Here is a 56,331-nt window from a genome sequence, read left to right on the forward strand (position 1 = left end):
CCTGGCCCCGTCGCTGTGCTGGCGGGGGTGGCCCGTCTACGTGGGGTGTGTGGGCGCCCCCCCACGTTGTCTCCCTGTTCTAGGGGGGGCGGCCGCGCTCCCCCCACACCGGCATCGCTGCCCCGGACGGACCGGCGAGCGATAATGCGTTGACCGTCCCTCTGCCCGCCTCCAGAATGACAGCCACACCGAGAACGAAAGGTCGTCATGACGGACAACGGGCAGCACCCGGCTTGGCACGGTTTCCCGCGCCCGGCACACTGCCGCTGTCAGCGCACGTTCTCGCAGGTAGGCAGGGCGGACTCCCGATGAGCTGAATTACCCAGCACGTCAGGAGCCGCCCACGGGAAACCGTCAGGGCGGCTTTTTCGTGGCGTACCGGTTTTCTCTTTTCCCGCACCCCCGTAGCTCAACGGAAAGAGCGCGGCAGCGCGCCTGCCGGGGTTCAGGTTCGATTCCTGACAGGGGTACCGCTGGAACCGGCGAATGTATCCGGCGGGCCGGGGTGGCAGTCACTGCTGCGCTGGTCGCCGTGCCAGTTTCCAGGCCAACCACAGTCTGGGGGTGGGACGCTGCCGATGCGTCCCACCCCCAGACGCGTCAGCCGACGGGTTTCGCCACCGGGGCCCGGAGTTCGGCCAGCGCGGCGGCGAACATCGTGGACTTGATGGCGGCGAGGGTGCCGCGGTCCTTGCCCGCCAGCGCGCGGACGCGCTCCGTGGCGGTCTCGACCAGTTCGGCCGCCTCGGCGGTGGCGTCGATCAGGCCGAGCTCCCTGGCATCGGGACCACCGAAGCGCCGTCCGGTGGTCATCGACTCGATCGCGGCGGCCGGGGTGAGCTTGCTCTGGATGAGCGCGGCCATCGCCGGGGTGAAGGGGATGGTGATATCGACTTCGGGAAGACAGAAGTAGCCCCGGTCGGCCCGCATCACGCGGAAATCGTGTGCCAGGGCGAGCATCGCGCCCGCTGCGAAGGCGTGACCGTTGATCGCGGCCACGGTCGGGACGCCGAGGGTGAGCACGCGGGCGAACAACTCGTTCACCTCGGCGAGGTAGCTCTCCGCCTGGTCGCCGTGGCCCATCAGCCACTCCAGGTCGAGCCCGTTGGAGTAGAACCTGCCGCCGCCGGTGGTGACCAGCGCGGCGGGGTCGGTGCTGTCGGCGACGGTGTCGAGTAGCGAGTGGACGGTCTTGAGCCACTCCGGGGAGAAGCGGTTCTCGTCGTCCCCGAGGTCGAGCACGAAAACGGGGCCCTGGTTGCGTAGTTCCGGCACGGTCAGTCCTTTGTGGTCGGTCTGGCGGGGTGGGTACGGGGCGGTGGCGGGACGGAGAGCACCGCGCGGACGGCGGCGGCGAGCCGTTCCCGTGCGTCGGCGCCGATCGGCGCCGGCCCGTCCAGGGGGCCGGTCAGTGCCCGCCGGAACAAGGCCGTGGGCAGGTCGACCACGCAGGTGGTGAGCACCTCGACGGCGGCGCCGTCGCGACGTCCCCAGCGCAGGTGGGTCAGCCGGACGAGCAGCGCCACGACCTTCTTGTCCAGTGCCAGCAAGGCATCGGCGATTTCGGCAGGCAGCTGCGGGCCGAGCAGGTCGTCCTTTTTGACGGTGAGCAGCATCCGGGCCGCGGCCGGGCGCCGGAGCGCGAACACGGCGGCGGTGTCGGCGGCCGCGACCACCGCGGCCGCGCTGTCCCCGGCGTCGCCGAGAGCCGCTTCGACCAGTTCGGTCTGCAGGTCGAGGAAATCGGTGGCCGCGCGCAGCCAGACCTGGCCCAGCAACGCACTGATCGAGCCGAAGGCGTGGTAGATCGTGCCGTTCGGCACACCGGCGGCCGCCGCGAGCGTCCGCACGGTGACCTTCCCCGCACCGATCTCGGCGACCAGTCGCTCGGCGGTGTCGAGCACCTGATGCAGGTCGTGAACGCGAGGGCGGGCCATGCGGGAACCATAACAGAGCACGTGCTCCAAAACCAGCACCGTCGGATACACCCTCCTTAGTGGACACTTCCGGGGAAACGATTCGACGCTCTCGCCGGGGTCGGTTAGCTTTCTCCCATGCGTACCGAGCTCAGGCGTGGTCTGACAGCCGCCATCAAGGACCGGGACCGGGTCGCCATCGCGGCGCTCCGCTCGGCCCTGGCAGCCATCGAGAACGCCGAAGCCATCCCCGTCGAGCAGTCCCAGAAGGTCAGCGGCGAGCACGTCGCCGGTGCGGCGGTGGGCCTCGGCGCCGCCGAGGTCGAGCGGCGTCACCTGACCGAAGACGACGTGCGCGAGATCGTCGCGCGGGAGGTCGGCGAGCGTACGGCCTCCGCCGCCGAGTACGAGCGGCTCGGCCGCGGCGACGACGCCGATCGGCTTCGCGCGGAGGCGGACGTCCTCGGCCGTTATCTGCCCACCGACCGCTGAGCTAAGGTCGGCGAAGTGACTGGGCAGCCCGCGGACCTCGAGCCGGTGACGCGTCCGGCCGCGCTCGACGCGGCGACCCCGTCGGAACGGCTGGCGCGGCTCGATCAGGCGGCGGCCCAGCACGTCGAGACTCAGCGGCCTGCCAACACGCTCAAGGCGTACGCGCAGGATTGGCAGGTGTGGGAGGACTACACCGCCGAACTCGGCATCCCGCTGCTGTCGGGTTCGATCGGCGCGCTGACCGGGTTCGTGGTGTGGCTGGAGCGCGGGCGCACACTACGTCCGGGCGAGCGTGCCGATCCCGCGGTACCCGAACGCGCGGCGCCCGCCGCTCCCGCGACCATCGAACGGCGGCTCACCGGCGCGCTCGCCGGGCTGCGTCAGCACCAGGTGACCGTCGACGCCGAGGCCAGCCGGGCCGCGTGGCGTGCGCTGAAGGGCTATCGCCAGCGTCTCGCGCAGCAGGGTGTCCGCCGGGGCAGGGGCAAGGCGACCATGGTCACCCTCGCCGATCTGCGGGCGATGTCGCGGGCCTGCCCGGACACCGTCGCCGGGCTCCGCGACCGGGCGATGCTGCTCATCGGGTTCCCGATCGCCGCTCGCAGTTCGGATCTGGTGAATCTGCTCGTCACCGACGTCGTCCAGCCCGACGACCGCGGCCTGGCCGTCACGGTCCGGCACGGCAAGAGCATCGGCGACATGGTGGTCCCCCGCCGCGAGCATCCCGAAACCGATCCGGTGCGCGCGTGGCGGGCCTGGCTCGCGGCCGCGGAACTCGGCCGCGACGAGCCGGGTCCCGCGTTCCGCCGGATCGACCGGCACGGCAACGTCGGCACGCAGGCGCTGACCACTGCCGGTGTCAACCAGATCCTCGGCCGCGCGGGGGTACGCGCCGGGCTGCCCTACGCGGTGACCGGGCACTCGCTGCGCTCCGGGTTCGCGACCGAGGCCCGGCGGGCCGGGGCGGACGATCTCGCCATCGCCGACCAGGGCCGGTGGGTCCGCGGCAGCCGCGCGCTCTACGAGTACATCCGGCGGGTGGACCAGTGGAAGGACAACGCCGCGGGCGCACTGGACCTCTGACGCTATCTTGGATACCTGACGGCCGTGCGGTATGCGAGGTGAGAGTCGTGCACGAGGCTTTGAGGTCGGTGGCCGACAGCGCCTTGTTCGGGGTGACCGCCGCGCCCTATCTCGTCCTCGACGCGAATCTGCGGATCCAGGCCGCCAATCCGGCGTACTTGGGTGCCACCGGGCGTTCGCCCGAGGAGCTGATCGGCGCGTTCATGTTCGACGCGTTCCCGGACAACCCCGCAGACCCCGATGCCACCGGGGTACGCAATCTGAGTGCTTCGCTGGAGCGGGTGCTCCGGCGAAGCACGGCGCACGACATGGGGGTGCAACGCTACGACATCCCCGATTCCCGCAATCCGGGGGTGTTCCGGACCAAGACGTGGGGCCCGGTCAACTCTCCCCTGACCGACAACGACGGGCACGTCGTCGGGGCCCTGCACCACGTCGAGGACATCACGGCGGTGCAAGACCTTTTCACGGACGGCAACGCGGTGGCTCTGGCCGCAGAGTTGCAGCAGCCATCGGCGGTACTGCGGCGCGCGGCGCTGGCCGCCGCGCGCTACGACCGCGCGCTCGCCTCCGCACGGGCCGTTTCGACCCACCGAGACGTGCTGTGGCACCGCATCGTCCACGCCGCGCGGGAGGCACGGCGCGGCGGTTGCGCGGCCGCCGTCTGCGCCGCCGCGGCGGAGGAGCTCCCGGGGATCGACGCGGTCGCCGTCACCCTGCGCGCGTCGAGGTGGTCACACCATCGGCTCGCCGCCAGCGAAGAGTGGGCAGGGTATGCGGAGGAACTACAACTGGCCGCCGGCGAAGGGCCCTCGATCGCCGCGTTCCTCACCGGGAAGCCGGTCCTCATGTCCGATCTGTCGGCCCACGGCATCTCCTGGCCCGACTACACCGACGCGGCTTCCGAACTCGGCATCGCGGGGGTCTTCGCGTTTCCCCTCCAGACCGCCGACAGGGTCATGGGAACCTTGACCTGCTATCGGCGATCCGGTCATGTCCCGTCCGCCGCCACGATCGCGGACGCCGAGGCGTTCGCCGAAATGGCGTCGGTGGTGCTCCGTGCCGACCTCGATACCGACTTCGTCATCGACTTCGACGCGAACGACAAGAACATCGACGCCGTCGCCGCGGAAGTCCTGGCCGAGGCGCACAGCATCAGTCTCGACGAGGCGTTCCGGCGAATGCGCATCGCCCACCAGGTCAGCGGCCGGCGCCTGGCCGAGATCGCCCGCGACGTCCTGGCTCGCCATACCGGGAACCACGGATACCGGACCGACCGCGGGTAGCGTGGGGACATGCGTGATCCCTGGGGCCTCAACGAGCGGATGTTCGGCTTCTACTACCCCATCCTCATGGGACTCTCCGAGCGCGCCGGACACAGCGAGACGCGGCGGGAGCTGCTGGCGGACGCCCGGGGCCGCACCTGCGAGATCGGCGCGGGAAGCGGCTACAACCTGCCGCACTACACCGATGCGGTGTCGGAGCTGATCGTCACCGAACCCAGCCCGCACATGCGGCGGCACCTGCGCGGGAAGCTGGCGGCGAGCCCGCCACCGGTCGGCGCGTGGGAACTCACCGAAGCCGGCGCCGAGAACCTGCCGTTTCCGGACGAATCCTTCGACACGGTCGTCGGTACGTACGTGCACTGCACCGTCCCGAGCCCGGTCCGGGCGCTCGCGGAGATCCACCGCGTGCTGCGTCCCGGCGGCCGGTATCTGTTCATCGAGCACGTCCGGGGCGCGGACGGCAGCCTCATCGGAGCCGTGCAGGACGCGCTGGAAGTGCCGCACCGCTACTTCGCGGCCGGCTGTTACCCGAACCGGCGCACCGAGCGGATCCTGCGCGACTCCCCGCTGACCGTCGAGCGGCTCGAACACTCGACGCTGCCACTCGGCCTGCTCACGGTGCGGCCCATCATCATCGGCAGCGCGAGCCGGGACTGACCGTCGGCGGCACCGGCCGGTCAGCCGGCCCGGCAGTGGTTCCCGTGCACGATCAGCACGCCTTGGGTTCCCACACCCTGAACCACGGAGCACGAGTAGTTGATCCGGTCGAGCTTGTCGACGATCACCCCCATACCCGAGTCCGGCGTACCAGTGCAGCTGTTACCTATGACAGCCGGGAAGGACGGGCCGCTCCCCAGCGTCGACGCGCTCTGGCACACGTAGATGAGACCGTTGGTGGCGAGTGCGCTGCCGCCAGTCATGAACAGGCTGGCCGCCAGCGGAAGGGCGGCCAGTGCCGCACCGAGACGGGTTCGGTTCATGCTGCCCATCTGACGACGTCGGCCGGTGTGGCGTCAGCCGCCGGTCAGGTGAAACAGGTGGCAACACCCGGCACGTAACCACTGGTGGCGCTTCTCGGTCACGTCGCGCCGGCGTGACGCGCCGAGCACACTGTCCACAGTGGAGGCACGACGAGTGAGTACGCCGCGCCCTTTCCCGAAGCCGCCATTGTCCGGCTACGGCGACGGCCGCGTGGCACCGACGACCCAGCCGTCGACCCGCACCAGCCAGCTTCCACAGAAACAGCGCGTGTAGTCGACGCTGCCCTGCGAAACCGACTGGCGCGCCGGGAGTTCCGCGAGTGGCCAACCACACCGGGGACACCTGTTCTCGTTCATACCCCGATCGTGATGTAATGAGTTTGTGCATTTCAACCCTTACGGTGGGCCCGCCGCGCAGCTGGCCGCCGACCTGGCGAACTTCGCCGCGCGGGGCGCCGATGACGAGGCCCGCGCGCTCGTACTGGACCGTGGGATGACACCGGCGCCGCCGACGGCCGACGAGACGGCGCGAATCCTCGAGTGGGGCGAGCGGCTGCTGCCCGTTTTCGCCGCCGCTCCCGATGACCGCGTCGACCTGGTGAACGCGCTGCTCGCGACCGCGGCCTGCCGTCCGTACATCTCCCGCCACGACGGCAAACCGCCCCATCTGCACTACGCCAGCGAGCACGCCGATCCGGTGAGCCGGGTCCGCGCGTTCACCGCGGGCGGCCTGGCCCATCTGGTCTGCGAGGATCCCGAGCGGCTCGGCGTCTGCGCTCGCGAGGGCTGCGGAACGGCCTATGTGGACGTCTCGCGTAACGGCCGCCGCCGGTATTGCACGGCCCGCTGCGCGACACGGGTGCACGTCGCCGAACATCGCGCCCGGCGTCTCAGCGCGTGACCACCTCCCCCGGCGAGGCGTGCGGGCCGCCGCATAGACTGCCGTGGTGAGCAACCGCTTAGTTTGTTTAGGTGACTCTTTCACCGAGGGCGTCGGCGACGACGATCCCGCGGCGCCGAACGGCGTCCGCGGCTGGGCCGACCGTGTCGCGGAACAACTCGCCGCCCACGAGCCGGGCTTCCGGTACGCCAACCTCGCGATCCGCGGCAAGCTCCTGAGGCAGGTGCTCGCCGAGCAGCTCCGGCCCGCACTCGACCTCGGTCCCGATCTGGTGACGCTCTACGCGGGCGGGAACGATCTGATGCGGCCGAAGGTCGACATCGACGCGCTGGCCGAGTCCTACGAGGAGGCCGTCGGGCGGCTGCGCGCCAGCGGCGCCCGGGTCGTGCTGTTCACCGGAGTGGACGGTGTCGAGGACGCGCTCTTCCGCAAGATCCGGGGCCGGGTGGCGATCTACAACGAATTCGTGCGTGGAATCGCCGCACGGCACGACGCGCTGCTCGTGGACATGTGGGCGATGCGGCAGCTGCGCGACCGGCGGCTGTGGGCACCCGACCGGCTCCACCTCAACGCGCTGGGACACACCGAGATCGCCATCGCGGTCCTCGACGCGCTGGGCGCGCCGCACCGGCTCACGCCCGCCACGCTCGGCCCCCGTGTCGTCCTCAGTCCCCAGGAACGACGGAGCCAGAACCTCCAGTGGAGCAAGGAACACGCGGTGCCGTGGCTGCGGCGCAGGCTGCGCGGCGAATCCTCGGGCGACACGCTCAGCCCGAAGCGGCCGCGCCTCGAACCCTTCGGCGCGGCGGCGGTCCCGGAAGGTCAGTGACGAGCCGGGCGAAGGCCGTCGAACATGATCTTCACGGTGCGGCACCGCAGTTCCCGGTCCGCGCCGACGTGTTCGGCCGCCTTCGCGGTGCCGATGATGACCGGGATCAGCTCGTCGGTGTGCAGGTCGGCCCGCACCGCGCCGGCTTCCTGCGCGCGCCGCAGGATGACGCCCAGCGCGTGGACGAGCCGGATGCCCACGACCGATCCGGTCGTGGGCACCGTGACCCCGGCCGCGGTGAGCGCCTCGAAATAGGCATTCTTGGCGCTCGCCATTTCAATCCAGCTGGTAAGGAAATCGAAGAAAGCGCCACCCGGATCCGCGGAATTCGCCGCCACGACTGCCTCGGCCTCGTCCACGAACCGGTTCAGCCGCGCGTAGAGCACGGCCTCCAGCAACGCTTCCTTGGTCGGGAAATGCCGGAACACGGTGCCGATCCCGACCCCGGCCGCGCGGGCGACCTCCTCGGTCGGGGCACCGGTTCCCTTGGCGGCGAACACGCTCTCCGCGGCTTCGAGTACCCGGGCCCGGTTACGCCTGGCATCGGCGCGCAGCGGTTTCGCATCCGTCACGAGCGTCGATGGTAGACCTGCTCAATCGGGCAGCGCGTCCAGCAGGCGGGCGAGGGCCTTCGGGACGTGCGAACGCCAGCCCCCGCCCATGATCCGCCGGGAGATCCGCTGGAACTCGTCGTCCGGGTCGAACCCCTCGTGGGTCAGCAGCAGCCGGGTCCCGCGCCCCTCCGGCACGAGCCGCCACGTCACAGTCCACTGTGGACCCCAGCGGATGCTGAGCACGCGTTCGGGATCGGCCTCCAGCACCTCGCACGCCACCGGCCCGCCGGCGAACCCCGCGGCGGGAACCGGCTCGGCGATCAGCTCGAACCGGTGTCCCACAACGGGTTTGATGTCGTTGGGCATATTGGTCCAGCGTTCGAGCAGCGCCGGTTCGGTGAGCGCGCGCCACACCTTGCGCGCCGGATGCGGCAGGAACTGATCGACATGGATCGCCGTCGGATCCTCGTCGTTGCCGGCGGGTCCGGTCACAGGTCCTCCTCGTCCAGCAGGTCACGCAGGTTGGCGAGTTTCGCCCGCCAGAAACGTTCATACGGGGTGAGCCAGGCCGAAACCTCTTCGAGTGGACCGGCGTCGAGCGAGTACACGCGGTTGCGGCCCTGTCGCTGTTCGGCCACCAGGCCGGCCTCCCGCAGGACACGAAGGTGTTCGGACAGGCTCGGACGGCGCATGTCGAAGCGCTCGGCGAGCTGCCCGGCGGCCATCGGACCGTCGAGCAGGAGGCGCAGCACCTCGCGCCGGGCCGGGTTCGCCAGCGCGGCGAAGACGTCGTCGTGGACCGGCACTAGCGCGGCCGGTTCCCGAACTCGGACGGCTCCAGCAGGCTGATCGCGTTTCCGTCGAGGTCCTTGATCGATGTCGCCCTGCCCCACGGCATCTTCTGCGGGTCCTCGACCTCGACGCCGGCATCCCGCAGCTCGGCGACATCCGCGTCGACGTCGCCGGTGTGCAGCTGGATGTGCAGCGGGCCGGCGAGGTCGAGGCCGCCGACCTGGTAGTCGACGAGGACGAGCCCCGTCTGCGCGCCCTTCGGGGCCACCATGACGAACTGGCCGTGCGGGCCACGATGGTCGAGGAGCAGCTCGAACCCGAGCGTGCCGACGTAGAAGTCGCGCGCCTTGGCGTGGTCGGCGACCGGGACGGTGAGGAACTGGACATGGCTGATGTTCATGCCTGCCACAATACGTAGGAGATTTCCTACGCGTCAAGTGCGAACGCGCCGCCCTCAGCCGAGAGACCACTCGGCGCAGGACACGACCTCGAATCCCCGGCTGGGGAAGACCTTGTCCATGAAGAAGTCGTGCGTCGCCTGATCACCGTCGGCACATCCGTCCCGCAGCACGGTCACCCGGTAGTCGCGATCCGCGGCGTCGTAGCACGTCGCGGCCACCATCGCGCTGGTCGCGACGCCCGCGATCACGAGGGTGTCCACGCCGTTGGACCGGAGCACGAGGTCGAGATCGGTGCCGGCGAACGCGCTGGCGCGGCGTTTCAGCACGACGACGTCCTCGTCGGCGACCGGCAGATCGATCTCGGTTCCGGCCGATCCCTGGTGAAAGTCGTCGCCGGCTTCGTAGAAGCTCCGGAACATCGCGTTGCCCGGCGGCAGGTCCGTGCCGTTGCCCCGCACAGCGAAGCGCACGAACACCACGAGTGCACCGGCCGCGCGGGCGCGCGGGAGCAGTTCGGTGAGCGGCGGCAGGACTTCCCTGGCGAACGGGTAGCCGCCGGTGATGCCTCGCTGGAGGTCACCGATGATCAGTGCGGTGGTCACGACAGGCTCCCGTCCCGGCCGCGCCGTCCGGCGGCCATGGTGTTCGCGAAGGTCAACAGTGCGTAGCGAAGCTACCGGGCGCGATGATCCGCCCACGCGGGGGCCGATGAGGCAACTCAGCGGCTCGATCAGGCGAAACGGGGCGATACCGCGGTGGCCTGTCGGTAATCTTGACGGCATGGTGTTCGATTCCGCGCGGTTCGACCTCCAGCCCTACGTCGGCTTCGACATGGATCGCTACGTTCGCCGGACGTACTGCAGCTGGCAGGACACCGGCTGGCAGTCGCTGCTCGTGCAGCGGTTCGAGCATGTCTCGGTCGCCGAGGACATGCAGTTGCCCGCCATCGCGGATCTGCACCTGGTGCTGCCGGTCGCGGGGCAGGCCGTGATGGAGACGCGGGACGGTGGCCGCGCGCGCCGTTCACTGTGGACACCGGGGCAGCTCGAACTGAAAGTCCCCGGCCGGTCCGTCCTCAATGGATATCGCGGCGACGACGCGATGCGCAGTATTCAGGTCCACATCCCACGTGACACGGTCGAGACGGTCGCGGCGCAACTGGGTGGCTACACAGTGGACTACGAGGCCATGGCCGCGTCCGTCGCCGCGGGCGACCCGCTGATCGAGGAAATGGTCCGGACGGTCGGGTTCCTGGGCGAGCCCGACGATCTGTACGCCGAGTCGGCGGCCGCCTTCCTGACCATGCACCTGCTCACCCGTCATGCACGGCCGTCGGCTCCGCAGGCGATGACGCGGGAGGACACGCGAATTCGCGCGGCCGTCGCGGTGATGCGTGATCGGCTCGCCGATCCGATCACGTTGGCCGACATCGCCGACGAAGTCCACCTCAGCGTCTTCCACCTCGTCCGCGTCTTCAAGGACGCGACCGGCGTGACGCCGTACCGCTACCTCTCCCGGCTGCGGATCGAGGAGGCGAAGCGGCTGCTGCACGACACCGACCTCGCGATCGCCCAGATCGCGGTACGGTGTGGCTTCGCCAGTCCCGGCGCACTGTCGGCCGCGTTTCTGCGGCACACCGGGGCGCGTCCCTCGGTCTATCGCAATTCCTGATCGCGGCGCCGCAATCTCACACATGGGCACCGCGATCACCCGTACTTAGTGTTGGTCCCATGAACGACGTCTCTCCCATCGCGGAGCCGGTGGCCGAGATCGAGCCCTACGCCATTCACATCCCCGAGCAGGACCTGGCCGATCTGCGTGCCCGCCTGGAGCGGGTCCGGCTCCCCGAACCGGAGACCGTGCCGGACGCGACGCAAGGACTCGAACTGCGGCGGCTGGAGACGTTGCTCGATGCGTGGCGAGAACACGACTGGCGCGCGAAAGAAGCCCAGTGGAACGCGATCCCGCACTACCGGGCGAGTCTTGACGGATTGGGTATCGCGTTCTGGCATGTCCGCTCGCCGGAGCCGGCGGCGATGCCGCTGCTGCTGACGCACGGCTGGCCGGGCTCGGTGCTCGAATTCGAGGACGTTCTCGGGCCGTTGACCGATCCGGTCGCGCACGGCGGTTCCGCGGCCGACGCCTTCCACGTGGTCGTCCCGGCACTGCCGGGGTTCGGGTTCAGCGACCGGCCCCGCGAACAGGGCTGGCACCCGGGCCGCACCGCCCGGGCTTGGGCCGGGTTGATGACCGTGCTCGGCTACCCGCGATTCGGTGCACACGGCGGGGATTGGGGCGCTCAGGTGAGCACCGAGCTGGCACGTCTGGTTCCCGAGCGGGTCACGGGCCTGCACCTGACGATGCCCTTGGCGTCTCCCCTGCCGGAGGACCGGATCTCCCCGGATCCGGCCGAACAACGGCTGCTGGACCGCCGTGATCTGCATCTGATGGACGGCTACGGCTTCGGGACGCAGATGAGCACGCGTCCCCAGACGATCGGGTACGCCCTGCTCGACTCACCGGCCGGGCTGGCCGCGTGGCTCGGGGAGAAGTTCGCCGCCTACGGCGACAACCGGCCCGAAGCCGGGAGCCGCATGAGCGTGGCGAAGCAGGTCGACACCATCGCGCTCTACTGGCTGACCGGCACCGGCGCCTCGACCGCCCGGTGGTACTGGGAGGCGATGCGGTGGGTACCGCGCAGCGCGGAGGAGGAGAACGCCCGGCCCGTCACCGTCCCCACCGCCTGCTCGCTGTTCCCCGCCGACCCCTGGCCGACCGCCCGCCGCTGGGCGGAACGGCGCTACCGGGATCTCCGGTCCTGGCACGAACTGGACCGCGGTGGGCATTTTCCCGGCCTGGAACAACCGGATCTCCTGGTGGCCGAACTCCGGGACGCGTTCCGCGAGCTGCGTTCTCCAGCTACTGACAGCACAACATAAGTAAGGAACTCTGGAATGCAGTCATACGACGTCATCGCCGAATCGTCCGCACCGCCGGCCGCGGTGTGGACGTTGCTGCTCGACCCGCAGAGCTGGCCCGAATGGTCGCGTGTGGACGCACTCGAACCCGGTCAGTCACACGGCCTCTCCCCCGACGGGCAGGACGACGTCGGGGCGACCCGCGCCTTCCGCACGGGGAAGGCCGTGACCAAGGAACGGATCACGGCTCTCGAACCCGGACGCCGATTCGCTTACGAGGGCGCGGAAAACCCGCAGATGAGGGACTACCAGGCCGCCGTCGAACTGTGCGAGATGCCGGGCGGCGGAACGCGGATCCGGTGGCACGGCACGTATCTGGCCCGGCGCGGTATGCGCTGGTTCTTCCAGTGGTACCTGCGCCGCTTCATGCAGTCAATGGCCACCGGCCTCGCCGACTACGCCGCCACCGTTCCCGCTGCCCGCCGCGGTTGAGACCGCCGGATGTGCTGAAGGACGCCTTCGGTGCGCTCGATGCACTGAAGGCGTCCTTCAGCACGGCCAACGCACTGAAAGCGTCCTTCAGCTCCGGGGACAACGGACGGGAAATCTTCGTGGTGAGTCATCGTCAAACGGAGGCCCAGCCCGCACCATAGGGTGACATCGGTCACAGGAGGTGTGCGGACATGGTCTTGGGAGACAACGACGTCACCCACACGGCGGCGGCCTCGGAATCCCCGGGTGGTCGTCGCGTCCAGGTGCGGCGGGCGGCGCTGGCGAGTGCGATCGGCACCACCATCGAGTGGTACGACTTCTTCCTCTACAACACCGCGGCGGCGCTCGTCTTCCCACATCTGTTCTTCCCCGCGTCCAGTAGTTACGCGGGGGCGATGCAGTCGTTCGCGACCTACGCCGTCGGGTTCGCCGCACGCCCGGTCGGCGCGGCGATCTTCGGGCACTGGGGTGACCGGATCGGCCGGAAAGCCACACTGATCGTCACGCTGCTGCTGATGGGGATCTCCTCCGGCGTCGTCGGGCTGCTGCCAGAGACCGCCACGATCGGGTTCGCCGCGCCGCTGATCCTGGTGCTGCTGCGGCTGGTCCAGGGCATCGCGATCGGCGGCGAGTGGAGCGGGTCGGTGCTTCTCGCGATGGAATGGGGCGATCAGCGCAAACGCGGGCTGCTCGGCAGTTTCGCCCAGGTCGGTGTCCCGGTCGGGCTGGTGCTCGGCACGGGCGGGATGACGCTGCTGTCCGCGACGCTCTCCCCCGCCGCGTTCGACAGCTGGGGCTGGCGGCTGCCGTTCCTGGCGAGCCTGCTGCTGGTCGTGGTCGGGCTGGTCATCCGGCTGAAGATCCTGGAGACGCCGATGTTCGCCGCGGCGGTCTTCCAGGGGCGTACCTCCCGTACCCCGGTGCTGGACGCGGTGCGGCACCACTGGCGGGAAATCCTGCTGTCGGCGGGTTTGCGGTTCAGCGAGCAGATGCCGTTCTACCTGTTCACCAGTTACGTGCTGGTGTACGTGGTTTCGCGGCATGAGTTCAGCAAGACGTTCGTGCTCAACGCGGTCCTCGTCGGGGCGGCGCTCGAACTGGCCATGATCCCGTGGTTTTCCCAGCTGTCGGACCGGATCGGCCGGAAACAGGTGTATCTCGCGGGTGCGGTTCTGACCGGGCTCATCGCGTTCCCGTACTTCGCGGTGCTGACCAACGGCGGGCACGTCGCGATCTTCGTCGTCGTGGTGCTCGCGTTCGTGCCGCACGCGTTGCAGTACGGGCCGCAGGCGGCGCTGATCGGGGAGAGCTTCCCGACGCATCTGCGGTACGGCGGGGCTCGGCTATCAGCTCGCGTCGGTGTTCGCGGGCGGTCCGGCGCCGTTGCTGGCGACCTGGTTGCTGCACGTGACCGGGACGCCGTACTCGATTTCGGTGTACATCGTGATCGCGGCGGTGATCACCGTGTTGTGTGTCCGCGGCCTCCGCGATCGCTCGCGGGCCGATATCGACGACGTCACGGTGTACCGGCGCTCCTGATGTGCTGAAGGGGACTTTCCTCGCATCGGATGCGAGGAAAGTCCCCTTCAGCACGTGTTATCGGAGGAAAGTCCCCTTCAGCTCAGCGCCGCGGCGGGCCACCGAACGGGCCCTGCTGCGGGAACGGGCCGCTGTTCGGGTCCTGGCCACCGAACTGCTGGCCGGGCGGCGGGGTCTGCGGCGGCGGACCCTGGTACTGCCCGCCCGGCGGCGTCGCGGGCGGCTGGGGCTGCGGCAGCGACTGCGGGGGTGCCGACGGTGCCTGCGGCGTGGCAGGCGGCGGGGTCGGCTCCGCGGCGGCCTCCGGCGGCTGCTCGGCCGGTCGGCTCGCCTGGAGCGACGGCCGCGCGGACGGGGTGCCCAGTGCCGGAACTTCCTTGCGTGCCACCGCTTCCGCGGCCGCGACGGCCTCGGCGACCTTCGGGTCGCTGGAGGTGTCGAACCAGCCGGCGACCTCGTCGTCCTCGAGTTCCGGCTTCTCCGGGGTGTCCTCCTTGGGCGGTTCGTAGCGGAACACGCCGTCGTCGCCGGGAGCGCCGAGCGCGCGGGCGAAGCCTTCGAGGGCCTTGCCGTAGTCGCTGGGGATCATCCAGACCTTGTTCGCGTCGCCCTGCGCCATCTGCGGGAGCGTCTGCAGGTACTGGTACGCCAGCACCTCGGGCGTCGGGCGGCCCGCCTTGATCGCGGCGAACACCTTCTCGATCGCCTTCGCCTGGCCCTGCGCCTGCAGGTAGCGGGCGGCACGTTCACCCTGCGCGCGCAGGATGCGCGACTGCCGTTCCGCCTCGGCGGCGAGGATCGCGGCCTGCTTGGACCCTTCCGCGGCGAGGATCTGGCTCTGCTTCTGCCCTTCCGCGGTCTTGATCGCGGACTCCCGCTGCCCTTCGGCCGTCAGGATCATCGCGCGCTTCTCCCGGTCGGCGCGCATCTGCTTCTCCATGGAGTCCTGAATGGACGGTGGCGGGTCGATCGCCTTCAGCTCGACACGGGCGACGCGGATGCCCCAGCGGCCGGTGGCCTCGTCCAGGACGCCGCGCAGCTGGCTGTTGATCGAGTCACGGGAGGTCAGGGTCTGTTCGAGGCTCATGCCACCGACGACGTTTCGCAGCGTCGTGGTGGTCAGCTGCTCGACACCTACGATGTAGTTGGAGATCTCGTAGACCGCGGCGCGCGAGTCGGTGACCTGGAAGTACACGACTGTGTCGATCGAGACGGTCAGGTTGTCCTCGGTGATCACCGGCTGCGGCGGGAACGAGACGACCTGCTCGCGCAGGTCGATACGGGCGCGCACCTTGTCAAGGAACGGCACCAGGAAGGTCAGCCCCGGTGAGGCCACGGTCCGGAACCGGCCCAGCCGTTCGATGACGGCGGACTGCGCCTGCGGCACCACCATGATCGCCTTGGCCACGGTGATGATCACGAACAGGGCGAGCAGCGCGACCACGACGATCGCTATTGTCGTCAAGAGAGTTTCCCCTTACCTCGTACCGTTTTCTTGGGCTGTGCCTGGCGTGTCACCGAGGGGATCTCATGGTGCCTCCGCGACGATGGCGGTCGCTCCGGAGATCTCGACCACGGTCACCTTGACGCCGGGCGCCATCGGCGGATGCGCCTCCGACATCGCGCGGGCGGACCAGACCTCGCCGCCGATCTTGACCTGCCCGGCGTCGAAATCCACAGTGGACAGAACGACCGCGCGGGCGCCGATCAGCGCGTCGGTGTTGGTCCGCACGTCGGGTCCGGCGAGGAAGCGGCGTTTGAGAGTGGGCCGCACGAGTACGAGCATGCCGACCGAGGCGACGGCGAACACGGCGACGTCGATGAAGACGTTCCCGGTCAGCGCGGCCGATCCGGCCCCGAACAGCGCGCCGACGCCGATCATGATCAGCACGAAGTCCCCGGAGAGCACTTCGGCGATCATCAGGACGATGCCGAGGATCAGGAAGACGAGGGCCGCTGTCATGACCACATGCTCTCAGAAAGCATCGGCGCGCACCGTTCAAGTGACACGCCGTGACCGACGCGTGACCTTGGACGAATCGGACATTCCGGCCGCCTACGCCGGTTCGGTGACGAAGTCGATGAGCCGTTCGACGGCGCCGATCAACGGCGTCTCGAGATCGCGGTAGCTGCTCACTCCGGCGAGGACCCGTTGCCAGCCCTCATAGGGTTCGCCCCAGCCGAGTTCGGCACAGACGCCTTCCTTCCATTCGGTTCCGCGCGGGACCCGCGGCCAGGCGCGGATACCGACCGCGGCCGGTTTCACCGCTTCCCAGACGTCGATGTAGGGGTGCCCGGTGACCAGGACGTTCCCGTCGCGGATCCGGTCGACCAGCCGGGATTCCTTGCTGCCCGCGACGAGGTGGTCGACCAGCACGCCGAGCCTGCGGCCGGGGCCGGTGCCGAATTCGGCGATGCGGTCGGCGAGGACGTCGACGCCGTCCAGTGGTTCGACGACCACGCCCTCGACCCGGAGGTCGTGTCCCCACACGCGTTCCACGAGTTCGGCGTCGTGCTTGCCTTCGACCCAGATGCGCGAGTCGCGCGCGACGCGGGCTTGCAATCCCTGCACTCGTACCGATCCGGACGCCGACACCTGCTTGACCGGTGCGCGGGTGTTCTTGACCGGGACGAGTGTGACCGGCTTGCCCTCCAGGAGGAACGCCGCGGGGGCGAGCGGGAAGACGCGGTGGCGGCCTCGGGCGTCTTCGAGCACGACGTTCCCGTACTCGATCTTCACCACGGCACCGCAGTATCCGCTGGCCGGATCCTCGACCACGAGGCCGGGTTCGGCGGGAACCTCGGGGATCTTGCGCTTGCGGGGGCCGCTCAGCACGTCGTCATACGAATGGGAACGCACGGCCGACCACGCTAGCGGCGTCCCCTGCTCGCGTCCCCGCGCCACGCCGAAGACTCCTGTCCGCTCGGGTGTGGCCTGATTCTTTCGCATGATGACTATCGGGCCACTCGTCTGGGACGGTGTCCGGCGGTCAGGCTCGGCGTATGAGCAATGAGGACGCGGAGATCGGTGTGGTGGTGGCCGGACGGGAGGACGAGCGGCCACCCGAGGAGGCCCTGGCGGTCGCGGGCTTGGCGGATCAGCTGGGCTACCGGCTCGGTGGCCGCGCTGTCCGGGCGCCCTGCCGGGGTGGCGCTGGGGACCTCCAGCGTCCGGGTGGTGGAAGGAATCCACCAGCGTTCGCGCGCACACGCCGTCACCATGCTGGCGGAGACCGCCGAGGCGGTGGCTCGTCAGCTGCACGATCCCGGTGATGAGCAGTTGCGGGCACAAGGCTTCCGCCGCCTGGCGGGCAGTTGACCGTGGCGGCATTCGGGGACCGCGCGATCGCCGTCGCCGCCCGGTACGCGGATCGCATGCTTCTGGATCTCGTCTCCCCCGCCCAGGTCGCCCGGCTACGCGCCAAACTCGACGTCGCCGCACGACCCGCCGGGACCACCCCGCCGCGGTTGGTGGCCTGGCTGCCCGCCGCGGTCGACCCCGACGGCGCCGCGTACACCCAGATCCTGGGCAGCATCGCCGGGTGTCTGACCGTGCGCGGCTACGCCGAGATGTTCCTCGAAGCCGGATACGGCCGGGCCGTCGAACTCGCCCGCGCCGGTGCCGACCGGACTCAGTTGATCGACGCTCTTCCCCGGGAGGCAGCTCACGCGGTCGGTCTGGTCGGTGATCTCGACGCCGTGCGGGGACGGATTCGCGACTACACCGCCGCGGGCCTCGACAAGATCGCCGTCCTGCCCGCCGCTGTCAGCGACGAGCACGGCCGCCGCACCCTCACCGCGCTCGCGCCCGGCGCGTGACCGGTGGGGTGCGTCGTCACGGGCCGCGGAAACCGTTGTCGGTCAGCATGTTCCAGCGCAAGGCGCGGCCGGCGGCTCGGGCCAGGACCGTCAGCAGCGTCGTGTCGACGGCCGCGAGCCCGTCCTTCCGGTGGTGATGGACGGACAGCACGCCGAGCACCGCGCCGGTGGCGGGGTCGGGCAACGGGATCGACCGGACAGTCCGGACGTTGGCCTCGAACAGCACCTCACGCGACCGGTCGTCGAAGAGTGGGCTCAGCGTGACGTCGGGGACGGTGACGGCCTGTGCCCGGGTGAGCGCGGAGGCACAGGCCGATCCAGTGGTGCCCACCACGGCGAAGAACTCGAGAAATGACGGGGCGAAGCCGCGCTGAGTGACGATCCGCAGCCCGTTGGCGCCGGTCAGTTGCACGTTGCCCGCCTCGGCGTCGGTGTGCTGCAGCGCGGTCGTGAGCAAGGCCGTCAACAGGCGCGGCTTATCGGTGGCGGCGAGGAAATAGGGATCGAGATAATCCAGCCGGGGGTACCGCTCCTGATCGTGGGACGCCGTCAGTGGGATGATCCGCCTCTCGGTCGCGGCGAGTTCGGCGGAGATCTGGTACTGCTGCCATCGCCGCATGGCTTCGCGAGCCTTCGCAGCGTGTTCCGACAACCGGGCGAACGCCCGATCCAGTTCGTCGGGTTCGGGCATCTTCGGGTTGTACCGCACGTGGGCGCCGAACACCAGGCCGTGCCCGATCGCGACGATCCGGTCAGGACGCCATACGCAGCAACGTGTCGGTGTAGGCGCTGGGTGCGTCGCGGCGAAGCGCGGGAAGCGCGACCAGCGGCGCCAGCGCGGCGCACCACTGCCGGACCCGCTGGTAATCCGCGTCGAGGTAAGGCCGGAGCGCGTCGATCCCGTCGTCGAGACCGCCGCCTTCGGCGAGCGGGAGCAGTACCCAGTCGACGACGTCGATGGCCGGGTCGCCGAGACTCGGCCGTGGGTCGATGGCGACGCTGCCGCGGCCGGGCCCGCCATCGAGGACGTTGGCGGGATGCAGATCCCCGTGCAGCAGGACGACCGGGCCGGTCGCCGCGAGTTCGGCGGCGCGGGCACGTGCCGCGCGCAGCACATCATGGGGCAGGTGGCGTTCGGCCGCCGAGCCGCGCCACCGGCGTTCCGAGATTTCGAAGATCCGCTCGCAGCGTTCGGCGAGTGTGGGGAATTCCGCGCGCGGAGGGACAGCGTGCACCTGGCCGATGAGTTCGCCGATCTCCGCCCAGGGCACCGCGCCGCCGCGTTCGCTCAGCTGGGTACCGGGTTCGAGCCCCTCCAGCAGCAGGGCCCCGACATCGAGTTCGACGTCGAGGACCTGCACTACGCGCGAACAGCCCGCCCAGGCGAGCAGGGCCGTCGCCTCGTCCACGGCGATCTGCCGTTCGGGCGTCAGTTTCAGCACGACGGACCGGCCGTCGCCGTCCACGCAGAGCAGGGTGCGTCCGGTGTTGCCCGGCTTCGCGTCACGGATCTCGAGATTCCACCGCGCCACCAACATGTCGACGAGATCCGGCAGCGCGTCGCACCACTCGGTGACTTCCGGGCCGAAGCGATCGACGAGCCGCGCGCGGGCGGCTTCGTCGATGATCTCGGTCATCAGAACAGCGGCCAGGGAATGGCGCGCCAGTCGTCGCCGGGTTCGGGGAAGATACCGGCGTCGAGCAGCGCGTCGGTGCGGGCGCCCAGTGCGTGGATCTCGGCGCGGGTCAGGTGTTCGGCGAGGTCGGCGCCGAGCGGGCCGTCGAGCTGCACCCGCAGCTTGCGCAGTTTCTCGACGATGTCCTCTGGCAGCTCTTCGCCGACCCAGCCCCACAGCACGGTCCGCAGTTTCGGGTCGGTGTGCAGGCAGATGCCGTGGTCGACCCCGTAGACGCGGCCGTCGTGCCCGGCGAGCAGGTGTCCGCCCTTGCGGTCGGTGTTGTTGACGACGACGTCGAGCGCGGCCAGTTCGCGCAGCCCGGGGTGATCGGCGTGGGCGAGCACGGCGGGGTCGCCGAAGCGGTCGTGTGCGTGCAGCACGATCCGCCAGCCGTCGGGAACGGCTTCGGGAGCGCGGACGTCGACGACGTCGTCCTCGGTGGTCTCCACCCACAGTTGCACCATGCCGACGCCGAACGGCCCGTCACGCAGGACGGTCGGCGGGACGGCGCCCAGTCCGCTCGCCTCGGCGATCAGGGCGGTGGCGACCTCGCGGCCGGCGAGGGTGCCGTCGGGGAAGTCCCACAGCGGGCGCTCCCCCGAGACCGGCTTGTACACCACGTTCCCGGTGACGCCGTCGAGTTCGATCTCGCAGAACAGGGTCGTGTTGGAGGCGTCGACGAGCCTGCCTTCGACGCTGATCCGGCCGTGCGTGACGAGCGCGGTGGCCGCGGGGTCGGCGGGTTCGGGGTGCCCCGCCCGGATGTGCGCCACGAGTGGTTCAGTCCTCGATGACGTCGACGTCGCGGCGGTACCCGTTCTGACGCGGGCAGATGTGGCCGGCGGGGTCCAGCGGTTCACCGCACAGCGGGCACGGTTTGCGCCCGGCGTTGACGACCCTGTCGGCGCGTTCGGCGAAGGCGCGCGCGGCGACAGGGCTGAGGAACACGCGCACCGCGTCGGGGCCTTCCTCGGTGTCGTCGAGTACGACCGTTTCGTCGATCTCACCCTCGGTGATCGCGAGCAGCTCGATCACGACTGCGCTGCTTTCGGCGTCCCAGCCGATGCCCATGGTGCCGACGCGGAACTCCTCCTCGACCGGCACGGCGAGCGGGTCGACGTCGACGAGGTCCTCGGGCACCTCCTCGGGGACCTCCGCGCCGAACCGGTTCGCGACCTCCTCCAGCAGGGAGCTCAGCCGCTCGGCGAGGACCACCACCTGCTGTTTTTCGATGGTCACACTGATCGTGCGCACGTCCTCGGAGGCCTGGAGGTAGAACGTGCGGTCGCCAGGCTCGCCGACGGTCCCTGCGACGAACCGGTCGGGCTGGCGGAAGACGTGGATTACGCGCGACATAACACCTCCGACCCTAGGCCACCGGAGGGTGATCGGCATCCGCCGCCCCTGCTTCGGCGCGCCGGGAGCTAACCTCTGGGCGTGTCGCGGATCTCCCCATACGGAACATGGACCTCACCCATCACCGCCGCGTCGGCCGCCGCGGCGGGTGGTGGACCACAGTGGCTGGACGCGGTCGGTGCCGAACTCTGGTGGGCCGAGGCCCGGCCCGGCGAGGGCGGGCGGGTCGCACTCGTACGGGCGCTGCCGGACGGCGGGACCGAGGACGTCCTGCCCGCGCCGTGGAACGTGCGCAACCGGGTCCACGAGTACGGTGGCCGTCCGTGGACCGTGGCCGGGGACACCGTGGTGTTCACGCACTGGGCGGACCAGCGCGTGCACGCTCGGTACCCGTCCGGTGACGTGGTCGCGCTGACGCCGGAACCCGAAGTGCCCCAAGGCGTCCGGTACGGCGATCTGCGGCAGGGACGGCCGGGTGAGGTGTGGGCGGTGCGGGAACGCGGCGCCGGGCCGAAGCGCTCGGACGTCGCCAGGGAGCTGGTCGCGATCCCGATCGACGGCGGTGCCGAGCGGGTACTGACGGCGAGCCACCACTTCCTGACCGGACCGCAGCTGTCCCCCGGCGGCACGCACGCGGTCTGGCTGGGCTGGGACCATCCGGCGATGCCATGGGACGGCACGGAACTGTGCGTGGCCGAGGTCTCGCCGGACGGGACGTTCGGCCCGCACCGGGTGCTGGCGGGCGGCGTGGACATCGCGGTGTGCCAGGTCGAATGGGAGGCCGACGGCACGCTGCTCGCGCTGCTCGACCCGGACGGCTGGTGGAACCTGCACCGGATCGGGCTCGACGGCTCGGTGCGGAACCTGGCGCCGGTATCCCGCGAACTGGGCGGGCCGCTGTGGAAGCTCGGGATGCGCTGGTTCGCACCGCTCGGCGGCGGGCGGCACGCGGTACTGGACGCCGGCACGCTCGCGGTGCTGGACGAGTCCGCCGGGACGGTGACGCCGGTACCGGCCGCGGCGGACCTCGTCGAATGGTCGTCGACCTGCTTGACCGCCTACGCGGGCGGTGTCGCCGGGATCGCGGCCGGGGCCGTGCGCGAGTCGGCCGTGGTGCACGTGGACCTGGCCGAGGGCACTCGCCGCGAGCTGACGCCGCAGTCGGCGGAGCTGCCGTCCGAGGAGTTCCTCCCCCGGCCGGAGGAGCGGGAGTTCACCACCGCCGAGGGCGAATCCGTGCCCGCCTACGTCTTTCCCCCGGCGAACCCGGAATTCACCGCGCCCGAAGGCGAACTCCCGCCGTACCTCGTGCTCGCGCACGGAGGCCCCACGGGCCGGTACTTCCCTTCGCTCGAACTGGACATCGCGTTCTTCACCAGCCGCGGGATCGGGATCGTCGCGGTGAACTACGGCGGTTCGACCGGCTACGGCAGGAAGTTCCGCGAGCGGCTGCGCGAGCAGTGGGGTGTCGTGGACGTCGCCGACTGCGCCGCCGTCGCCGAGGCCCTGGTCGCCGAAGGCGTGGCCGACGGGCGGCGGCTGGGGATCCGGGGCGGCAGCGCGGGCGGGTTCACTTCGGCGGCGTCGCTGACCATGACCCGGACCTACCGCGCGGGCACGGTGATGTACCCGATCCTGGATCTTACCGGCTGGACGGGCGAGGGCGGCGAGACGCACGATTTCGAGTCGCGTTATCTGGACAGCCTGATCGGCCCGTTGCCCGAGACGGCCGAGCGATATCGGGAGCGTTCGCCGATCCACCACGCCGGCACGCTCGCCGGGCCGGTGTTGTTCCTGCAGGGGCTGGAGGACGAGATCTGCCCGCCGGAGCAGGCGGATCGATTCGTCGCGTCGCTCGCCGGGCGCGGGATCGAGCACGCCTATCTGACGTTTCCCGGAGAGCAGCACGGTTTCCGTCGTGCGGAGACGATCGTCGCGGTGCTGGAGGCGGAGTTGTCCTTCTACGGGCAGGTGTTCGGTTTCGAGCCCGCGGATGTGCCGCGGCTGGAGCTGTCGCGATGAGGCCACCGCGGCTGCGCGAGGGCGACACGATCGCGCTCGTCGCACCGGCGGGGCCGGTGCCCCAGGCGTTGCTCGACGCCGCGCTTCCCGTGTTGCGCGGCTGGGGTGTGCGGGTCCGGCTCGGCACGGGGGTGCGTGCCGAGCCGTCGTCACCGCGGTATCTGTCCGATTCGGACAGTCGGAGGGCTGCGGAGTTCACCGGGGCGTGGCTGGACCCGGATGTCCATTGTGTCCTCGCCGCACGCGGCGGGTACGGGACGCAGCGGATGCTGGATCTGGTGGACTGGCCCGCGTTGCGGTCGGCCGGGCCGAAGATCCTCGCGGGATCGAGCGACATCACCGCGCTGCACCGCGCCGTCGACGTCCATTTAGGACTGGAAAGTCTGCTTTCGCCTATGCCGGCGAGCGAGTTGTTCGACGAGACGGCGGCCGAGCACCTGCGGCTGACGTTGTTCGAGCCGGAGAAGACCCGCGTTCTGCGTTCCGACGGCTTCGAAACCCTGGTGCCGGGGCAGGCCACGGGGCGGCTGGTCGGCGGGAATCTGGCGATCCTCGCGGCCGGTGTCGGCACGGCGGAGCATCGGCCGGCCGAAGGGATCGCGGTGCTCGAGGACGTCACGGAAAGCGTGTACCGGCTGGATCGGATGCTCACGCAGTTGCTGCGTTCGGGCTGGTTCGCCGGTGTTCGCGGGGTGGTGCTGGGTTCGTGGGCCGGCTGCGGTGATCCGGCGGAGATCCGGGCGATGCTCGTGGACCGGCTCAGTCCGCTCGGGGTCCCGGTGGTGGGTGAGTTCGGGTTCGGCCACGTGCGGTCGTCGCCGACCGTGCCGCTGGGTGCCGAGGCCGAACTCGACGCCGGCCTCGGCACCCTGTCGCTGGTCTCCCCCGCGCTGTCCTGAGCGCTTCGGGCTACTTCCCCTTGTCCTCGGCGCGGTGCTTCCCGCCGCCGCCCGAGTTGTTGATTTCCTGCGTCCGATCCGGATTGCCGTTGGAGCTGCTGGTATCGCTCTTGTTCTCGTGCTTGCCCATCTCGTCCCCCGTCCAGTGTGGTCCTCACTCGAGTTATTCACCGTGGCTAATATCTGCTGAGACCACAAGTCCTGGTGCGGCGCCTCAAACTGGTGGGTGACGCAGCTTCCTCCCCAAGGCGCAATGTGCCTCCGGGTGATGACAAGCGTCAACGGTCGTGGTGCCTGTGTGGGTGGGTTTCGTCCACAGGGGCCGTGACCTTTCCGGCAGTAATGTGGACGGTATGCGAATGTCACCCGGCCAGGCCAGGGAGCGATTCACCGCGGCGCGGGTGGCGCGGCTCGCGACGGCGTCGGCCGACGGCGTGCCGCATCTGGTGCCGGTGACGTTCGCGGTGTCGGGGGACGTCGTGGTGTTCGCCGTGGACCACAAGCCGAAGAGCACGACGGCGTTGCGCCGGCTGCGGAACATCGTGGCGAACCCGGCGGTGTGTTTTCTCGCCGACGGCTACGACGAGGACTGGTCGCGGCTGTGGTGGGCACGGGCGGACGGCGTGGCCAGGGTGCTCACCGACGACGCCGACCGGGCGGAGCCGCTGCGGTGGTTGCGGGCGAGGTATCCGCAGTACGCCGAGCGCCCGCCGGAGCATGCGGTGGTGAGCACGCTGGTCCACACCTGGAGTGGCTGGCAGTCCGCGGACGAAGATCGGTAACGCCGGAGCCCCGTGCGGCGAAGTGCTTTGCACGAGGGGGTTTCATGCGCCGATTCCTGTTGTCCGGTCTTGTCCTGTTGCTCGCCGGTTGTGGTGCCACCGCGGCCCGGACGCCCGCACCACCACCGGTCCCGCCCAGCCCGACGCCGTCCCCGAGTTCGGCGGCTCCCCCGCCGGCGAAGAGCCTCACCGATCTCCGGCCGGCCGACGCGGAACTCGCTCCGTTCGATTTGCGGCTCTTCGGCGACCCGGTGCCGTATCTGGCCAGCGAGAACACCACCTTGGCGCTCGTGGCCGCGTGTGGCGAGAAGCAGCCATGGGACGCCAAGGCCAAACAAGGCACGCAGGTCGAGTGGACCTCGGACAGGAGCAAGGCCAAAACGCACGCGAAGCAGCTGATCGTGCGGTACGAGGGCACGTCCGGCGCGGCGGTGGTGAACGGCGTGAAGCAGGCGTTGCGGTGCGGCACGGTGCAGACCGAGGGGATGTCCGTCCAGGTCGGCGGTGAGGTCGGCCTGCCGTCACTGGGTTTGGACGCGCAGTACGCGTTCTGCGACCAGTTCCCCAGTGGCGACATCGGTCGCTGCTATCTGCTGCTGGCGAAGGGCGACAAGGCATCGGTGGTGGTCATGGCGGGGAACGACCGGTCGGCGCACCCCGAGCGGCAGACGCTGATCCCGAAGATCGCGCCGATCTTCGCCGCGGCTCTCAGCCGCCCGTGACGGAGGTGGCCGGCTTGTCGGTCGGTGATGTGGGCGGCAGGAAGGTGTCCACGGGTTTGCGGCGCCACGCGGCGACCAGGCCGAGCGGGTCGGGCCGCAAGAGGGACGCGGCGGCGTAGAGGCTCGCGGCGATGACGATGGCGATGAACCACCAGTCGTAGAGTGCCTGTTCCCCGGTCGGGTAGTAGACCAGGGTGACGAACACCGACACCGCGACGACGGCCGAAAGGTTGCGCCGCTGCCACTTGTACGTCGAGAGCAGTACGAAGCCCCAGGTCAGGTACCAGGGCAGGGTCGGCGGGAAGAGGATCGCGACGGCGAGCAGGACGACCGCGGCGCGGAAGATGGCCTCCTTGCCACCGCCGCGGGCCAGCCACCACTGCCAGACGCCGAAGACGGCGAGGCCGATCATCGCGATGGCGCGGGCGACGGTGACGAACGGGGACGGCTGGACGTCGACGATCAGGTGCACGAGCGAGTAGAAGATCTCGCCGATCCCGGTCGGGAAGTTCAGCCAGTTCGCGATGAGCTGCGGCGCCTTGAGCCCGGCGAACCAGCCGAGGTTCAGTGAGCCGAGCGAGACCCAGGTGCCGAGCACGAACACCGGGAGGAAGAGGGCGACCGAGGCGGCGCCCGCGCGCAGGAAGTTGCGGACCTTCGACTCGCCGGGCAGGTGGTTGGCCCACACCCACACCAGGAACGGCAGCGCGATGGCGGCGGTCGGCTTGATCAGCATGCCGAGCGTGACCAGCACGATCGCGACGACGTGTTTGCGTTCCAGTGCGGCGAGGACGCCGATGGTGAGGAACGCGAGCATCATCAGGTCGTTGTGCGGGCCGCCGAAGAGGTGGATGACCATCATCGGGCTGGCGACGGCGAGCCACAGCGTCACCGGCAGCTTGCCGCCGAGGTGACGGACCAGCCGGGGCAGCGCCCACAGGGTCCCGGCGAGGCCGGCGAGCAGCACGACGCGGGTGAGGATGACGCCGGGGATCATGTTGTCGCCGGTGAGGGCGACGATTCCCTTGGACAGCAGCAGGAACAGCGGCCCGTACGGGGCGGGCGTGGTCTGCCACAGCGGGTGCACGTTCTGCACGACGTTGGGCAGGACGTTGAGTTCGGCGGGCCCGTTGGCGTACGGATCGAGGCCGTGCAGCAGCTGGGCGCCCTGGCCGAGGTAGGAGAAGACGTCGCGGGTGAACAGCGGCGGCGAGATCAGCAGCGGCGCCATCCAGCAGAACGCGGCGATCAGGACCGGCTTGCTGCCGACGCGCCCGGCGAGCACGTACCGGCCGAGCCGGACCCAGGCCCAGACGACGAGCGCGAAGCCGACGTACAGCACGGCGTTGGCCAGCATCCGGCCGTGGCCGTAGCGGATCCACGACATCGGGCCCTGGCCGAGTACCGGGTCGTGGATCAGGATGCCCCCGGCGCCGAACGCCCCTAGCATGAGCAACGTGCTGCCCACGGTGCCCATGGCGATGGTCCGGTAGGGGAATCGCGAGGGCACGCGAAGGTCGCCCACGGACGGTGCCGGGGACAGCGGTGCCGGTTCTGTCGTAGTCGCCATTTCGTTGCAGAAGATTACACACCGCACCTGTGTGACTGTGCGGCAGCAGCCGATTCCGGCGCCCGGCGGTAAGATCGTGCGATCACCGGTCGGCCGCCGTCCGTGCGGCGGTGCCGCCGGGCAGCGCGGCCAGCAGGGACTTCGTGTAGTCGTGGTGCGGGTCGAGCAGGACCTGTTCGACGGTGCCGGTTTCGACCAGTTCGCCCCGGTACATCACGGCCACCCGGTCGGCGATGTTCCAGGCCAGCCCGAGGTCGTGGGTGATCACGAGCGCGGCGAGGCCGAGCTGCCGTCGCAGGCGCAGCAGCAGTCCGAGGATCTCACCGCGCACGGACGCGTCGAGGGAGGCCACCGGCTCGTCGGCGACGAGCACGGAGGGTTCCAGCGCGAGTGCTCCCGCGATCACGACGCGCTGGCGTTGCCCGCCGGACAGTTCGTGCGGGAGCCTGCCGAGGAACTTCTCCGGCGGCCGCAGTTCCGCGGCCTCCAGCGCCTTGAGGACGGTCGCGCGTTCGTCGGCGAGGCCGTGGATGCGGGGGCCTTCGGCGACGGCCTCGTACACGGTGTGGGCGGGGTTGAGCGCGCTCGCCGGGTCCTGCAGGACCAGCTGCACCTGCCGCCGGTAGGCCCGCAGGCCCGCGCCGCCGGACGGCACCGGGTCGCCGTCGTAGGTGACTTCGCCGGAGTCGGGTTTCTGCAGGCCGAGCAGGGTACGGGCGAGTGTGGTCTTGCCGGAGCCGGACTGGCCGACCAGCGCGACGATCTCGTCGCGGTGCACGGCGAGGTCGACGCCGGCGACGGCCTGGATGCGTTTCCCGGTCCGGTCGCGGAAGCCGACCCGCAGGTCCTTCGCGGCGAGCAGCGGTGTCCCGCCGGGTGCGCCGCGGTTCTCCGGTTCGGGTGGCAGCGGGGTGCTGGTGGCGGGCGCGAACCGGGAGACGGGGTCGCCGACGGTCGGGAAGGCGGCGGCCAGCGCGCGGCTGTGCTCGTGCCGGGGCGCGCTCATCAGCTCCGCGCTGGGCCCTTCCTCGACGATCTCGCCGTCGTACATGACCGCGATGCGTTCGCAGGTGGCGGCGAGCACGGACAGGTCGTGGCTGATCATGATCAGGCCGATTCCCTGTTCGTGGACGAGCTTGCCGAGCAGCGCGAGCACCTGGGCCTGGACGATGACGTCGAGGGCGGTGGTCGGCTCGTCGGCGATGATGAGCCGGGGCGAGCAGGCCAGTGCCATGGCGATCATGACGCGTTGTTTCTGCCCGCCGGACAGCTCGTGCGGATACGCACCGGCCCGGCCCGGCGGCAGGTCGACCTGCCGAAGCAGCTCGGCGACACGCGCGTCGACTTCGGCGTCGGTGGGCGCTTTGTCGCCGGGCGGGTGGAGCCGGATGGGCTCGGCGATCTGCTCGCCGATGCGGCGGACCGGGTTGAGCGCGTGCATGGCGCCCTGGAACACGACCGACGCCTCGGCCCAGCGGACGGCGCGCAGCCGTCCCCAGCGCATCGCGGTGACGTCCTCGCCGTCGAGCAGGATCTCGCCGGTGACCTTCGCGCTGCGCGGCAGCAGCCGCAGGACGCTCATCGCGACCGTCGACTTCCCGGAGCCGGACTCCCCCGCGACCCCGAGCGTGCCGCCGGGCTCGAGCCGCAGGCCGACGCCCCGGACGGCGGTGACCTCTCCCCCGCCGGTGCGGTAGCTGACGCCGAGGTTTTTCAGTTCCAGCAACGGATTCACGATCGTTGTCCCTTGAGCCGCGGGTTCAGCACGGTCTCCAAACCGCGTCCGACGAGGGTGAAGAACAGCACGACCAGGACGATGGCGATACCCGGCGGCAGCAGGTTCCACCAGGCGCCCTTGCTGACGGCGCCGTTGTTGAGCGCGGTTTCGAGCATGGCTCCCCAGGACACGGCGTTCGGATCGCCGACGCCGAGGAAGGACAGGGTCGCGTCGGCGATGATCGAGTTGCCGACGACCAGGGTGGTGTTGGCCAGTACCAGCGGCATGACGCCGGGCAGCACGTGTTTGCCGACGATGTGCAGGTGCCCGCCGCCGAGCGCCTTGGCGCGTTCGATGTAGGGCCTGCTCTCGATCGTCAGCGTCTGGGCCCGCACGAGCCGGGCGGTGCTGGGCCAGGCGGTGACGCCGATGGCGATGATGATGGTGCCGATGCCCTGCGGCATGACCGCGGACAGCGCGATGGCGAGCACGAGCGAGGGCAGTACGAGGAAGAAGTCGGTGAACCGCAGCAGGACCGCCGACACCCAGCCGCCGAAGTGCGCGGCGGTGATGCCGATGAGGGTACCGATCAGGACCGACAGGACGGTCGCGGAGAACCCGACGAGCAGCGAAACCCGGGTGCCCCACAACGTCATCAGCAGCACCGAGCGGCCGTCGATGTCGGTGCCGAGCCAGTACTGCGCGCTGGGCGGGTTGAGCGGCCCGCCGGTCGCCTTCGTGACATCCAGACCGGAGCTGTCGGAGATGACCGGCATCAGCAGGGCCGCGAGCACGGTGACGCCGAGGCAGACGAGCCCGATCAGGCCGGGCTTCTGGCTCGCGAACTCGTGCCAGGTCTTGGCGATCGACGCGCGGCGCCGTCGCCAGGCGATGGTGCGCGGGCTCTCGGCTTTTTCGGTGGTGGTCACGTGGTCCGCACCCTCGGGTCGAGCACGCGGTAGAGCAGTTCCGCGAGCAGGTTCATCAGGACCACCGAACCGGCGAGCACGACGAAGACGCCTTGCAGCACCGGCAGATCGGGTCCGTGCAGGGAGGTGTAGACCAGCTGGCCGAGACCCGGCCAGCTGAACACGGCCTCGACGGTGACCGCGCCGGAGACGACCATGCCGAACTGCATGAACACCAGCGTGACCGTGGGCAGGAGCGCGTTGGGCACGGCGTGGCGCCGCCGGACGAGGTCGTCGCGCAGGCCCTTGGCGCGGGCGGTGGTGAGGTAGTCCGCGTTCATCTCGCCCAGCAGCGACGAGCGCATGATGAGCATGTACTGGGCGTAGAACACCGCGAGCAGGGTCAGGCACGGCAGGATCAGGTGGTGCAGGACGTCGAGGGTCTGCGGCAGAAGCCCGGGCGCGGCATCGGGTGAGTGCATGCCGCGGCTGGGGAACACGCCGTTGGTGACGACCAGCAGGATCAGCCCGAGCCAGAACTGCGGGACCGACCACAGGGTCAGCGCAATCCCGGTCTGGGCGCGGTCGAAGAAGCTGTCGCGCTTCCACGCCGCGCGGATGCCCAGCCACAGCCCGAGCGCGACGGCGAGCACGGTGGCGCTGCCGACGAGCAGGACGGTGGGCCAGAGCCGTTCGCCGATCATGTCGATGACCGGGCGCCGCTCGAGGTAGGACGTGCCGAAGTCGCCTTGCAGCAACCCGCCGAGGTAGCTGAAGAACTGACTCAGCACGGGCTTGTCGACGCCGAGCTGTTCGCGCAGTTCGGCCAGCTGCTGGGGGCTGGTGGGCCGGTCGCGGATCATGAACGCGACCGGGTCGCCGGGCAGCATCCGGAACAGGAAGAAGCCGAGCACGACCACCAGCACGACGCTGGCGAGTGCGCCGCCGATCTTGGTCAGGACGAACCGGAGGGTTCCGGTCCCGCCTCGTCGTTCGTCGGGGTCGACGAGCGACGAGGCGTGTTCGGGAGTGATTGTCTGCGTCAAAGCCTTGCTACTCCCGGTCGTCCGCGTTGCGGCCACGACGGCCGATCAGCACGCCGCCGCCGACGAGCACGACGACCACGACGGCGCCGAGGGCGATCCACAGCCCGGTGTTGCCGCCGCCGCTGTCGTTCGACGCGGCCTGCTGTCCGGCAGGGGTGGCGCCGTAGACGCCCCAGTAGCCGCTCTGTTCGAGGATCTGGCCCTCGGGCTGCGGCTGCTTGGTGAACGACGCGAAGGTGTCCGAGCGGTAGGCCTCCAGCACGTTCTGGTAGTCGAGCACGACGTTCACGTACTGACTGGCCAGCCTGGCCTGGGCCTGCTTGGTGTACTCGGCACGCTTGGCGAGGTCGGTCTCGGCGAGTTGTTTGGCATACAGGTCGTCGTACTGGGGGTCGCAGAAGAACGTGTCGGTGTTGGCGCCCTTGCCCTGCGCGTTCGGCCGCGCCGAGCAGGTGTGCAGCGACAGCACCGAGTCCGGGTCGGGGTTGGTGGAGTAGCCGCCGATGTAGAGGTCGTAGTTGCCCGCGTTGCTGCGGTCGTTGAGTTCCTCGTCGGAGACCAGCTCCTGGCGCACCGAGATGCCGATGTCCTTGAGCCAGCCGGTGATGTACTGGGTGGCCCGCTGGTCATACGGCCGGCTGGCGTGGCCGGCGAGGCGCAGTTCGAGCCGCCCGCCGCCCGGCACGCTGCGGACGCCGTCGCCGCCCTTGACGTATCCGGCCGCGTCCAGCGTCGCGTTCGCCGCGGCGAGGTCGAACTTCGTTCGCTCGGCGTCGGCCGGATCCCAGTGGTAGGCGGAGAAGACCGACGGGATGATGCCGCCGGGCATCTGGGCGTAGCCGCCCATCACCCTGTCCACAATGGTCTTCGGGTCGATGGCCTGCGCGATGGCCTTGCGCAGGCGGACGTCCTTGAGCGCCGGGTTGCCGTTGCCGATCGGCTGGTTGTCCGCGTTCTGCACGCCGAAGTTGATGTTCACCTCGTCGTAGCGGCGTCCCGGTGCCTTGTTGGTGGCGATGTTCGGCTGGCCCTTGAGCGCGTCGAACTGGGTCGGGGTCAGCCGGTTGATGACGTCGACCTCGTTCTGCTTCAGCGCGTTCACCGCCGCTTCGGCGTCCTTGAACACCAGCAGCTGCAGCTCGTCGACCTTGGGCGCGCCACGCCAGTAGTTCTTGTTGGCCTTGAACTTGACGTACTCGTTCTGCTTGTACTCCGACAGCAGGTACGGGCCGTTGCCGACCCCGACGACCGCGGCGGTGTCGGTCTTCGGGTCGTTCAGGTCCTTGATCGGCGCCCACACGTGTTCCGGGACGATCGGGACGTCCAGCAGCGACACCGTCGACTGCGGGGTCTTGGTCTTGATGACCAGCGTGCTGTCGTCCGGCGCCGAGACCGACTCGAAGCTGGAGACGTAGCTGCCGTTGGCGGTGCGCGCGGTCTCGTCGGTGAGCATCCGGTTGAACGTGAACGCCGGGTCCTTGGCCGTCACGGGCTGGCCGTCGGACCATTTGGTGCCCTGGCGGATCTTGAACGTCCAGGTCAGCTTGTCCGGTGAGGTCGTCCACGATTCGGCGAGCGCGGGCGCGGGCTCGGCCTTCTCGGCCGACGGGGTGGTCAGGAACTCGTAGTTGAACCTGCCCACCTGGGTGGCCGCGAGCAGCGTCGCGGTGAACGGGTTGAGGTGGTCGATCCCGGTGATCAGCGCCACCCGCAGCGTCTTGCCCTGCTGGGCCTGGGCGGGTACGGCGAGCGGCAGCATCGCCAGGATTCCCGCGGCGACCGCCGCTCCCGCTCGGCTGATGCGCCGTCTACCCGTCCTTCGGCGAGAGTGCACCGATAACCACCCCAATTTGTCTAGATCACTCGACCCCAAGGCGCAAAAGTAACCACTCGCGCGCCGCCGGTGTCAACGATTGCCACCCGTCAATGCCAAGCCGTGACTAAAGTGCGTCGCATGCGGATCATGATCTCGGCGGACATGGAAGGCGCGACGGGGGTCACCTGGACCGACGACGTCATCCCCGGCACGCCGCACTGGCAGCGGTTCCGAAAATTGTTCACCGGGGACGTCAACGCGACGCTGGCCGGTTTGTTCGACGCCGGTGCCACGGACGTGCTGGTCAACGAAGCGCATTCCTCGCAGCGGAACCTGCTGCTGGAGGACCTCGACGGGCGCGCGCGGATGCTGACCGGGCGGCACAAGCCGCTGTCGATGATGCAGGGCATCGACTCGGGTGTGGACGGTGTCGTCTTCCTCGGCTACCACGCCGGAGCGGGGTTCGACGGCGTGTTGTCGCACACCTATCTGGAGAACCAGATCACCGGGGTGTGGCTGGACGACGTCCCGGCGAGCGAGGGCAGGCTCAACGCGTCGATGGCCGCCGAATACGGCGTCCCGGTCCTGCTGGTTTCCGGAGACGACCTGACGTGTGAAGACGCACGGGACTACGCACCGGACGCCGAGCTGGTGCCGGTGAAGGAGTGTGTCAGCCGGTACGCGGCGATCTGCCTGCCGCCCGCGCGGACCGCGGAACTGCTGTCCGAGGCGGCTGCGGAGTCGATGAAGCGGGCGGGAAAGTCCACGCCCGCACCGGGTTCGCACCGGATCGAGGTCGAGTTCGACGCGAGCCATCTCGCGCAGGCCACCGCGGTGATCCCGACCGTGGAACAGATCGGGGTGCGCCGGGTCGGGTTCGACGCGCCGAACATGACCGAGGCGATGAAGGCGTTCAAGGTGGTCACCGCGATCGCGGCGGGGGCGGTGCAGGGCATCTATGGCTGACGTCGTCGAAGTGTGCGCGGACCTGATCCGGTTCGACACCACCAACCGCGGGGACGGTGACTCCGAGGGCGAGCGCGAGGCCGCCGAATACGTGGCCGGGCTGCTCAACGCGGCCGGGGTCCCGTCGAAGATCCTGGAGCGCGCGCCGCGACGGTCCAATGTGGTCGCCCGGATTCCGGGTACCGACCCGGCTTTGCCCGCGTTGCTGGCGCAGGGCCATCTCGACGTGGTGCCCGCGGACGCCGCGGACTGGTCGGTGTCACCGTTCTCCGGCGAGGTGCGCGACGGGTTCCTGTGGGGCCGGGGCGCGGTGGACATGAAGGACTTCTGCGCCATGGTGCTCGCCGCCGTCGCCTCCGGGCTGCGGCCGCGCCGCGACATCGTGCTGGCGTTCGTCGCCGACGAGGAGGATCGCGGGGAGTTCGGCGCGCACTGGCTGGTCGAGGAGCATCCCGAGCTGTTCGAGGGCTGCGCGGCGGCGATCAGCGAGTCCGGCGGCTACACCTATCCGGTCCCGGCCGCCGGCGGCCGGACGGTGCGGCTGTATCCGGTGGCCACGGCCGAACGCGGCACCGCGCACCTGCGGCTGACCGCACGCGGCCGCGCCGGGCACGGCTCCCGGCCCAACGACGAGAACGCGGTGATCCGGCTGGTGGGCGCGCTGCAGCGGATCGCCTCGCACCGCTGGCCGGTCGAGCTGACGCCGACGGTGCGTGCCTTCCTCGAACGGACAGGGGACGCGCTCGGTGTCCCCGTCGATCTGTCCGATGTGGACGGTACGGTCGCGCGGCTCGGCCCGGCGGGCGCGTTGGTGGTGCCGACGGTGCGGGTGAGCACCACCCCGACGATGCTGTCGGCCGGGTACAAGGTGAACGTCATCCCGAGCACCGCGACCGCGCAGGTGGACGTGCGGGTGCTGCCGGGCACCGAGGAAGCGACCCTCGCCGAGCTGGACAAGCTGCTCGGCGAGGGTGTCGAGCGGGAGTTCGTCGCGCATCAGGGGCCGGTGCAGGCGCCGGTCGACTCGCCGTGGTTCGACGCGATGGCCGGCGCGCTGCGTGCCGAGGACCCCGAGGCCGTCGTCGTGCCGTACTGCATGGGCGGCGGGACGGACGCGAAGGCGTTCAGCAAGCTGGGCATCGACTGCTACGGCTTCGCCCCGCTTTCGCTGCCGGAAGGCTTCCCCTACCGCGCGATGGCGCACGGCGTCGACGAGCGGGTCCCGGTCGAGGGCCTGCGCTTCGGCGAACGCGTGCTGACCCGCTTCCTCACCGAGGTCTGACGCCTCCGATCACGCGAGTTCTCCGCTGGAGCACGTGAGATCGCCCAACGTGCTCCAGCGGGCTCATGTGCGCAGGCGGAGATCTCGCGTGACTGGAGGGAGATCTCGCGTGTTTACCGGGTGAACTCGGCCCACCAGCGGGAGTTGTCCCGGATGGGTTCGATGCTGACCAGGCGGACGCCGTCCTGGGCGAAGGACTCGACCTCGGCGCGGTTGAGCGGCCATGGCGGGCCGCCGGCGGTGTCGACGCTCTCCTCGGCGACCTCGCAGACCAGTGCGGTGCCGCCGGGGGCGAGGAAGCCCGCGACGGAGGCGATGGCCTTCGCGCGGACGTCGCGGGGCATGGCCTGGACGTTGATGATCTCGACGACGAGGTCGAACGCGTGGCGCCATTCGGGTGGTGGCGCGAGCAGGTCCGCGACGCGGTAGTCCACCGTCGAGTCCGGGAACCGGCGCTGTGCGGCCGTGACGGCGGTGGCGGCGACGTCGAAGCCGGTGGTGGCGTATCCGGCGGCCGCGAGGACTTCGGGGTCGTCGCCGAAGGCACTGCCGACGACGAGCGCGCGGCGGCCTCCGCCCGGATGGGCCGCGGCCCAGGAGGCGAGTTCGGGATTGGGCTCGTTCCGCGCCCACGGGACGACGGCTTCACCGTTTTCGGCGGCCGCGTAGAGCTGTTCGAACCAGCCGGTGGGATCCCCGGCGGCGAGGGCGGTCTTGGCGAGGTCGGCGTCGGTGATCCGGTTCTGGCCGGTGGAATGAGTGCTCACCAGGTTGTTTATACCGTGGGACCCCTCCCGGGCCCGCACGGTTTACTACGCGGGCGACCACCGTTCTCCAGTCGTCGCGACGCGGGCGGGGTGGGTGCCGCGCGCGGCGGCTTTGGGGGTCGCGGTGGGTGCGGTGGCAGGTCCACCGCGCCCACCGCGGGAGCGACCGGCACCGGGCCGATGGCCCCCACGACACGGCGGCGCGACCCCACCGGGATGATCGCGGGGTGATTCGGGGACGAGAAGGCCCGGCGACGCTCGCCGGAGTGCTGCGCGGGTGGCTCGATCGGCTCGGCGCCCACCGCTGGGCGGTGATCGCCCTGCTCACGGCGGCGATGGTGGTGACCGCCGGGGTGCTCACGCTCGTCTGCACGATGTGGCCGGTGGACTTGGAGGTGTACCGGTTCGGCGCGCGGGCACTGGCCCATGGCGACGACATCTACGGCGCGCTTCCCCCGACCCGGGGCGGATTCGCGCTGCCGTTCATCTACCCGCCCTTCGCGGCGATGGTGTTCCTCGTGTTCACGGTGCTGCCGACGCCGGTGGGTGCCGTGCTGATGCTCGGGATCTCGCTGACGGCGCTGGGCACGACCGTCTACGTCGTGGTCCGGCCACACGCCTCCCGCCGCACCGCCCTCCTCGCCGCGGTACTCGCCGGGGCAGCGGCTCTCGCGTTCGAACCGGTCCGCGAGACGCTGTGGTTCGGACAGGTCAACCTCGTGCTCATGGCGCTGGTGGTCTTCGACTGCCTGGGACCGAAGACCCGCCTGCCGCGCGGAGTGCTGCTGGGCCTGGCCGCGGCCGTGAAGATCACTCCGGCCGGTTTTCTCCTGTTTTTCCTGCTGAGGCGGGATTTCCGGGCCGCGGTGACCACCGTCGTGACCTTCCTGGCCGCGGGTCTGGCCGGGTTCGTGGTGGCGCCGCAGGCGTCGTGGGCCTACTGGTTCGGCGGCGGGCTGACCGGGGCTTCGGGGATGAGCGGCTCGATCTTCGCCACCAACCAGACGATCCAGGGCGCGCTGCACCGGCTCGGGCTGCCTGCCGTGCCCACGCTCGTCCTCGTCGCGATCGCGACCCTGGCCGCGCTGCTGCTCGCGGCGGGCGCCATGCTCCGGGCCGACCGGCCGACGGCGTTCCTGCTGAACGCGGCGGCGGTGCTCGTGTGCTCCCCCATCTCGTGGTCGCACCACTGGGTGTGGATCGTCCCCGCGACCATCCTGCTCGCTGCCCGCGCCACGAGCCGCCGAGCGGTGACGGGACTGGTGGCCGTCGTCGCGGTTTTCGTCGTCGCGCCGCATTCGTTCCTGCCCTCGCAGGGGTTCCGCGAGCTGACCTGGGGACCGCTGGAGCATGTGATCGGCAACAGCTACCTGTTGCTGGCGTTGGGTTTCCTCGGCTGGCAGTTCTTCGCGCTCCGCGCCGGGACGCCCGGCCGCGCCGCGACGCCGTTGCCGCCGGACTGTCACGAGACACGCTCCGCCTGATCCCGTCGTCCGCTCGACGGACCAGCGGGCACGGCCCGCGCTGTCCGTTTTCGGCCAGGTTTGCGCCCGAAGTCTTGACATCGATGTCAGAACCGGGTTTCGCTTCCTTCGCGCCGCCGGCCCCCGCCCGCACGGCGCGCCACGCAGACCTTGGAAGAAAGCTTGGTGCAACGATGCCCCGAAGCGTCAGATCCGTCCACGCGACCCTGGTCGCCGTGGTCGCCGCCACCGGACTGGCCGTTCTCCCGGCGACCGGTACCGCGGCCGCGGACACCCAGCCCCCCGATTTCTCCTCCTCCTTCGAACCGTCGGATCCGCAGTCGTCGTGGACCGACACCGTTGACACCGACGCGGCGGGCAAGCCGCGGTCCTCGGGGGTCAACGGCGCGAACGGGACCGCGATCCCCGGCGACATCCGGGGCAAGGTGACCGAGACGACCGCGAGCAACGAGAACACGGGCGGCGGTGAGGTCGTCGCGAACCTGGTCGACGGCTCCCCGGACACGAAGTGGCTGTCCTGGCAGCCGACCGGTTGGGCGCAGATCGCGCTCTCGGCGCCGACGTCGATCACGCACTACGCGCTGACCTCGGCCAACGACGTGCCGGAGCGGGACCCGAAGGACTGGACGCTGCAGGGCAGCAACGACGGTACCGCCTGGTCCGATGTGGACAAGCAAAGTGGACAGTCGTTCACCGCGCGGTTGCAGGAGAAGGGCTACAAGCTCGCGGCGCCGAGCGCGGCGTTCAAGTTCTACCGGCTGAACGTCACCGCGAACAACGGCGCCCCGATCATGCAGCTCGCCGAGCTGCTGCTGGCCAACGACGATCCGGCGCCGCCACCGCTGCCGAACATGCGCAGCTTCACCGACAGCGGCCCGACCAGCGGGTACACGAACAAGAACCGCGCCGGGTTCACCGGGGCGAAGGCGTTCCGCTACTCGGGCACCCAGACCGCGACCGGACACGGCTGGTCCTACAACAGGATCTTCGCCGTCGACATCCCGGTGACCGCGTCGACAGAGCTGTCCTACAAGGTCCAGCCGCAGTTCATCACCGGCGATCTGAAGTACCCGAGCACGAACGTCGCGATCGACCTGGCGTTCACCGACGGCACCTACCTGCGCGATCTGGGCGCGACCGACCAGTACGGCTTCCCGCTGACGCCGGAGGGCCAGGGAGCGAGCAAGATCCTCTATGCCAACCAGTGGAACCTGGTGCGGTCGCTGATCGGCACGGTGGCCAAGGGCAAGACGATCTCGCGGATCCTGGTCGGCTACGACAACCCGAACGGCCCCGGCAACTTCCAGGGCTGGCTCGACGACGTCAAGATATCCGCGACGCCGACGCCGCCGGCGAGCAAACGGCCCAGTGACAACGTGATCACCACCCGCGGCACGCTGGCGAACAGCACGTTTTCCCGGGGCAACAACTTCCCGGCGACGGCGGTCCCGCACGGGTTCAACTTCTGGACCCCGGTGACCGACGCGAGTGCCGACCAGAACGGCACACCCCGGTGGCTGTACAACTACCATTCGCAGAACAACGCCCAGAATCTCCCGCAGTTGCAGGCGTTCAGTGTCAGTCACGAGCCGAGTCCGTGGATGGGTGACCGGCAGGTCTTCCAGGTGATGCCGTCGGCGGCCGCCGGGGTGCCGGACGCGAACCGCGACGCGCGGGCGCTGCCGTTCAAGCACAGCGACGAGACGGCACGGGCGCACTACTACGGCGTGCGGTTCCAGAACGGGATCCAGACCGAGATCGCGCCGACCGACCACGCGGCGATGTTCCGGTTCTCCTTCCCTGGCAACGATTCCAGCCTGGTCTTCGACAACGCCACCAACTCGGGCGGGCTGACACTCGACACCGCGACCGGCACACTGTCCGGCTACACCGACACCGGCGCGTCCGCCGGGGCGGGCCGGATGTTCGTCTACGCGACGTTCGACAAGCCGGTCACGGCGGGCGGCAAGCTCACCGGGCAGGGCCGCGACAAGGTGACCGGGTACCTGCGGTTCGACGCCGGTGCCGAGAAGACGGTGCAGATGCGGATCGCGACGTCGCTGATCAGTGTGGAGCAGGCGAAGAAGAACCTGGCGCAGGAGATCGCCCCGGCGGCGACGTTCGACTCGGTGCGTGACGCCGCGCAGCGGGCGTGGGACGACCAGCTGAAGGTGATCGAGGTCGAGGGCGCGTCGAAGGACCAGCTCACGACGCTCTACTCGAACCTGTACCGGCTGTTCCTCTATCCGAACTCCGCGTTCGAGAACACCGGCACCACCGACAAGCCCGCGTACAAGTACGCGAGCCCGGTGTCACCGAAGTCCGGTGTGGACAGTCCGACCCAGACCGGGTCGAAGATCGTCGACGGGCAGATGTACGTCAACAACGGGTTCTGGGACACCTATCGCACGACGTGGCCGGCGTATTCGCTGCTGAGTCCGGACATGGCGGGCAAGATGGTCGACGGGTTCGTGCAGCAGTACCGCGACGGCGGCTGGATCGCCCGCTGGTCCTCCCCCGGGTACGCGGACCTGATGACCGGGACCAGCTCGGACGTCGCGTTCGCCGACGCCTATCTGAAGGGTGTGCGCAACTTCGACGTCAAGTCGGCCTACGACGCGGCGGTGAAGAACGCGACGGTGACGCCGCCGAACTCGGCGGTCGGCCGGAAGGGACTGGACCAGTCGATCTTCCTCGGGTACACGCCCAACACCACCGGTGAGGGTTTCTCGTGGGCGATCGAGGGCTATGTCAACGATTTCGGCATCGCGAACCTGTCGAAGAAGCTCTATGACGAGGCCGCGGCGAACGACCCGCGCAAGGCGGAGTACTTGGAGAACTACGAGTACTTCACCAGCAGGGCGCAGCAGTACGTGAACTTGTTCGATCCGAGCGTCGGGTTCTTCCAGGGCAAGGACGCCGGCGGCAAGCCGACCCGGTCGAAGGCCGAGTACGACCCGCGCGTGTGGGGCGGGGACTACACCGAGACCGACGGCTGGAACATGGCGTTCACCGTGCCGCAGGACGGGCAGGGCCTGGCCAACCTCTACGGCGGCAAGGACAAACTGGCGGCCAAGCTGGACGCGTTCTTCGCCGATCAGGAGACCGCGAACTTCCCTGGCTCCTATGGCGGGACGATCCACGAGATGCGGGAGGCGCGGGACGTGCGGATGGGCCAGTACGGCCACTCCAACCAGCCCTCGCATCACATTCTCTACATGTACGACTACGCGGGTCAGCCGTCGAAGACGCAGGCGAAGGTGCGCGAAGCGCTCTCGCGGCTCTACAGCGGCAGCGAAATCGGGCAGGGCTACGCGGGCGACGAGGACAACGGCGAGATGTCGGCCTGGTACGTCTTCAGCGCGCTGGGCTTCTACCCGCTGCAGATGGGCAGCCCGGACTACGCGATCGGTTCGCCGCTGTTCACGAAGGCGACGATTCACCTCGGCGGCGGTAAGGACCTGGTGATCAACGCGCCGAAGAACAACGCGAAGAACGTCTACGTCCAGTCGCTGAAGGTGAATGGCAAGCCCTACACCTCGACGTCGCTGTCGCAGGACCTGCTGGCTCGTGGCGGGACGCTCGACTTCGAGATGGGCCCGAACCCGTCGAAGTGGGGCACCGGCCCGAACGACGCGCCGAAGTCCATCACCACCGGTGACGCGGTGCCGGCACCGCTGCACGACGAGACCGGGCCCGGCAGGGGCACGGTGTCCACTTCGGACGGTTCGGACGCCTCGGCGTTGTTCGACAACACGTCGCGGACCGAAGCGCGTGTCACAGGTGCGGTGCAGTACCAGCTCAAGTCGTCGAAGGAGGCGGTCACGCACTACACGCTGACCTCGCCGAAGGGCGCCGGAGACGTGAAGGGCTGGGTGCTGAAGGGCTCCTACGACGGCAAGACGTGGGCGGTCGCGGACGAGCAGGCGAACCAGTCGTTCGCCTGGCGGCAGCAGACGCGGTCGTTCAAGGTGGCCAAGCCCGCGCACTACAGCTACTACCGGCTGGAGGTCACCGCGACCACCGGCGGGACGGCGTCGCTGTCCGAGGTCGAGCTGCTCGGCAAGCCGGACGCCGCGTGCACGCAGACCGTCACCGGCACCCACCAAGGCCCGCTCACGGTGTCGGGCGGCACGACGTGCCTGGAGGACGCGACGGTGACCGGCCCGGTGACGGTGGCGCGGGGGGCGAGCCTGGTGGCACACGGCGGGACGATCTCCGGGCCGCTGTCGGCCTCGGGCGCCGACCAGGTCGTCCTGGCCGGGACGAAGGTGGGCGGACCGGTGTCGATCACCGGGTCCACCGGCACGGTGTCGATCGAGCGGGCCGAGATCGGCGGCCCGCTGGCGTTGACCGGCAACCGGGGCCCGGTGGTGACGTCGAGTTCGATCGGCGGTCCGCTGGCCTGCACGGGCAACACGCCCGCGCCGACCGACTACGCGCTGGGCAACACCGTCCGCGGTCCCGCCGCGGGCCAGTGCTCGGCACTGTAGGCGGCTGACATGCCGTTAAGGCCACCTTACGGGCGTCTGACGCCCGTAAGGTGGCCTTAACGGCATCCGGGGAAGGTGCCCAGGTCGTTCGTGGTGATGCGGGTTTCGATGCCGTCGAGGATGGTGTCGAGGCCGAACGCGAGAGCGTGTTCGGGGTCCTGGGCCGCATTGAAGTGCGCACCGACAGCACCGCCGACGCGGGCGGACAGGACGAGGTCGTCGGTCATGACCTGTTCGAGGACCGGGGCGACGACACTCCACCATTCGGCGTCGGACATCCCGGAGTCGGCTTGGGCCCGCGAGGTGCTCCGGTGCGCGCGGGCGGCACTGTCGACGTGGCCGAGCACCAGGGTCAGCGCGGCGTCCATCTCGACGTCGGACAGGCCTATGCCATCGAGAGGACGCAGCTCGGTTTCGTACTTCCGGCTGATGTTCGGCCCGAGGTTCGGGCGGGACGCGCGGATGTCGAGCAGCCACGGATGCCGCTGGTAGAGGGACCAGTTCCGCTCGGCGACGAACTTCATCGCCGCACGCCAGCCGCCGGCGCGGGTCGCGGCCTCGACGTCGTTGCCGTACAGCTCGCCGAGGACCGAGTCGACCATGAGCGTGGTGAGCTCGTCCTTGCCGGGAACGTGCCCGTAGAGCGACATCGCGCCGACACCCAGGTGGTCGGCGACCTTGCGCATCGAGACGGCGTCGAGCCCGTCGGCGTCGGCGATTTCGATACCGGCGGCCACGATCGCCGGCACGGTGAGACCGGAGCGGCCGGGAGCGGGATGGTGCCCCCACAGCAGGTAGATGCCGCGTGTCAGATCCGACACCGAGGAACGTCGGCTCACCCGCGATCTCCTTCCCGACCCGGCGGACCATCGCCTTGTCACTGCCGTACACCGTACCGTACAGTTCTGCGGTACGCCGTACGGTACGGCGTACCGCAACATCCGCCGAGGGGAATCACGAATGGCCCACGAGATGACCGTGCCGCTGCTGCCCTGCCGGTCCATCGACGAGATCGCCGAGTTCTACGAAATGCTCGGTTTCACCCAGACCTACTACCAGGCCCGCCCCTACACGTGCGTGTCGCTGAAGCGCGAGGACATTCAACTGCAGTTCTTCGGCATGCCCGGTTTCAACCCCGAAGACTCCTACGGAAGCTGCCTGGTGATCGTGCCCGACACCGGCGAGCTGTTCCGCGCCTTCGCCGACGGGATGCGCGCGGTCCACGGCAAGCTGCTCGTCTCCGGGATTCCGCGGATGACCAGGCCCCGCAAGCGAAAGAACGCCGGGAACCTGTCCGGATTCACCGTCGTCGATCCCGGTGGGAACTGGATCAGGATCTTCGCCGCCAAGGCGGACCCCACCGACGAGGCCCCGGGGAAGCTCGCCGCGTCCCTGCGCAGCGCCGTGGTCATGGGCGACTCCAAAGGCTCCGACGAGCAGGCCGCCCTGATCCTGGACAACGGGCTCCGCCGTCACCAGGAGACCGCGACGCCGGTCGATCTGCTCGAAGCGCTCGCCTACCGCACCGAACTCGCCGTGCGCACCGGCGACCCGGCCGCCGCCCGCGATTTTCTCACCCGGGCGGCCGAAGTCCCCCTCACCGACGCCGAGCGGTCCGCCGTCGCTATCACGCTCGCGAGCCTTCACGACCTCGCGGCCACGCTGCCCTGACATCCGTCGCGGCGGCCGCGCAACTGCGCCACCACACTGGGCCGCGCGGACGTCGAGGCGACACGGAACCTGATCGAACGGTTCCTCGCCGGGGACGGCAGCGGCGTCCGCTGCCGACTCACGAGGCGGCGGATACGGTGAGCGGGTGACGATCACCGGGTTCTTCTCCTCCTTCGAGTCGGGTGATCCGCAGCCAGTGGACCCGGCCCTGCGCGTCGGCGCCGGGCCGGAACACTCCCCGACCGCGAAGACCGGCGTCGGCTACACCGGCTTTCGCGCACTCCGCTACTCCGGCACCACCTGGGCGACACTGTTCGATCTCGACGTCGAGATCACCGAGCACAGTGAACTGTCCTATGTGGTCTTCCCGGAGCCGGACGACGGCCCGGGTTACCGCAGTACCTACGTCGCGCTCGACGTCGAGTTCGAGGACGGCTCCACGGCCGGGTTCTCGGCCACCGAGCAGGGCGAGGAAAAAACGCTCTACGTCGGTCAGTGGAATCTCGTCCGCCATCGCCTCGGCGCCTTCGCGGGACGTCGTGCCCGCCGGATCACACTGGTGACCGCGCCGCCGCCGGGGGAAGACGAGCCGTGCGGCTGGCTCGACGACGTCCGCATCGCCGAGCGCGTGATCGAGCCGCGTGAGCAGGTCGACCACGTCCGCACGACCCGCGGCACGCACTCCAGCGGCGAGTTCTCGCGGGGCAACACCTTCCCTGCGACGGCGGTGCCGCACGGATTCAACTTCTGGACCCCGGTCACCGACGCCGGCGCCACGAACTGGATCTACTCCTACCACCGGCACAACACGTCCGAGAACCGCCCGGCGCTGCAGGCCTTCGCGCTCAGCCACCAGCCGAGCCCGTGGATGGGCGACCGCCATACCTTCCAGGTCATGCCGGGAATCGGCGCGGTCGAACCCCGCCGGGCGCGGCGCGCGCTCACGTTCTCCCACGACGAGGAGATCGACCGGCCTCATCACTACGGCGTCCGGTTCGACAACGGCGTCACCGCCGACCTCGCCCCCACCGAGCACGCCGCGATCCTCCGCTTCACCTTTCCCGGCGAGCATGGCTGGCTGCTGTTCGACAACGCCCGCAACCGCGGCGGCCTCCGCCTGCACCCGGCGACCGGCGTCGTCACCGGGCACACGTGGGTGCGCAGCAGGCTCTCGACCGGCGCGCGCCGCATGTTCGTCTACGCCGAGACCGACGTCCCCGTCCGCCACGGCGGCAAGATCCGCCGCCCGCCCTGGCGGACCGTCACCGGCTATCTGGAGTTCGACGCGCCCGCGGTGACGCTGCGGATAGCGACCTCGCTGATCAGTCTCAAGCAGGCCAAGCGCAATCTCGCGTTGGAAATCCCCGCCGGGACGACGTTCGAGCACGTCCGTGACCAGGCCCGCGCGCAGTGGCAGGAGTTGCTCGGCCGCGTCGAGATCGAAGGCGCTACCGAAGATCAGCTCACGACGTTCTACTCGAACCTCTACCGCCTGTTCCTCTATCCGAACATCGCGCACGAGAACACTCCGAACGGGATCCGCCACGCCAGCCCGGTCATCCGCCGCCTGCTGCCCAGCACCCGGACCCGCACCGGCGCGAAGATCGTCGACGGCGAAATGTACGTCAACAACGGCTTCTGGGACACCTACCGCACCACCTGGCCCGCCTACGCCCTGCTCACGCCCCGCCGCTGCGGCCGGATGATCGACGGGTTCGTCCAGCAGTACCGCGAAGGCGGCTGGATCTCCCGGTGGTCCTCCCCCGGCTACGCCAACCTCATGACCGGCACCAGCTCCGACGTCGCCTTCGCCGACGCCTACCTCAAGGGCGTCCGCGGCTTCGACGTCGAAACCGCCTACGACGCGGCCGTGAAGAACGCCACGGTCACCCCGCCGGCCCAGGCAGTCGGCCGCAAGGGACTCGATCGCTCGATTTTCCTCGGCTACACGCCCACGTCCGTCCACGAAGGACTGTCATGGGCGCTCGAAGGCTGCGTCAACGACTTCGGCCTCGCCAACCTCTCCGACGCCCTCGCCCGCGAAAGCGAAGGACACCGCGCTCGCGTGTACGCCGACAACGCGGCCTACTTCCGCCAGCGCGCCCAGCAGTACGTCAACCACTTCGACCCGGAGATCGGCTTCTTCCAGGGACGCAACCGCGACGGCACCCGCCACTTCCCCGCCCACGGCTACGACCCCGAGGCCTGGGGTGGCGACTTCACCGAAACCAACTCCTGGAACACCGCCTTCTCGGTACCCCACGACGGCCCCGGCCTCGCCGCGCTCCACGGTGGACACGCCGCGCTCGAAGCCAAGCTCGACACCTTCTTCGCCACGCCCGAGACCGGCCGCAAACCCGGCTCGTACGGCGGGATCATCCACGAGATGACCGAGGCCCGCGACGTCCGCATGGGCCAGTACGGCCACTCCAACCAGCCGTCCCACCACATCCCGTACGTCTACAACCTCGCCGGGGCGCCCGCGAAAACCCAGCGCGTCGTCCGCGAGATCCTCCGGCGGCTCTACCTCGGCAGCGACCTCGGCCAGGGCTACTGCGGGGACGAGGACAACGGCGAGATGTCCGCGTGGTACGTCTTCAGCGCACTCGGCTTCTACCCGCTCGCGGTCGGCAGCCCGCGCTACGCCCTCGGCGCACCCCTGTTCCGCACCGTCACCATCCACCTCGAAAACGGGAAGGACCTCGTCATCCGCGCCCCCGGCAACACCGCGGACACCTGCTACGTCAGCGGCCTCACCCTCGACGGCGAACCCTGCGACACCACCACCGTCGCCCACACCGCCCTCACCCGCGGCGCCGTCCTCGAGTTCGACCTCACCACCTCTCCCACCGGCTGGGGACGGCCACCCGCACCCCCTGCCACTCCTGCCCCGCTGACCGACCTCACCGGCACCGCCCGCTCCGCACACGGCGACACCACGCCATTGTTCGACGACACCTCCCGCACCGAGACGACCTTCCGCACCGCCACCCCGACTATCGCATTCACCCCCGACAATCCCGGACACGAACTCGTCATGTACACGCTCACCTCCGGTGTCGGCGCGGGAGATCCCCGTGCCTGGGTCCTCGAAGGCTCACCGGACGGCGACCACTGGACCACTCTCGACGAACGTCGCGACGAACTGTTCCGCTGGCGCCGCCAGACCCGGCCGTTCGTCCTCGGCACCCCCGCCACACACCCGCACTACCGGCTGCGCGTCACCGCCGCGACCCGGCGTCATGTCAGCCTCGCCCAGTGGGAGCTTCTCGCCCGATGATCAGAAATCTCCACGACCGCATCACCGCGTCCGACCCCGGCCTGGTCCGTCTCCGCGTCGGCCTGTCCGCCGTGCTGGGCATCGTCATCGCGATCCTCGCCCTGCTGCCGGTCCACCTGCCGCTGACGATCATGCTCGTCGGCGCCATCTCCGCGATGACGACCGCGTTCACCGTCAACGACACCACCCCCGGAGCCCAGGCCGTCACCCTCGGACTGGCCTGGGTCACCGGCGCCGCCACCGTCACCATCGCCAGCCTCGGCGCGACCCTGCCGCCGCTCAACAGCGTCCTCATCGTCGTGCTGATCTTCTTCGCCGTCTACGCCCAGCGCTTCGGGCCCCGCGGCATCGCGCTCGGCTCGGTCGGCTTCTTCCTGTTCTTCTTCGCGATGTTCCTGCAGACCCACATCAAGCAGGTCCCCGAAGTCCTGCTCGCGCTCACCGTGGGCATCGCCGCCAACGCCCTGGTCCGGTTCGTCATCCTGCGCCGCAACGCCGACGCCGAACTCCTCCGCGTCCGCCGCGCCTTCCGCGCCCGGCTCGCCACCGTCATCCGCGGCTGCGAGGCCTATCTCGCTGTCGACGGCAACGACCGCACCAGGAAGCAACTGCGCACCGCCTACAACCGCCTGCACGAATGCGTCCTGCTCATCGAGGACTCCGCACCCGACGTCGTCGGCGAAGAGGTCGCCGGCCGGCTGCGCCGGCGCGCCATCGAAGTCGAACTCGCCGTCCAGTGGCTCGTCATCACCGTCCAGCGCACCTGCAGCAAGGACCTCGCCGAGGAAACCCGCGACGACCTCATCGCCCGCCTGGCCCGGTTCCGCGCGCTGATGGAACGCGACCCTCGCGAACTCCCGCTGATCAGCCAGACCGGCGAGTACAGCCGCATGCTCGTCGAAGGCAGCCGCATCGACGAACGCGCCAAACCCGGTGACGGCGTCCGCCGCGCCATCGCCGAACTCGCCCTCGCCGACGACCGCGCCCAGCGCGCCGCCGAGCGAGAAGCCACTTTGGACAGTCCGTACGACCCTGACGAAGCCGAGGAACCCACCCCGGCCTTCGCCTACGACAACCGCACCCGCAGCGCCATCCAGGCCGTCATCGGCGGCGGGCTCGCCGTGCTCGGCGGCGAACTCGTCTCCCACCAACGCTGGTACTGGGCCGTGCTCACCGTGTTCGTGGTGTTCATCGGCACCTCGTCGTCCGGCGCCACCTTCGTCAAGGGCGCCCGGCGTGTCGGCGGCACCCTCATCGGCATCTTCGGCGGCATGCTGCTCGCCCTGCTCGTCGGCGGCAACCTCCCCGCCACCCTCACGCTGATCATGGTGTGCGTGTTCGGCATGGTCTACACCTCCCGCGTGTCCCAGGTGGTGATGTCCTTCTTCATCACCTGCATGCTCGGCCTGCTCTACAGCCTGCTCGGCACGTTCAGCCTCGAAGTGCTGTGGATCCGCGTCGCCGAAACCGCCGTCGGCGCGACCGCGGGCATCCTCGCCGCGCTCGTCATCCTCCCGGTCCGCACCCGCTCGGTCATGCTCGACGACATCGGCACCGTCCTCGACGACCTCCACGAGTTCCTCGAAAAGACCGAGAAACTGTTGTCGGGCGAGGAGAACGTCAACATCGTCGAACTGTCCCGCGACATCGACCGCGACGTCGACACCCTGCGCACCACGGTCGAACCGCTCACCCACCCCGTCAACCTGCACAGCGCCCGCCGCGACTACGGCTGGCACGTCCTCACCACGGCCGAGACCATCGCCTTCCGCGCCCGCCACGTCGCCGCGCGCGCCGAGCCCGGCCAGCTCACCGGCCCCGTCGCCGACCGGCTGAAACTGTTCACCGGACGCCTGCTCGCCAACATCGACAAGATCCACGAAGCCGTCGGCGAACCGGGAAAGACGGTCCACCCCCTCATCCGCGACGACGGCACCCCGGTGGCCGACCGGATCGACCACGCCGAGACCCGCGCCGTGCTCTCCAGCCTCAGCCACCTCGACGAAGGACTGATCGCCCTCGGCCGGGCCTTCGGCGTCGAGGCCAAGAACCCGTGAGCGTGAGCCCCGCCCTCAAGAGCGTCCGAACAGCGTGACCACGCTGTTCGGCGCCTCCTGGCCGAAGAAGGTCTCGAGATTGTGCGCCGATTGGGCGGCGACCTCGCGGCTGCGCGGGAAAAGCCGCTTCTCATAGGCGGCGAGCGCAGACTCGACGTCAGGCTGCCCGGCCAGCTCGCGCGCCAGGTCGGCGCCGTCGTACATGGCGAGGTTGGCGCCTTCGCCGGCGAAGGGCGACATCAAGTGCGCGGCGTCGCCGACGAGCGTCACGCCCGGCACCCGGTCCCAGCTGATCCCGACAGGGAGCGCGTGGATCGGCCGGAGCCACGGCTCCGCGTCGCTGCCTGTCACGAACGCGGTGAGCAGCGGCGACCAGCCATCGAACTCGTGGACGAGGCGGCGGAGACCGGCGGCCGGGTCACCGAAGTCGATCGACCGCATCCACTCCTCGGGTTTGTTCAGTGCTACGTAACCGCGCACACCGCCGTCCGCGTCGCGGTGGGCGATGATGCCCTGGCCCGGTGCGACCGCCATCAGTGTGCCGCTGCCGATCGCGGCCACGCTGGCCTGGTGGTCCTGGCCGCCCGAGGCGAGGGCGATCTCGACGAAGCAGGTGCCGCTGTAGCGCGGCTCGGCCTGGGTGAGCAGCGGCCGGACCTTCGACCAGGCGCCGTCCGCGCCGACGACGACGTCGGCGTGGACGGTGGAACCCGCCGTGAAGGTGAGGTCGAAGCCGCCCGTCGGGTGGTGCCGGAGCGCGGTGAGCTTGTGGCCCCAGTGGATGGTCCCGGGGGCGAGCGAGTCGATGAGCAGGCGGCGGAGTTCGCCGCGATCCACCTCGGGGCGGGCCGAACGGGGGTCCGCGGGCCGGTCGAGCAGGATCGTGCCGTGGCGGTCGACGACGCGCTTGGCGTCCTCGCCTGGCCGGACCAGGGCGCGGAACTCGTCGTACAAGCCCGCCGCGTGGAGCGCGACCTGCCCGGTTTCTTCGTGGATGTCGAGCAGGCCGCCCTGGGTGCGCGCCGTCGCCGACGCCTCACCCTCGTAGATCGTTGCGGCGACGCCGTGGGCTTGGAGGACCCGTGCGAGCGTCAGCCCGCCCAGTCCCGCTCCGACGATGGTGACGGTCTTCTGCATGGTGCGCTCCTCGGTTGCGGTCGACACCGGGAGCGGGCGGGACGCCCGATCTCGGCACGGAGACGCTCACCGATAGGAACCATCCTGCATCGATGTGTGCGCGATGTCCGGCGAGCAACGCCGCGGGACATCGTTTTTCGCGACACCACGAATCTTACCTGGCTTCGGATTCCACGGCGACCGCTACCAGGGATAGGTGGCCTGGAGAGTGGCTGAGACGGGGGTGAGGTCGGCGGTGAGGTGGTCGAGTTCGGCAGGGCTCAGCGCGTTGTACGGCGCCTCCGCGAGCCGGTCGGTCATTGCCTCGACTCGTTCCTTCGTGGCGCGGCCGGCAGGGGTGAGCCAGCCGTCGGTCCCGACGAGACCGCGGGCACGCATGCCGTCGATGACCGCGGTCAGCTGCGCGGCGGGGAGATGATGGACCCGGCCGAACTCCTGCGCGGGCATGTCGACGGACAGGGCGTGGAGCACGTGGGCCTCCGTCCCGCCAACGCCCTCGGCCACCAAAGCGACGGTGTGGCCGTCGCCGCGATGCTCGCGGAGCAGAGTGGCCGCGTGCCACAGCCGCGCCATCGGCTCCTGCGGTACCGGGAGCGCGCGAAGCGCGGCATAGAGCGCGCGCCCCTCCACAGGTGCGCTGGTCGCCGCCCGCAGCAGGAGTTCGCCGGCGCGTGTGATGGCGGGGCAGTCGGCGAGGTCACCGAGGATCCGCCGCATCGCCGCGACGCAGCCTCGCTCGCGAGCGGCCAGCGCCGCCTCGGGCGTGGTCAGGTCCCAGACCCGCGGGATGTGCCGTGCCACCTCGCCGGGAGCGAAGCTGTAAAAGACCGCGTGGACCACCTCGGCGGGCACCGACCGGCCGAACGGCGCGGCCCGCCCGGCGAAGTAGGCGTCCCACTGGTTACGCAGGCCCAGCGCCATCAGGTCGTCGTCGGAGCCCTCGGCGAGGTAGGGCACCAGACCGATCGGCTCGATCAGGTCGTACATGCGGCGGGCGACGGGTTCTGGGTGCGACATCTCGTCTCCTGTGCTCGTGGCGGCGCCCTCGTGGCGGCCGCTCACCCACTCCACGAACGGCTCACCCAGGATCCGACACCAAGAGCTTTGCCAATCTGGTCGGGCACCCGTCGACCACGCCGGAGTCAGGCCGCAGCGGGAGTGACACTCGCCGAGACCTCGGCGAGCAGGCGTCCGATGTTCTCGTTCCAGCGTGAGCACAGGACGAGGTCACGGGCTGGGTCGACCCACAACAGATGCCTGCCCCCGTTCCCCCGGGCACCGCGCCCGGTCCGCGGCGCCATCGGCCAGGGCTTGCGCTCGTCGTTCAACCACCACAGGTAGCCGTACTCGGGTTTGACCTCGCACGGCGACCACGAACGCCGGATCCACTCAGCACTGATCAGCTGCCGCTCGCCGGCCCTGCCGCCGTCGAGATACAGCTGGCCGAGCAGTGCGAAATCGGCGGCGGAAACGAACAGGCCGCCGCCCCAGTGCGCGCCGCCGCTCACCACCGCGACCGACGTGCCATTCACGTCGACGAACGAATTGCGATAGCCGTGCCAGGACCAGGTCGATGACGTGCCGAGCGGGCTCATCACGGTGTCTCGCAATACGTCTTCGAGCGAACGCCCCAGCAGCACGGTGAGAGCGTAGGTGAGCAGGTTCATCCGGACGTCGTTGTAGGCCCAGCCCTCCCCTGGCGGAGTCCCATGGACCTCGGTGCCCTCACGGAAGCTCTGCAAGTCAGCCGAAGTCGGCTTGGTCCAGAGCGTGCCCTCCCACTGGCTCGTCTGCTGGAGCAAGTGTTCCCAGGTGATGTCCCGTGCCGCGCCCTCGGCGAACTCGGGCAGGCCGAGGACGTCGTGTACCGCCTGATGAGGTACAAGCAGTTCGGCATCGTATGCGGCTCCGGCCACCACGGACGCGACACTCTTCGTGGCGCTGAACGCCATTTCGGGCCCCGAAGGGTCACCCCAGGTGGCAACCTCGCTGCCACCGAAACGGACCACGCCGCTACCACCGGCCGCGTCGAGCAACGGCCCGATGACCTCGGTGTGACTGGCGTCGGCTACCTGAGTCGCCAGATAGCTTTCCATGTCGCGCGCGGCTTCGGTCCAGGTGCACGTGGTGGTCTCGATCGCCCGGCTCAGCCTGGCCTGATCCAGAACAGCCCCAGAAGCGCTCGTGATGATGTCCGGCCCCGTCACCACCGACCCCCTACCCGACCCTCGCCCGCTCGCGCATCCGGCGGCGAGCCACCACGAGCACGAGCACCACTTCCACCGCGGTCACGACCACACCGAGGAGCACCGCCGTGGTGTTGCCCGACTGCGTCCGCTCGATCATCTGCTGGTAGTCGAAGACGTCCGTGTCACCCCGGCCCGAGGAGACCTGGCAGACGTCGCCGGGGCTCATCACCCTGCCCTCGCAGCTGGGCGACGCGCCGCTGTCCACGAGGCTCGTGACCAGCAGGAACGGCCCAAGCAACACCGCCAGCCCGAACAGCACCACCGCGACCACGAGCACCAGGGCGTTGTCCCGGACCCGCTTGAGCACCTCCGCGCCGCTCCCCGGTCTCAGACCACGCACCAGCAGGTCCTGGTTCCGATCGACGTACGCGGTCGCCGCACCGTCCACTGTGGAGCCGGACGGGATCTCGAACACGAGCCAGGTGTCGGGCGGGCACCGCACCACGACCGGCGCCCCCGACCGGACCGCCCGCAGCATGGGCGCGGCCTTAGCCGCGGGCGCGTCCGGCAACGCGCCGTCCAGATGACGTTGCAGATGCGCACGGGCCTGCTCCTGCGTGGGGAACGCCTCGAAGTACGGGATCACTTCCAGACCGTCTTCACGACGGCTGCTGGTGTAGACCCACATCCAGCCCCACGCCGACTCCTGTCCCGCCATCCGCGCCCCGATTCAGTTGTGGACACCCTGTTCGCGGCGAGACGCTAATGACGGCCGATGAAATCGCGATGAAACCGTCCACCGTCGCGACGTGATCGGTAAACGCGGCACGCTCTGCCGGATGCCCACGGATCTACCCTGGCAACACGCGAGCCGTCATCTTAGCCCTGCATCCGCTCGTATTCACTCGCGTACCGCGCGAGCCGGTGAGCCGTCTCAGCCTCGCTGAGCGCCCCCTGCTCCAAGCTTGAGGAGACCTCGTAGAAGGCTTCCACCGCAGGCCGATGGTCGATGAACAAGGCAGCCACGTACACATCGATGTAGGTAAGCGCCGGATGATCGTCGTAGTCCATCAGCCGGAACGGGGTCGGGAACGCTCGGAATCGCGGCAAGGACTCGGGCACGAGCCTGACGGTGCAGCACGGCAGGTTCATCGCCAGCGTCAGGTACTGCACCTGCTCGTGCATCACCGCCGGACCGCCGACCCCTTCCCGGATCGCACGCTCATGCACGTAGAAGGTGCAGTGCGGCGGGTTCCGTTTCTCGAGCAGGTTCTGCCGGTCCATCCGTGCGCCGACCAGCCTGTCGATCCGGTCCGTCGCGACTGCCTGGCCCGCCTCGAAAACCGCACGTGCGTAGCTTTCGGTCTGCAGAAGACCGGGGATGGTCATCGGCTCGTAGTTGATGATCGCCTGGGCCAGGTTCTCCTGGATGATCAGCGACTTCAGCGGGTCGACCAGGCTGTCGAAGTACGGCCGCACCCAGTACAGATCGCCGTTCGGCACCGCCGTCAGGTCGATGATGCGCTCGCGTTCGGCTCTCGGCGCGCCGCAGATGGCCAGATACACGGCCGCGTCGGTGGACGAGATCGCCCGGCGGCCGTTCTCGTAGAAGGAGAGACTCGACAACGGCAGGCCCGTCTGTCGCGAAAGCTCCCGGCAGGTCAGCTCGTTGGACTCGCGCCAGGTCCTCAGTTCGAACCCGACTTCCCGGTACCGCGCAGTGGATGGATCGCTCATGGAAGGGACGCTAGAGCGGCTCCGCCACGCCGGGCGCCAAGCCACGCGCGGATTCACCGCAAGGGAGTGCGGTGTCTCCGGCCCGGAACACGGCGGACTCGTGAGCGCCAAGGGGGTGAGCGCTCACGAGTCCGGAGTCACACGCTGTTACGGGCAGTTCTTCCAGGCGAAGTGGTAGATGGTCTTGATGCTGCCGTCCGTCGAGTCCATCGTCAGGAAGCTCGTCGTCTTGTTCGGATCGGAGCTTCCGGCATTCACCCGCAACTCCGTGTTGATGTTGAGGTTCCGCTCCTCACCACACGGCTTGAAGACGATCGCGCCGACATCCGTCGAATCCCGGAACTGCCAGTCGTCCTCGAAGAATCCCTTGATCGGATGATTCACGTATGCCGTCGGCGAGTTGCCCTGGAAATAGTAGTTCGCTCGTTCGAGCCCGGACGCACCGGATTCGAGATGGGCGAAACCGCGGTAATCCGCCGCGGCGATTCCATAGGTGAATCCCTGCGGCACGTGGACACGTAGGTTGATCTGACAGTTCTTGCGGAAGTCCGTTGGCGACGAACCGACACCGACCTGGGCCGTGTATTCGCTGTAGGTCACCGTGAACGCCGTGTTGTCGCTCGCCACCGCGACCGCGGCCGAGTTGGGCGGGCAGCCGCTACCGTTCACGGTCGCGACGTCGATGATAATCCTGTCCGGCGGAGGATTCGTCGGCCACGAATGCGGCGTCGGCGAAGCGACCGATGAAAGCGCTAAAAGGGCAGCAGCCATCGTAGTAAGCATGGGGTTCCTTCCCCTTACTTCCGATGTGGGCGGGGGTGTCGACAGGGTAGCGCAACCGCTACCTTCCGAGGCCCACTGAATGGAGCAACGTAATTACTTAGCTACACGCAGCAAAGTTTTTACCGTATCCTTAACAAAGCCACTGTGGACATTGACCGTTCAACAAAAAATGCGCGAAAAACCCACAGTGACGAACCAATGCACCGAACTGGTCTGGACAGCCCGGCACGAATACAACCCGGCAAACAAGGCAATTGGGGTATCCCATTCACCGCGACGACGTCGCAACGGCCGCCAGGCCAGGCAGCACTCGTCCGCGAACGCACTGGGGCGCGTGGCCACCGGAGACCGGGCACACACGCGTCCCAGCGCCGCTCACTGCTCCGGGCAGGTCTTCCAGGCGAAGTGGTAGATGGTCTTGATGCTGCCGTCGGTCGAGTCCATCGTCACGAAGCTCGTCGTCTTCTTCGGATCCGACGTACCGGCATTCGCCCGCAGCTCCGTGTTGATGTTGAGGTTCCGCTCCTCACCACACGGCTTGTAGATGATCGCACCGATATCCGTTTGGTCGGTGAACTGCCAGTCGTCCTCCAAGAACCCCTTGAGAGGATGGTCGATAAAGGCAGTCGGCGAGTTGCCCTGGAAATAGTAGTTCGCTCTTTCCAGCCCGGTCGCGCCCGCTTCGAGATGGGCGAAACCACGGTAGTCGGCCTGCGTGATCCCATAGGTGAAGCCCTGTGGAACGTGCACCCTCAGGCTGATCTGACAATTCTTGCGGAAGTCCGTCGGTGACGCCCCAACGCCGACCTTGGCGGTATAGATACTGTAGGTCACGGTGAACGCCGTATTATCCGGCGCCACCGAAACCGCGGCCGACTTGGGCGGGCAACCGGTACCGTTCACAGTAGCGACATCGATGATAATCTTGTCCGGTGGCGGATTCGTCGGCCATGTATGCGGAGCAGCGACCGACGAAATTGCTAAAAGGGCAGCAGCCATCGCAGTAAGCATGGGGTTCCTTCCCCTTACTTCCGTGTGGGCGTAGGCTTCGCCAGAGTAGCGCAAGCAGTACCACGCGACGCCCGCTGTATGGAGTAAAGTCATTCACGCAGGGTCACGCCCCGGTAAATACGTAAGAATTGACAAAAGAATCGACGGGCCGGACCGGGTAGTCACACCTTCGGAACCGTTTTAGAAGTCCCCGCCCGCCGGAGCCCTTCCGCGCCCCGGGGATGAGGCAGTGGCCAAGGAGAGGCGTCGAGGAGTGCCGCCGCGCGAAACCCGATGGATGCCTGTTCGCGAGCCGTGTCCCCATAGGACTCCCGTGCCGGTAAGGCCCCCTCGCAGGCACCTGACGCCGTCAAGGTGGCCTTACCGGCATCGACGCGGCGAAGACATCCTCGCCCACCAGCAACCGTGAGGACGCGGCGGGATCACGGGATCACACGATCCCGTATCCAACTCGATACCCCCTGAACAGCGGTATTAGACACCGAACGATGAGACGTCAAAGCGTTCGATGCCTCGCCAGTTGCGTTACGGTGCAGCTGTGCCCCACCTCCCGGAAGCTCCCATCGGTGTAGTGCTCGCCCGCACCGCCAAGGTCGTCGGCCGCGCCTTCGACGACGCACTCGCCGCGAAGGGCGGCTCCCAGCCCGTCTGGCAGATCCTCATCACCCTCAAGACCCGCAAGCCGACCACCCAGCGCGATCTCGCCGCGGCCGTCGGGATCCAGGGCGCCACGCTCACCCACCACCTCAACCGGATGGAAAACGACGGACTGGTCACCCGCCGACGTGATCCCGGCAACCGCCGCGTCCACCTCGTCGCCCTCACTGACAAGGGCGAAACCACCTTCCACACCCTCGCCGCCGCGGCCATCGCCCACGACAAACAGCTGCGCGCGGGGCTGTCCGACCGCGAGATCGCCACCCTCGCGGCCCTACTCGCCCGGCTGAGCGGCAAT

The 56,331-nt window shown here is 69.4% G+C and carries 53 protein-coding genes, 1 tRNA gene and 1 pseudogene (1 of these 55 cut by a window edge); 25 read left to right on the forward strand and 30 right to left on the reverse strand.

What is annotated here, in order from left to right; all coding sequences use genetic code 11:
* The first annotated feature begins 398 nt into the window (after positions 1-398).
* Positions 399-470 (forward strand) — tRNA-Arg (locus ACFW0G_RS04370).
* A gap of 130 nt (positions 471-600) precedes the next feature.
* On the opposite strand, the gene ACFW0G_RS04375 is transcribed toward ACFW0G_RS04370, so the two are convergent.
* Positions 601-1,275: an enoyl-CoA hydratase-related protein gene (locus ACFW0G_RS04375; protein ID WP_378323302.1), complete on the reverse strand. Its 675-nt coding sequence runs from the start codon at positions 1,273-1,275 to the stop codon at positions 601-603.
* Positions 1,276-1,277: 2 nt separating this feature from the next.
* On the reverse strand, positions 1,278-1,937 hold the full coding sequence (locus ACFW0G_RS04380; RefSeq protein ID WP_378323303.1) for a TetR/AcrR family transcriptional regulator: 660 nt from the start codon (positions 1,935-1,937) through the stop codon (positions 1,278-1,280).
* Between the two features lie 117 nt (positions 1,938-2,054).
* Here ACFW0G_RS04380 and ACFW0G_RS04385 point away from each other — a divergent pair, with 117 nt between their 5' ends.
* Genes ACFW0G_RS04385 through ACFW0G_RS04400 form a run of 4 tightly spaced genes read left to right on the forward strand, consistent with a single transcriptional unit; the run spans position 2,055 to position 5,434 of the window.
* On the forward strand, positions 2,055-2,408 hold the full coding sequence (locus ACFW0G_RS04385; protein WP_378323304.1) for a GatB/YqeY domain-containing protein: 354 nt from the start codon (positions 2,055-2,057) through the stop codon (positions 2,406-2,408).
* 15 nt (positions 2,409-2,423) lie between these two features.
* Entirely contained in the window at positions 2,424-3,491 is a 1,068-nt protein-coding gene (locus ACFW0G_RS04390) for a tyrosine-type recombinase/integrase (protein WP_378323306.1), read from the forward strand.
* A 47-nt stretch (positions 3,492-3,538) separates the two neighbouring features.
* Complete coding sequence (locus ACFW0G_RS04395; RefSeq protein ID WP_378323307.1) at positions 3,539-4,777, forward strand: PAS domain-containing protein; 1,239 nt, start codon at positions 3,539-3,541, stop codon at positions 4,775-4,777.
* Between the two features lie 9 nt (positions 4,778-4,786).
* Positions 4,787-5,434, forward strand: coding sequence for a class I SAM-dependent methyltransferase (locus ACFW0G_RS04400; RefSeq protein ID WP_378323308.1), 648 nt, complete (start codon positions 4,787-4,789; stop codon positions 5,432-5,434).
* 20 nt (positions 5,435-5,454) lie between these two features.
* Here the strand turns inward: ACFW0G_RS04400 and ACFW0G_RS04405 are convergent, their stop codons facing one another.
* Together ACFW0G_RS04405 and ACFW0G_RS04410 are read right to left on the reverse strand one after the other, a co-directional pair.
* Positions 5,455-5,757: a hypothetical protein gene (locus ACFW0G_RS04405; protein ID WP_378323309.1), complete on the reverse strand. Its 303-nt coding sequence runs from the start codon at positions 5,755-5,757 to the stop codon at positions 5,455-5,457.
* Between the two features lie 195 nt (positions 5,758-5,952).
* A complete protein-coding gene (locus tag ACFW0G_RS04410; RefSeq protein ID WP_378323310.1) occupies positions 5,953-6,114 on the reverse strand; it encodes a hypothetical protein in 162 nt (53 codons plus the stop codon).
* Positions 6,115-6,139: 25 nt separating this feature from the next.
* On the opposite strand from ACFW0G_RS04410, the gene ACFW0G_RS04415 reads away from it, so the two are divergent.
* Positions 6,140-6,658, forward strand: a complete 519-nt coding sequence (locus tag ACFW0G_RS04415; protein WP_378323311.1) for a CGNR zinc finger domain-containing protein — start codon at positions 6,140-6,142, stop codon at positions 6,656-6,658.
* Positions 6,659-6,704: 46 nt separating this feature from the next.
* A complete protein-coding gene (locus tag ACFW0G_RS04420) occupies positions 6,705-7,487 on the forward strand; it encodes an SGNH/GDSL hydrolase family protein (RefSeq protein WP_378323312.1) in 783 nt (260 codons plus the stop codon).
* Here the strand turns inward: ACFW0G_RS04420 and ACFW0G_RS04425 are convergent.
* From ACFW0G_RS04425 to ACFW0G_RS04445, 5 genes are read right to left on the reverse strand one after another with little or no spacing between them, the layout of a single operon-like run.
* Positions 7,481-8,059: a TetR/AcrR family transcriptional regulator gene (locus ACFW0G_RS04425; RefSeq protein WP_378323313.1), complete on the reverse strand. Its 579-nt coding sequence runs from the start codon at positions 8,057-8,059 to the stop codon at positions 7,481-7,483. The two genes, ACFW0G_RS04420 and ACFW0G_RS04425, sit on opposite strands and share 7 nt — an antisense overlap.
* 21 nt (positions 8,060-8,080) lie before the next feature.
* The gene (locus ACFW0G_RS04430) at positions 8,081-8,533 is read right to left on the reverse strand and encodes an SRPBCC domain-containing protein (RefSeq protein ID WP_378323314.1); all 453 of its coding nucleotides are present in this window, start codon (positions 8,531-8,533) and stop codon (positions 8,081-8,083) included.
* Complete coding sequence (locus tag ACFW0G_RS04435) at positions 8,530-8,847, reverse strand: metalloregulator ArsR/SmtB family transcription factor (protein ID WP_378323315.1); 318 nt, start codon at positions 8,845-8,847, stop codon at positions 8,530-8,532. The genes ACFW0G_RS04430 and ACFW0G_RS04435 overlap by 4 nt, the downstream gene beginning before the upstream one ends.
* Positions 8,847-9,233 carry a VOC family protein gene (locus ACFW0G_RS04440; RefSeq protein ID WP_378323317.1) on the reverse strand — a complete coding sequence of 129 codons (387 nt, stop codon included), beginning with the start codon at positions 9,231-9,233 and terminating at the stop codon, positions 8,847-8,849. Before ACFW0G_RS04440 ends, ACFW0G_RS04435 begins: the two co-directional genes overlap by 1 nt.
* A gap of 54 nt (positions 9,234-9,287) precedes the next feature.
* Entirely contained in the window at positions 9,288-9,836 is a 549-nt protein-coding gene (locus tag ACFW0G_RS04445) for a cysteine hydrolase family protein (protein ID WP_378323319.1), read from the reverse strand.
* 178 nt (positions 9,837-10,014) lie between these two features.
* Between ACFW0G_RS04445 and ACFW0G_RS04450 the strand changes: the two genes are divergently transcribed.
* From ACFW0G_RS04450 to ACFW0G_RS04465, 4 genes and pseudogenes are all read left to right on the forward strand, one after another.
* Positions 10,015-10,905, forward strand: coding sequence for a helix-turn-helix domain-containing protein (locus ACFW0G_RS04450; protein ID WP_378323320.1), 891 nt, complete (start codon positions 10,015-10,017; stop codon positions 10,903-10,905).
* A gap of 59 nt (positions 10,906-10,964) precedes the next feature.
* On the forward strand, positions 10,965-12,173 hold the full coding sequence (locus tag ACFW0G_RS04455) for an epoxide hydrolase family protein (protein ID WP_378323321.1): 1,209 nt from the start codon (positions 10,965-10,967) through the stop codon (positions 12,171-12,173).
* Between the two features lie 15 nt (positions 12,174-12,188).
* The gene (locus ACFW0G_RS04460; protein ID WP_378323322.1) at positions 12,189-12,644 is read left to right on the forward strand and encodes an SRPBCC family protein; all 456 of its coding nucleotides are present in this window, start codon (positions 12,189-12,191) and stop codon (positions 12,642-12,644) included.
* A gap of 191 nt (positions 12,645-12,835) precedes the next feature.
* Positions 12,836-14,183: pseudogene (locus ACFW0G_RS04465) on the forward strand (MFS transporter).
* 82 nt (positions 14,184-14,265) lie between these two features.
* Here the strand turns inward: ACFW0G_RS04465 and ACFW0G_RS04470 are convergent.
* From ACFW0G_RS04470 to ACFW0G_RS04480, 3 genes are all read right to left on the reverse strand, one after another.
* Entirely contained in the window at positions 14,266-15,648 is a 1,383-nt protein-coding gene (locus tag ACFW0G_RS04470; RefSeq protein WP_378323323.1) for an SPFH domain-containing protein, read from the reverse strand.
* A 63-nt stretch (positions 15,649-15,711) separates the two neighbouring features.
* Positions 15,712-16,146, reverse strand: coding sequence for an NfeD family protein (locus ACFW0G_RS04475; protein WP_378323324.1), 435 nt, complete (start codon positions 16,144-16,146; stop codon positions 15,712-15,714).
* A 93-nt stretch (positions 16,147-16,239) separates the two neighbouring features.
* Entirely contained in the window at positions 16,240-17,043 is an 804-nt protein-coding gene (locus ACFW0G_RS04480; protein WP_378323325.1) for a DUF3097 domain-containing protein, read from the reverse strand.
* A 150-nt stretch (positions 17,044-17,193) separates the two neighbouring features.
* Here ACFW0G_RS04480 and ACFW0G_RS04485 point away from each other — a divergent pair, with 150 nt between their 5' ends.
* Together ACFW0G_RS04485 and ACFW0G_RS04490 are read left to right on the forward strand one after the other, a co-directional pair.
* Positions 17,194-17,502 carry a hypothetical protein gene (locus ACFW0G_RS04485; protein ID WP_378323326.1) on the forward strand — a complete coding sequence of 103 codons (309 nt, stop codon included), beginning with the start codon at positions 17,194-17,196 and terminating at the stop codon, positions 17,500-17,502.
* A gap of 2 nt (positions 17,503-17,504) precedes the next feature.
* Positions 17,505-18,002 carry an LLM class flavin-dependent oxidoreductase gene (locus ACFW0G_RS04490; protein ID WP_378323328.1) on the forward strand — a complete coding sequence of 166 codons (498 nt, stop codon included), beginning with the start codon at positions 17,505-17,507 and terminating at the stop codon, positions 18,000-18,002.
* 16 nt (positions 18,003-18,018) lie between these two features.
* Here ACFW0G_RS04490 and ACFW0G_RS04495 read toward each other — a convergent pair whose 3' ends face one another.
* The 4 genes from ACFW0G_RS04495 to ACFW0G_RS04510 all read right to left on the reverse strand — a co-directional run bounded on the left by ACFW0G_RS04495 (position 18,019) and on the right by ACFW0G_RS04510 (position 21,037).
* Positions 18,019-18,693 carry a GAF domain-containing protein gene (locus tag ACFW0G_RS04495; RefSeq protein WP_378323329.1) on the reverse strand — a complete coding sequence of 225 codons (675 nt, stop codon included), beginning with the start codon at positions 18,691-18,693 and terminating at the stop codon, positions 18,019-18,021.
* Between the two features lie 61 nt (positions 18,694-18,754).
* The gene (locus ACFW0G_RS04500; protein WP_378323330.1) at positions 18,755-19,639 is read right to left on the reverse strand and encodes an aminoglycoside phosphotransferase family protein; all 885 of its coding nucleotides are present in this window, start codon (positions 19,637-19,639) and stop codon (positions 18,755-18,757) included.
* Positions 19,639-20,454 (reverse strand): SCO1664 family protein, encoded by an 816-nt coding sequence (locus tag ACFW0G_RS04505; RefSeq protein WP_378323331.1) that lies wholly within the window; start codon positions 20,452-20,454, stop codon positions 19,639-19,641. Before ACFW0G_RS04505 ends, ACFW0G_RS04500 begins: the two co-directional genes overlap by 1 nt.
* Before the next feature lie 7 nt (positions 20,455-20,461).
* Complete coding sequence (locus tag ACFW0G_RS04510) at positions 20,462-21,037, reverse strand: DUF3090 domain-containing protein (protein ID WP_378323333.1); 576 nt, start codon at positions 21,035-21,037, stop codon at positions 20,462-20,464.
* Positions 21,038-21,118: 81 nt separating this feature from the next.
* Between ACFW0G_RS04510 and ACFW0G_RS04515 the strand changes: the two genes are divergently transcribed.
* From ACFW0G_RS04515 to ACFW0G_RS04530, 4 genes are all read left to right on the forward strand, one after another.
* Positions 21,119-23,059, forward strand: coding sequence for a prolyl oligopeptidase family serine peptidase (locus ACFW0G_RS04515; RefSeq protein ID WP_378323334.1), 1,941 nt, complete (start codon positions 21,119-21,121; stop codon positions 23,057-23,059).
* Positions 23,056-23,958 (forward strand): LD-carboxypeptidase, encoded by a 903-nt coding sequence (locus tag ACFW0G_RS04520; protein ID WP_378323335.1) that lies wholly within the window; start codon positions 23,056-23,058, stop codon positions 23,956-23,958. The genes ACFW0G_RS04515 and ACFW0G_RS04520 overlap by 4 nt, the downstream gene beginning before the upstream one ends.
* Positions 23,959-24,311: 353 nt before the next feature.
* Complete coding sequence (locus ACFW0G_RS04525) at positions 24,312-24,740, forward strand: TIGR03668 family PPOX class F420-dependent oxidoreductase (RefSeq protein WP_378323336.1); 429 nt, start codon at positions 24,312-24,314, stop codon at positions 24,738-24,740.
* Between the two features lie 44 nt (positions 24,741-24,784).
* A complete protein-coding gene (locus tag ACFW0G_RS04530) occupies positions 24,785-25,462 on the forward strand; it encodes a hypothetical protein (protein ID WP_378323337.1) in 678 nt (225 codons plus the stop codon).
* Here ACFW0G_RS04530 and mptB read toward each other — a convergent pair.
* The 5 genes from mptB to ACFW0G_RS04555 form a co-directional block, all read right to left on the reverse strand.
* The gene (mptB, locus tag ACFW0G_RS04535; RefSeq protein WP_378323338.1) at positions 25,449-27,032 is read right to left on the reverse strand and encodes a polyprenol phosphomannose-dependent alpha 1,6 mannosyltransferase MptB; all 1,584 of its coding nucleotides are present in this window, start codon (positions 27,030-27,032) and stop codon (positions 25,449-25,451) included. The two genes, ACFW0G_RS04530 and mptB, sit on opposite strands and share 14 nt — an antisense overlap.
* Before the next feature lie 82 nt (positions 27,033-27,114).
* Positions 27,115-28,767: a nickel ABC transporter ATP-binding protein NikE gene (gene nikE, locus ACFW0G_RS04540; protein WP_378323340.1), complete on the reverse strand. Its 1,653-nt coding sequence runs from the start codon at positions 28,765-28,767 to the stop codon at positions 27,115-27,117.
* Positions 28,764-29,678 (reverse strand): ABC transporter permease, encoded by a 915-nt coding sequence (locus ACFW0G_RS04545; RefSeq protein WP_378323341.1) that lies wholly within the window; start codon positions 29,676-29,678, stop codon positions 28,764-28,766. Before ACFW0G_RS04545 ends, nikE begins: the two co-directional genes overlap by 4 nt.
* Entirely contained in the window at positions 29,675-30,703 is a 1,029-nt protein-coding gene (locus ACFW0G_RS04550; RefSeq protein ID WP_378323342.1) for an ABC transporter permease, read from the reverse strand. Before ACFW0G_RS04550 ends, ACFW0G_RS04545 begins: the two co-directional genes overlap by 4 nt.
* A 7-nt stretch (positions 30,704-30,710) precedes the next feature.
* Positions 30,711-32,462 (reverse strand): ABC transporter substrate-binding protein, encoded by a 1,752-nt coding sequence (locus ACFW0G_RS04555; RefSeq protein ID WP_378323436.1) that lies wholly within the window; start codon positions 32,460-32,462, stop codon positions 30,711-30,713.
* Between the two features lie 195 nt (positions 32,463-32,657).
* Here ACFW0G_RS04555 and ACFW0G_RS04560 point away from each other — a divergent pair, with 195 nt between their 5' ends.
* Positions 32,658-33,485: a M55 family metallopeptidase gene (locus ACFW0G_RS04560; RefSeq protein ID WP_378323343.1), complete on the forward strand. Its 828-nt coding sequence runs from the start codon at positions 32,658-32,660 to the stop codon at positions 33,483-33,485.
* Positions 33,478-34,767: a M20/M25/M40 family metallo-hydrolase gene (locus tag ACFW0G_RS04565; RefSeq protein ID WP_378323344.1), complete on the forward strand. Its 1,290-nt coding sequence runs from the start codon at positions 33,478-33,480 to the stop codon at positions 34,765-34,767. The genes ACFW0G_RS04560 and ACFW0G_RS04565 overlap by 8 nt, the downstream gene beginning before the upstream one ends.
* A 113-nt stretch (positions 34,768-34,880) precedes the next feature.
* Here ACFW0G_RS04565 and ACFW0G_RS04570 read toward each other — a convergent pair whose 3' ends face one another.
* On the reverse strand, positions 34,881-35,534 hold the full coding sequence (locus tag ACFW0G_RS04570; protein WP_378323345.1) for a class I SAM-dependent methyltransferase: 654 nt from the start codon (positions 35,532-35,534) through the stop codon (positions 34,881-34,883).
* A gap of 227 nt (positions 35,535-35,761) precedes the next feature.
* Here ACFW0G_RS04570 and ACFW0G_RS04575 point away from each other — a divergent pair, with 227 nt between their 5' ends.
* On the forward strand, positions 35,762-37,018 hold the full coding sequence (locus tag ACFW0G_RS04575) for a glycosyltransferase 87 family protein (protein WP_378323346.1): 1,257 nt from the start codon (positions 35,762-35,764) through the stop codon (positions 37,016-37,018).
* Between the two features lie 173 nt (positions 37,019-37,191).
* Positions 37,192-41,511, forward strand: a complete 4,320-nt coding sequence (locus ACFW0G_RS04580) for a GH92 family glycosyl hydrolase (RefSeq protein ID WP_378323347.1) — start codon at positions 37,192-37,194, stop codon at positions 41,509-41,511.
* 56 nt (positions 41,512-41,567) lie between these two features.
* Here ACFW0G_RS04580 and ACFW0G_RS04585 read toward each other — a convergent pair whose 3' ends face one another.
* Positions 41,568-42,350: a TetR/AcrR family transcriptional regulator gene (locus tag ACFW0G_RS04585; protein WP_378323348.1), complete on the reverse strand. Its 783-nt coding sequence runs from the start codon at positions 42,348-42,350 to the stop codon at positions 41,568-41,570.
* Between the two features lie 121 nt (positions 42,351-42,471).
* On the opposite strand from ACFW0G_RS04585, the gene ACFW0G_RS04590 reads away from it, so the two are divergent.
* From ACFW0G_RS04590 to ACFW0G_RS04600, 3 genes are all read left to right on the forward strand, one after another.
* Positions 42,472-43,182, forward strand: a complete 711-nt coding sequence (locus ACFW0G_RS04590; protein ID WP_378323349.1) for a hypothetical protein — start codon at positions 42,472-42,474, stop codon at positions 43,180-43,182.
* Positions 43,183-43,327: 145 nt separating this feature from the next.
* A complete protein-coding gene (locus ACFW0G_RS04595) occupies positions 43,328-46,462 on the forward strand; it encodes a GH92 family glycosyl hydrolase (protein WP_378323350.1) in 3,135 nt (1,044 codons plus the stop codon).
* Positions 46,459-48,519 (forward strand): FUSC family protein, encoded by a 2,061-nt coding sequence (locus tag ACFW0G_RS04600; protein WP_378323352.1) that lies wholly within the window; start codon positions 46,459-46,461, stop codon positions 48,517-48,519. The genes ACFW0G_RS04595 and ACFW0G_RS04600 overlap by 4 nt, the downstream gene beginning before the upstream one ends.
* A gap of 15 nt (positions 48,520-48,534) precedes the next feature.
* Here ACFW0G_RS04600 and ACFW0G_RS04605 read toward each other — a convergent pair whose 3' ends face one another.
* The 7 genes from ACFW0G_RS04605 to ACFW0G_RS04635 form a co-directional block, all read right to left on the reverse strand.
* Positions 48,535-49,656, reverse strand: coding sequence for an FAD-dependent oxidoreductase (locus tag ACFW0G_RS04605; RefSeq protein WP_378323353.1), 1,122 nt, complete (start codon positions 49,654-49,656; stop codon positions 48,535-48,537).
* Between the two features lie 183 nt (positions 49,657-49,839).
* On the reverse strand, positions 49,840-50,673 hold the full coding sequence (locus ACFW0G_RS04610; protein ID WP_378323354.1) for a MarR family transcriptional regulator: 834 nt from the start codon (positions 50,671-50,673) through the stop codon (positions 49,840-49,842).
* A gap of 125 nt (positions 50,674-50,798) precedes the next feature.
* Positions 50,799-51,863 (reverse strand): serine hydrolase domain-containing protein, encoded by a 1,065-nt coding sequence (locus ACFW0G_RS04615; RefSeq protein ID WP_378323355.1) that lies wholly within the window; start codon positions 51,861-51,863, stop codon positions 50,799-50,801.
* Between the two features lie 10 nt (positions 51,864-51,873).
* Complete coding sequence (locus tag ACFW0G_RS04620; RefSeq protein ID WP_378323356.1) at positions 51,874-52,563, reverse strand: hypothetical protein; 690 nt, start codon at positions 52,561-52,563, stop codon at positions 51,874-51,876.
* A 161-nt stretch (positions 52,564-52,724) separates the two neighbouring features.
* Complete coding sequence (locus ACFW0G_RS04625; protein WP_378323357.1) at positions 52,725-53,582, reverse strand: helix-turn-helix domain-containing protein; 858 nt, start codon at positions 53,580-53,582, stop codon at positions 52,725-52,727.
* Positions 53,583-53,729: 147 nt separating this feature from the next.
* Entirely contained in the window at positions 53,730-54,365 is a 636-nt protein-coding gene (locus ACFW0G_RS04630) for a DUF4360 domain-containing protein (protein WP_378323358.1), read from the reverse strand.
* A 375-nt stretch (positions 54,366-54,740) separates the two neighbouring features.
* The gene (locus tag ACFW0G_RS04635; protein WP_378323359.1) at positions 54,741-55,376 is read right to left on the reverse strand and encodes a DUF4360 domain-containing protein; all 636 of its coding nucleotides are present in this window, start codon (positions 55,374-55,376) and stop codon (positions 54,741-54,743) included.
* A gap of 508 nt (positions 55,377-55,884) precedes the next feature.
* Here ACFW0G_RS04635 and ACFW0G_RS04640 point away from each other — a divergent pair.
* Positions 55,885-56,331 carry the 5' portion of a MarR family winged helix-turn-helix transcriptional regulator gene (locus ACFW0G_RS04640; protein ID WP_378323360.1) on the forward strand. 60 nt of this gene lie beyond the right edge of the window, so 447 of the gene's 507 nt are visible here — the first part of the coding sequence; the start codon lies at positions 55,885-55,887; its stop codon lies off the right edge, out of view.

This window comes from Amycolatopsis sp. NPDC058986 (assembly GCF_042741125.1).
In the GTDB taxonomy this organism is placed as follows: Bacteria; Actinomycetota; Actinomycetes; order Mycobacteriales; family Pseudonocardiaceae; genus Amycolatopsis.

What these genes read in the sequence shown, in the direction of transcription:
- ACFW0G_RS04605 (WP_378323353.1), bottom strand. Translation starts at nt 49,656, where the DNA reads ATGCAGAAGACCGTCACCATCGTCGGAGCGGGACTGGGCGGGCTGACG.
- ACFW0G_RS04600 (WP_378323352.1), top strand. Translation starts at nt 46,459, where the DNA reads ATGATCAGAAATCTCCACGACCGCATCACCGCGTCCGACCCCGGCCTG.
- ACFW0G_RS04475 (WP_378323324.1), bottom strand. Translation starts at nt 16,146, where the DNA reads ATGACAGCGGCCCTCGTCTTCCTGATCCTCGGCATCGTCCTGATGATC.
- mptB (WP_378323338.1), bottom strand. Translation starts at nt 27,032, where the DNA reads ATGGCGACTACGACAGAACCGGCACCGCTGTCCCCGGCACCGTCCGTG.
- ACFW0G_RS04590 (WP_378323349.1), top strand. Translation starts at nt 42,472, where the DNA reads ATGGCCCACGAGATGACCGTGCCGCTGCTGCCCTGCCGGTCCATCGAC.
- ACFW0G_RS04495 (WP_378323329.1), bottom strand. Translation starts at nt 18,693, where the DNA reads ATGCCCGAACCCGACGAACTGGATCGGGCGTTCGCCCGGTTGTCGGAA.
- ACFW0G_RS04510 (WP_378323333.1), bottom strand. Translation starts at nt 21,037, where the DNA reads ATGTCGCGCGTAATCCACGTCTTCCGCCAGCCCGACCGGTTCGTCGCA.
- ACFW0G_RS04530 (WP_378323337.1), top strand. Translation starts at nt 24,785, where the DNA reads ATGCGCCGATTCCTGTTGTCCGGTCTTGTCCTGTTGCTCGCCGGTTGT.
- ACFW0G_RS04380 (WP_378323303.1), bottom strand. Translation starts at nt 1,937, where the DNA reads ATGGCCCGCCCTCGCGTTCACGACCTGCATCAGGTGCTCGACACCGCC.
- ACFW0G_RS04405 (WP_378323309.1), bottom strand. Translation starts at nt 5,757, where the DNA reads ATGAACCGAACCCGTCTCGGTGCGGCACTGGCCGCCCTTCCGCTGGCG.
- ACFW0G_RS04440 (WP_378323317.1), bottom strand. Translation starts at nt 9,233, where the DNA reads ATGAACATCAGCCATGTCCAGTTCCTCACCGTCCCGGTCGCCGACCAC.
- ACFW0G_RS04485 (WP_378323326.1), top strand. Translation starts at nt 17,194, where the DNA reads ATGAGGACGCGGAGATCGGTGTGGTGGTGGCCGGACGGGAGGACGAGC.
- ACFW0G_RS04580 (WP_378323347.1), top strand. Translation starts at nt 37,192, where the DNA reads ATGCCCCGAAGCGTCAGATCCGTCCACGCGACCCTGGTCGCCGTGGTC.
- ACFW0G_RS04610 (WP_378323354.1), bottom strand. Translation starts at nt 50,673, where the DNA reads ATGTCGCACCCAGAACCCGTCGCCCGCCGCATGTACGACCTGATCGAG.
- ACFW0G_RS04565 (WP_378323344.1), top strand. Translation starts at nt 33,478, where the DNA reads ATGGCTGACGTCGTCGAAGTGTGCGCGGACCTGATCCGGTTCGACACC.
- ACFW0G_RS04450 (WP_378323320.1), top strand. Translation starts at nt 10,015, where the DNA reads ATGGTGTTCGATTCCGCGCGGTTCGACCTCCAGCCCTACGTCGGCTTC.
- ACFW0G_RS04625 (WP_378323357.1), bottom strand. Translation starts at nt 53,582, where the DNA reads ATGAGCGATCCATCCACTGCGCGGTACCGGGAAGTCGGGTTCGAACTG.
- ACFW0G_RS04455 (WP_378323321.1), top strand. Translation starts at nt 10,965, where the DNA reads ATGAACGACGTCTCTCCCATCGCGGAGCCGGTGGCCGAGATCGAGCCC.
- ACFW0G_RS04560 (WP_378323343.1), top strand. Translation starts at nt 32,658, where the DNA reads ATGCGGATCATGATCTCGGCGGACATGGAAGGCGCGACGGGGGTCACC.
- ACFW0G_RS04630 (WP_378323358.1), bottom strand. Translation starts at nt 54,365, where the DNA reads ATGCTTACTACGATGGCTGCTGCCCTTTTAGCGCTTTCATCGGTCGCT.
- ACFW0G_RS04460 (WP_378323322.1), top strand. Translation starts at nt 12,189, where the DNA reads ATGCAGTCATACGACGTCATCGCCGAATCGTCCGCACCGCCGGCCGCG.
- ACFW0G_RS04520 (WP_378323335.1), top strand. Translation starts at nt 23,056, where the DNA reads ATGAGGCCACCGCGGCTGCGCGAGGGCGACACGATCGCGCTCGTCGCA.
- ACFW0G_RS04385 (WP_378323304.1), top strand. Translation starts at nt 2,055, where the DNA reads ATGCGTACCGAGCTCAGGCGTGGTCTGACAGCCGCCATCAAGGACCGG.
- ACFW0G_RS04525 (WP_378323336.1), top strand. Translation starts at nt 24,312, where the DNA reads ATGCGAATGTCACCCGGCCAGGCCAGGGAGCGATTCACCGCGGCGCGG.
- ACFW0G_RS04500 (WP_378323330.1), bottom strand. Translation starts at nt 19,639, where the DNA reads ATGACCGAGATCATCGACGAAGCCGCCCGCGCGCGGCTCGTCGATCGC.
- ACFW0G_RS04620 (WP_378323356.1), bottom strand. Translation starts at nt 52,563, where the DNA reads ATGGCGGGACAGGAGTCGGCGTGGGGCTGGATGTGGGTCTACACCAGC.
- ACFW0G_RS04555 (WP_378323436.1), bottom strand. Translation starts at nt 32,462, where the DNA reads ATGCTGCCGCTCGCCGTACCCGCCCAGGCCCAGCAGGGCAAGACGCTG.
- ACFW0G_RS04410 (WP_378323310.1), bottom strand. Translation starts at nt 6,114, where the DNA reads ATGAACGAGAACAGGTGTCCCCGGTGTGGTTGGCCACTCGCGGAACTC.
- ACFW0G_RS04400 (WP_378323308.1), top strand. Translation starts at nt 4,787, where the DNA reads ATGCGTGATCCCTGGGGCCTCAACGAGCGGATGTTCGGCTTCTACTAC.
- ACFW0G_RS04635 (WP_378323359.1), bottom strand. Translation starts at nt 55,376, where the DNA reads ATGCTTACTGCGATGGCTGCTGCCCTTTTAGCAATTTCGTCGGTCGCT.